Below are 54,805 nucleotides of genomic sequence, written 5' to 3'. Positions count from 1 at the left end.
CGGTCGCAGGTTCAAGTCCTGCAAGGCCCACCACCTTCTACGAATACTCAATGGAAAGAGCTCGACTCAACTCTCTAATAGAGATGTATCGGTCGCAGGCTCAAGCCCTGCAAGGCCCACCACCTCCCATAAATATTCAATAGAAAAAGCTCGACTCAACTCTCTAATAGAGATGTATCGGTCGCAGGTACAAGTTCTGTAAAGCCGCCTTATTCCTATTATTAAATTAAAAAGCCTAACTCATACTGCACGCACAATAACCTGTAGCGAGCGAAGCGTTGTCGCGATTTCTACCCCAGTAAACAAAGGCTTTAGTCATATAAAGTTAAACTTTTCATCGGATAACAACAAACTGCAAACCCGGTATTTAAGTACTGCAACATATAAATGGCGGATTAGGCTTAACAGCATTCTATGAGTTTAAGACCGAACTATCTGATGCTATAGAGGAATGCATAGGGTCGACTATTGCGTGTTGCGGATCATAACCACTGACAGCTTCCAGCAGAAGCTGACGGACTTTGAAGTAATCGTAATGATCTAGAGAGTCCATCATGTTGACGAGTATTGGCTTAAGCTCGGACCATTCAAGCATCGCTTCTTCCGCCCGCATAATCATGGGATGCTCGGTTGCTTGCACATCATCCCCGATTAATAACTCTTCATAGAGTTTCTCGCCGTCACGCAGCCCAGTATAAATAATTTCAATATCACCATCCGGATTGTGCATATCTTTCACAGATAAACCCGCCAGATTAATCATCTGCTTAGCGAGATTTTTTATCTTGACTGGCTTACCCATATCTAAGACAAACACATCACCGGAAGCGCCCATTGAGCCCGCCTGTATCACCAAAGAGGAGGCTTCAGGTATCGTCATAAAATAACGGGTAATCTCCGGGTGAGTCACCGTTACCGGCCCACCCTCACTAATCTGCTGGCGAAACAGCGGAATCACCGAGCCTGAAGACCCTAAGACATTACCGAATCGCACCATCGCAAAACGCACGCCACAACCTTGCTCTCGTTTGCTCAACGCCTGCAAGACCAGCTCAGCAAAACGCTTACTGGCCCCCATCACATTCGTTGGCCGCACCGCTTTATCGGTAGAAATCAACACAAAGTTATCAACACCACAAGAAATCGCCGACTCTGCAGCGTTCCAGGTACCTATCAGATTGTTACGTACACCGGCCACCACGTTAGCCTCGACTAACGGCACATGCTTATAAGCGGCGGCATGATAAATAGTGTTAACAGCGTATTGGCGAATCACCCGTTTGAGGTAAGCCAAGTCAAGCACCGAACCTAACACCGGTACCAGTTTAATCGATTTCTCGCCATCCAGATTAGACAAAAACTTCTGCAACTCTTGCTCGATACAATAAAGCGCAAACTCTGATTGCTCATAGAGAATTAAAGTAGAGGGTCGCTGATTAATAATCTGACGACAAAGTTCTGAACCAATAGACCCGCCAGCCCCTGTTACCATAACACTCCGGCCTAGAATACAGGCATCGAGTAACGCCTTATCGGGTTGCACTTCTTCACGTCCTAGGAGATCGGCTATATCAACCTCACGAACATCACTCATGCTCACCTTGCCACCAGCAATATCAGACAAAGCCGGCAGGGTTAGCACCCTCAGTTGAAAAACACTTAACGAATCAACAATCGCTTTCCGGCGAAAACGGGACACCGAAGGAATCGCTAACAAAACCGAATCAATATCATAGCGCTCAATAAGCCCAGCAATATCGGTCGGACCATAAACCCTTAAATCATTAATATCCATGCCATTAAGGGTTGGATCATCATCAATAAAAGCGATCGCTGAAAACTCACCCGACTCACCCAAGGCTGTCGCCAGCTGCCTACCCGCAGAACCAGCGCCATAAATCAGTACACGATCCGCATGTTGCTGCGCTTTACTATCGCCACCCGGAAATTGGTGAAGAATAACCCAGCGGGCAAACATTCGACTACCGCCAATCACTAATACTGCGACCAAACAGAAGATTAAAATAACCGATCGAGGGGTATTATATTCCAGCGCCATCATATAAACGCCAACAGCCCAAACCAGCACCGATAACGACACAGCCTTAATAACCGTCCACTGGGCACGATAACCAATGTAACGAATGATGGCCCGATACATACCCATCTTAATGAAAATGGGAATCGCAATAACTGGCGCTAGAAGGTACGCAGGCCAGTGCACGAAATTAACAGCGGTCCAGTCGCCATAACGCAGCGCATAACTGAACCAGCAGCAAATAGGTAAAACTAATAAATCAAATAAAACAAAAACGGCTTTTTTTTGCTTTCGCGTAGAATTGAGTAATAGTTGCAACACAATTAATCCCTAAATTGTGAAATCATCGGACGCGATCACCCGAGCCTTGCCCTAACAACGTCAGCAAGAGATAACGAAAATAATCCTTCAATGATAACGTCTTAATCATACGAGCATCCCATTCAGCCAAGCGCTCAGGGGTCGACATATCAATTTCATTAACTTGAGCAAGCCCAGTTACACCGGGCCGAACATTATAGATACCCAACTTATCCCGTGCTTCTGTTAACACATCCTGATTAAACAATCCGGGCCTAGGCCCTACCAAACTCATATCTCCGACCAGCACATTCCACAGTTGAGGTAATTCATCAAGTTTGGTACGTCGTAAAAAATGACCAAAGCGGGTAATAGAGGCTCTGTCCGCAAGATGCGTTGCAACTGAGGCTGTATTCGTTTGCATAGTCCTAAACTTGAAAAGAGTAAAAGGCTGTTTATAGCGCCCGACACGCTGCTGGCAAAAAATTGGTGAGCCTGTATCAAAGAAACCAACCAACATTAACCCCAACAGTAATGGAAGTCCAAAAGTTAACCCTATCAACGCAAAAACAATATCAAAAAAACGAATCACTTATCACGCCCCGTATCAAAACACCGCCGAAGCCCCTCTTCCACTGAAATTGGAGGACTCCATCCAAGCATATCACGGGTTTTACTGATATCTACCTGCAAAGAATCTAACAAGCGATCCGCAATGTCTTTTTTTCCTAATAGCCTAGCAGCAAAACGCAACCAACTCTCTGGCACAGGAAAAAGCCGACTAGGCTTACCCATGGCGACAGCTATTCCTCGCAAAAGCTCAGATGTCGACAGATCTTCACCGTCACCAGCCAAAAACACCTCATTAGCGGCTGCGGGGTGATCAATACAAGTAATAATCAAATCAACCAAATTATCAAGCGCCACGAATGAACGTTTATTATTGATAGCACCAAGCGGCAGCGGGATACCTTTTTCTACTAACTGGATCATCCTCAAAAAATTAGCCTTAACACCGGGGCCATACACTAAGGGTGGACGAATGATGACCACCTCCATATTAGTGTCTGCCCCTAACTGCATCAAACCTAATTCAGCAAGCCATTTTGACCTAGCATAGGGCCCTATAGGGTTAAACTGATCATTGGCCTTAAAAGGCTTGTCGACAGCAGTAGACTCACCTAGCACCTTTACGGTACTGATAAAAATAAATCGTTTAACACCGGCGGATGCCGCTTGACGAGCCAAGTTAAGTGTACCCTTGGCATTCACATCACTGTAATGCTCAATCGAATTAGCATTATTCTCGTTGATCACATGCGCAATAGCCGCGGTATGTATAACAGCATCAACATTCTGAACCGCTGCTTGCCAATCAGTATTCGCATCCATATTACCGACATTAACCACCGAGCCACCAAAAGAAACTGACGCTGTACTACCCCGTGAAGAAATGACAACATCACAACCCAAAGCTGACAAACGAAATACCAAATTTGAGCCAAGAAAGCCAGTAGCACCGGTGACTAAAAGCTTCATGTCTTCCTTACTCCAAGAATAAGAGTTATCAATAACACCATAACAACATATAAGCGTTCAACAGGTTTTCGACGAAGTTCATTACTTTGCAACAACAAACAGAAAACATCTCTTCGGGAAAATAGATTATATTTTGTAAATTCGGCATTTGAAGGCAAAATATCTATCAGTTGATTGACTTGAGTAACACCATCAAAAAAAACATATTTAGCGCGCTTAAAGAAAGAGGAAAATGTTGTATTGACGCCCACCTGATTATTTTCATGCTGCCTGTAATCCAGACAAGGCACAGAATCGATGAGCCACGAATATCCTTGAGATCGAGCAAAAGCATACAGTAGCCAATCATGTAAAATCACATTGTTAGTCGCAGGGGTTTTACGTAAGAAATTTTGAAAATCAACTGCAAGCTTTTGATTCATAACATATGTACAGCCAGGCCCAGCGGCTTCAAAAAAGTAATCAAGTTTTCGCTGAGGTTGTGCTTTATCAATTAATCGACGTCGACCGTCAGCCCAGAAAGCGACAACATTACTTGAATAGGCGTCGACATTATTTGACTTTATACTTTGGATTGCTCTAGAGAGTTTATCTGGATACCAGATATCATCCTGATCAGACAAAGCAATATAATCAAATTCCTTAAAATCTACATCTCTAAATAGCCTAAAAAAATTCTTTCCAGCTCCACCAAACTTTTCGCCATAGGGCAGAACCACGACATTATTTCTTTCATTTTCTAGCTGACGACACCATTGATAAGTTTCATCCTGCGACAAGTCAACACTGATAAATATCATAGCTTTAACATCAACTTGAGTAGCAACTGACTCAACCTGTTCTTTAATGTAGTCAAGACCATTATAGGCAGCTAATAAAATCGCACACTTTATGGACTTAGACATAATAAATCTTGCCTTTTACAAATTCAATAGTATTTAAATATCAACCTTCATATTTACCCATTTTTCTTAAAAAACCATGAAAAAGACCTTTAGTCATCATTTTAAAATTATTAAATCTCTCACCAACCAACAAGGAGTGTACAAAATAAATACCCAATATTCTAAAAAAATCCATGAATTTCCAACGAAAAGGAACCCACGACTGAAATAGAAGCCAAACTCCGTTTCTAATTATATAATAATTTCGAATAGGACTACGAACACACACTGTACGGCCAAAAACATTAACAAACTCATCTCCTAGGTCATGATGCATAACAGCGGAACCAACACCATAAAACGAATACCCCTTATTAAGCGCACGTAGACACCACTCTGTATCTACATAATCAATAAAAAGACTTTCATCCATCATCCCAACAACCCTAAATACATCCATACTTATTAAGCTTCCTGAAGTGATCAAAAAATCAACATTAACTATTTCATCTATCGTACATTCTACCCTTTTTAAACACACACCATCCAAAACAACAAATGGTGATAGACTGGTACCTTTAACATCAATATACTTTGGCCCAACTGCTCCAACCTTTACACCTTCTTTATTTTTTATTTCTATTGTAGAAAGCAATATTGAAATCATATTTTTTGAAGGTAAGCTATCATGATCAAAAAAAACAACATGACTTGCATTAACTTTTTTAGCTTCCAGAATCCCTTTATTTAGCGCAACCGAAACACCTACATTAGTATTATTTTCTAAAACTAAACTATCACCAGACAACACATTACGGATAGCATTTATAGTAGAGTCATCAGACCCATTGTCTACAACAAAAATACGATCAACCTGCGGCTCTGTAGATTTTATTAAACCCACCACCTCCTTTACATCAGGGTTAAACGTAATAATAATTGCAATCACCTTATACATAACGATTCCCTTAATGCACGCACAAAAAAAACAAGAATAAGCAACTAAAAATCATTAAAAAAATTCACAGAAACATAACACTAAACACCAAAAATAATTTTATAAATCAAGACAAATCATCTAAAAACTTCTGCATTTGGGACTCCCAATTAAACTTAATTTCTGCAAAATTTCGTATACAACCCTTATTAAACCTTAAGTTTTTCAACCATACTTGTATAGCATCAACATCTACATTTGACTCTTCAGCAGACACATCATAAACAAAATCCACATTATCGAACGACACATCCATATGACTTTTTATAAATGGAATATCTCTGAAACAATATTCTTTTGACTTCAATGAATCATTATAACTACTTCCACATCTATGGCGTCCAAGTGAATCGACACCAACCACATCTCCTATAAATAACAAATTCAACTCACTTCCATCAAGCCTCCCATGAAAAATAATTTTTTCTTGCATATTAAGAGAGCATACTAGCCTTTTAAGTATAGAAAGAGTAGGTTCAGTATCACCTACAATATGAAATTTAATATCTCCTCTTCCTCCATTTTTATAATAATCATATAAACCATTAATAAGTCGATCGTAACCGTGCCAATAAGCTAAGTTCGCTACTCCTATGAAATTAAAATCATCCCATTCTCTTGAACCAGGTAATGACTCTTCAATTTCATCAGCATCGCAACAATTATGTAATTGAATTGCCGGAATATTCCATATTTCATCAATACTTTCACCCATAAAAACGATAGTATCTACATATTTATACAAAAAGGGTCTTATCAATTTATGAGCAGCAACAGAAACTTTAGTTTTAATTTCAGAAGCTTCAATATCATAAGGAAAATGAGGAATTTCTAGTATTATTTTTTTTGACTTTTTACGAACAATCTTCAGAAAATAAAGCATCCACAATGAATAAAGCCCACCATGAGGATTTCTAATATAAACAAGATCATATTCAAACAACCTATCTTTTAATATCTTCGCCAAACATTTAAAATAAGAATATTTCAAAGGAGTGTCAAATGTTATTTTTTCCTCTGAACCACATAAAGCTAAACTACCACCCGATTTTTCTTTACAAGAAAAATCAACAGAATATCCCAAACCCACCAATGCTTTTTTTTGTGATATTATTTTCTTTGCTATACCATCCCCTTTCTTCAACATCATATTACTTGTAACATATAATGCTTTTTTCATAAACCACTCCAAAAACAATAAAAAAATCACACTTCAATATTATAAAAACATAAAGAATCGCAACAACTAAAAATTCATATCAACGACCTCTAAAAAATCATAAACCAATTAAACTTCTGATAGCTAACCCGATCCCATCTACATATTTACAGCCACTTTTAAACCATAAATAAACTACCAAGACCAACCTACAAATAATATTTCATCACAATTCGCTCACCTATTATATTATTTAATGATTTTTTTTATTTTAATACTAAAATTCGAGAATAATATTCTTCAGGGGCCTTATTTACAGTTTCAACCAAGCTTTCATAAAAAAGAAAGCAGCTCTTGTTCAAAACGCAATAAAACTACGTCATCTTTATTAAATGCGACTTTAGCTCTATAAAAATCTGCTATTTTAGTAACACAGGCGGTACTATTCACTATACGACACATTCGATTCATGCCTTCTATAATATTAGAATAAGTAACATCGATAAATTTCACATCTAGGGCCGCAGCTAACTCTACAACCCAATTATCATATGCTTTTAACCCGACTTTATAGGCAAAAAATATCCAAAAGTTGGCGACATACAGCACAGCAAAAACCCGTACAAAACTATCCATATTAAAACCAGCCGCTTTAATCTTCTAAATTTTAGTAAACTCAACTTCAGTTAACTTAGAATTAGTTAATAATGCATCATTCATTAATGCCAACGCTCCCGGTTTATCTTTACTAACAGTAAGCATATGTTCAATTTTATTTGGAAACCAAACATCATCTTGATCACTAAGAAAAAACATCTCCTGTAGTTATCACCAAAGCCGCATTGAAATTACCACAACAACCTAATCTTTTTTCATTCCGAGAAAACACAACATCAAAAGGAGCCTTTTTCATTCCGAGAAAACACAACATCAAAAGGAGCCTTTTTCATGAATCCACAAATAACAATATCAGTACCATCATCAGAAAAATCATCAGCAATAATCAACTCATCTGGTTAACAGCTTTGATTGAGAAAGCTATTAAGCTGTGCCTCAAAATATTTACTGCCATTACATTTAATCATTACTATAATAGAAACTTCCACCTTAATTATTCTCAACTAAAATCATTATAAATTCATCTTTATGCAACTCAGTAAAATTAACATTTATTGCCTATTTAAATGGTGATTTTTAAAAACTAGTTTTACCTAAAATATATTCAAGACCTTTCTCGCTAAAAATAAATTGTAACAAGTAAACGACAGATGACATTAGAAACAATCAACCAATAAAAATTCGAGCCACAATTAATAGCCACACATAGTGGTGTTAACAGTAGCACCAGTTCACCTATTACTGAAATGACATTCAATTCTAAAAACCTTGAACACCCTTGTAACAAACCATTTAAAACGCCAGAAACCATTGTAATAGGCAAAGCTAGCATAAGCCAAGGAATAGAACTTATTATTTCCGTCTTAAATTCTAATTCTGATGAAAAATAAAAATCATTACAAAAAATCAAAAATTTAAATACAACAAAAGCACCTATTGAACCAATTATAATCAACGCTACCCAAAACAATTATACGTTGCACTACCGCTCGACCTAAACCTAAATAAAACAAGCTAAAATACCCTAACATAAGCCAAGCAACGGCCAAAACCCCATAACGAGACTCACCAACCACATCAATATATACCGGAATAGTAATCAACGCTAAAACAACAGAAATAATCGTACTAACCAAATTATATGCTGTATACTTCTTTACACTCATAGCTACCTTTGCCTAAGCACCTCATACACAAACCTACAATAAAAAATCGCTACCTAAGCTTCTTAACTAACAAAAATTAATTATACTCACACCAATAATACAAAACATACTTTAAACTTTTTATATATTTACAAAACACCCATACTAAATTAGTACCATAGCATTTAAAACTTTTATATTTTAAGTAGTATAAATCTAGATTTACTTATGAGATACAATAGCGTCACCAAAATCATTATAATCCCTAGAAAAATCACCAATAATGACCAACATGCCTAAATTCTCTTCAACTAAGCTACATTGGCTAGCCGACACACCCACATCCGCCCTCTTCGACGACATCTACTTCTCTATCGATGACGGTCTGGCGGAAACCAAACATGTATTCCTCGATAATAATCAACTCACCGAGCGGTTTGCAACGACGGTATCCTTTACCATTGCCGAAACGGGCTTCGGTACGGGGCTTAACTTTCTCGCTGCTTGGAAGCTGTTTAACGAACAATCCGCGGCTGACGCCAAGCTACATTTCATCAGTGTTGAGAAATATCCCATCACTAAGAGTGATCTGGTAAAAGCCCTCGCCCTATGGCCAGAGCTTAGCATGTTCTCTGAGCAACTGATTGTCCAGTATCCATCGCCTTCGCCGGGATTTCATCAACTTTTTTTTGATGACGGTCGCATTACGCTGACTTTGATGTTGGGTGATGCGGTTGATTGTTATCGTCAGCTCGACGCTCAAGTAGATGCCTGGTTCCTCGATGGTTTTACGCCTGCTAAAAATCCAGAGATGTGGTGCCCTGAACTGTTTCAGCAGGTCGGTCGTCTCAGTAAACCGGAGACTACCTTTTCCACCTTTACTTGTGCAGGCGTAGTTAAGCGCGGTATGCGAGATGTGGGATTTACGGTAAAAAAAGTAACGGGCTTTGGTCGTAAACGGGAGATGTTCGTGGGCACCTTTACCGCAGATAAACCCGATTCACTTCCGCCGGAAAGCCCTGCATGGGCGCGATTGCCACTAAAACACAGCGGTGAGAAAACCGCTATCGTGATCGGTGCGGGTATCGCGGGCTGCTCAACGGCCCATTCATTAGCTAAGCGTGGCTGGAAAGTGACCCTTGTGGATAAGAATTCACAGATTGCCGCTGAAGGCTCAGGCAATCATCAAGGTGCTCTGTATGCAAAGCTGCCGATTGAGCCAATCCCAACCAGCCGTATCCATCTATCAGGCTTTCTTTATAGCAGTCATTTTCTGACGCAGAACCTAGCTAATCGCAGCGATATCTGGTCACCCTGCGGTTTATTACAGCTAGCCGCTCATGAGAAAGAACAGGCCAAGCATCAGAAACTGGCTGAGTCCGGTAACTACCCTAACTCCGTGGTTCGCTATGTCGAGCAGCGGGAAGCGTCTGATATTGCGGGCACCGCTGTGAGTAACAGTGGTTTGTTTTTTCCTGAAGCCGGCTGGGTGACGCCACCACTGCTGTGTCAGTGGTTATGCGAACACCCAAACATCACGGTCATGACTAACACCCAGATCGATCGACTTGTACGGGATGATCATCAATGGCATTGCTATACCCAACATGGACAAGCACTATCAGCAGCGGTGACCGTTATCGCCTCCGCTGCCGACAGTGTCTCTTTCGAGCAAACTAACCATCTGCCGGTGCAGAATATCCGTGGGCAGGTATCTATCACCAATGAACACTCGGGTTTGCCCGCTCTCAAGACCGTCCTATGTAGCGAAGGCTATATTTCACCCCCTCAAGAGGGCCGCTATTGCTTTGGTGCAACCTTCGATCTTAAAGATGCAGCAATGGATATCCGCGAATCGGGCCACCAGCATAATCTTGAAAAAATCTCGAACATGGCTCCCCACCTCGGCACAGCACTGACGCAATATCATAGCCAAAATACCTTAAACGGCCGTGTCGGTTTCCGTTGTGCCTCACCCGACAAACTGCCGATCGTTGGCCCAGCTCCCGTCTATAGTGCTTTCATAGAGGATTATGCTCGGCTACGGCACGATGCAAAAAACCTAATTGATACAGCACCTCAACACCATCAGGGACTCTTTGTTAACCTTGCTCATGGATCTAAAGGGCTTATTAGTTGTCCTATTAGTGGAGAGCTTATCGCTGCGATGCTTGAAAACGAACCGTTACCGCTGGAAAAAGAGCTAATCGATAAACTCAATCCGGCAAGGTTCATCATCAAGAATTTGATCAGACGGGCGATATAGTACTTATCATTCAGTTATGGCAGTAGTGAATCGTTATGGCATTGGTTATTTACGATCAGGGTTATCGTATCAAGACACCGGTTAAATCATTATTTATGCCTGGCGGCGTAGAGCAGACGGGTGCGTCAGCAAATACAGCACCCGCCGGCGGTGAACGAGACCATGAAAAAGAGATGGTCGACCAAGCCCAGCATCATGAAACCAGCCCCAGCATCCAGGGAAATGCTCGCAAAGCGGCCTCTGCTTATAGCCAAACCGGCGGCGATGACGCTAACTTAGTCAAGCCGCGCTCCTATATTCCGGCTTCACTGGTCATGTCATACCCGATACAGACCGTACTGGAAGGCAGTAAAATTCAATCAACCTTATACAAAATGAAACAGTATTCCATCAGCCATCTACTGGTGCTCTCCGGTACGGGTCGATTGATGGGAATCGTCACCGAAAAGCTACTGTTACAATATCTTAGCTATCAAGGGGCTCAACCACATAGTATCGAAGACACCATTGATCGCTGCTATTCAAAACAAGTCATCACTGCGACACCGGACACGAATATCCGACAATTAGCTGTCAGCTGTGTCGAACATCAGCTTAGCTGTATTCCAGTTGTCGATGAAAACGGTAACCTGAAAGGGATCATCACCCGCACGGATTTATTACAATCGCTCATCAATAACGAGTGGTTAGATAGCCGTTAAACACGCGGCTATATTAAGGTTTACGGTGGGGTAGCACGCTTTCTTCGCTGAGATTGATGGTATCCTTTTGCCCGCCAAATAAGCCTGCCAAAAAAGCAAAGACCTTTTGTACCCCACGCCAGATTTTCGGCAACAACCAGATAACTAATGCAATAAACAGCACCAAGCCAACAAGAAACGCAATCGGATAGTTCAGTGCCGCCCATAAGCCACCAAAGACGGCTAAGTCTTCAGTAATAGAGGCCGTCCAGTTAGTAACCGGTTCGGGAGAGGTATTGATCATCACCCGTCCACCCGCTTTAAGAGCGTGACTGGTCGCCGACAATGAGCCACCGACTAAGGCGGCGGCGACAATCACCGCTTCATTCATATCGCCCATCGCACCAGCAGCCAACGCGGCTCCTGCAGGGATACGAATAAAGGTATGTAGGGCATCCCACCCCGTATCAACACCGGGGATCTTATCAGCAAAAAATTCAACACAGTACATAAAGCCAGCAGCCATCAGCACCATAGGATCAGCAATAATTTCCAATCCACTAGGCAACTGAAAATGCCCCATGTTCGCCGCTAAGCCAAGCATTAAAATGGTGGCGTAAAGGTTGATACCACTCGCCCAGCCGACACCCATGGTTAACGCAATTAAGGCAGTAATCTGTTCTAACTGATCCATCATAATACCCCGTTCAACTATAAACGTTCACGAGCCACTATATTGCACAGGCCTGTACTCTGACTGAACAAAACGACGGCTTCACCGTTTCTCAGTTTAGCCCGAACCTGCTCTATGCGCGTATCAAGTGAAGTTTCGCTAAAACCATAATCAGTACCATCACGGGTGACAAACTCTTTAATCAGGCTAGTTAGCGTATCGGGTTGCAGTTGTTCCCACGGAATAATCATCGTTACCAAGGCCAACGAAAAAAGCTATCGGCACGTTCACGGATACGCGGACATGACTTAAGATCTTCCCGGTATTGTGTAGCCCGTTGCTCAACAGCATCCGCCTGTTCAAGTAATAGCTGATCAGGATGATACTCCAAGCGTCGCAAGCCACCATGGCCGATTCTTGAGGCGATATAAAGCTCACCTGCTTGGTTCATCGTCAGATCATTACGCTGGCTGGCCATCTGCGCATGCCAACCGAGAAAATCTAGCGCAGTGGTGATATCGGCCACCGATGCATCCCAGTTTTCACTCGCCAAACGATACTCTTCCCAGTCGGTATAAGAGGGTTTGATATATTCGCTCGCCTGCGTACCCACTGGCATATTTAGCTCGGCCAAGGCAATGTGCAACGGTAGACCCCAGTGGTTTTCAGTGGCGACGGCGGCATCGAGCCAATCGTTATTCTGATATAATCCACGACAAAAGAGATTATCCGGTTTTACAAATCGCTCAGGCACCACCTGAGCAATATCACTACAGCCTTGCAAAAGCAAAATACTCAGTAAACATACGGGTACTGATCTGTAAAACCTCAACCTATGCATCTGTCGTCCCTCTTAGTCGTTGTATTCCGCCAGTAACGCCATTAACTGCGTTTCGTCCATAACGGGCACATTCAGCTCTTCTGCTTTCTGTAACTTGGAACCCGCGCCTGGGCCAGCCACCACACAATCGGTTTTTTTCGATACGCTACCGGCCACTTTTGCCCCCAGTGCCAATAACTGTTTTTTAGCTTCAGTACGAGGCATCTGCTCCAGCGTGCCAGTGAGCACCCATGTTTGCCCGGCTAAGGGTTGCGCATTCTGATCCACCTCAACATCCTGCCAGTGAACCCCTGCAGCCCGTAGCGCTTCAATGACTTTACGGTTATGTACTTGATGAAAAAAGCTCACAATATATTGCGCCATCACCGGCCCAATATCCGGTGTTGCTTGTAGTTCTTCTTCGCTGGCCGCCATCACCGCTTCAAGGGAACCAAACTGCATCGCCAAGGTTCGCGCAGTCGCTTCACCGACCTCACGAATACCCAACGCATAGATAAAATGAGCCAGTTCCGTCGCCTTACTGTTATCAATGCTCTGTAATAGCTTAGTGGCTGACTTATCGCCCATCCGCTCCATACTGGCGAGTTGTAAGTGACCCAAGCGATAGAGGTCTGCGGGGCTATGCACCAACTCTTTTTCGACTAAACCATCGATCAGCTTTTCACCCAGCCCATCAATGTCCATCGCCTTACGGGACACATAATGCTTTAACGCTTCTTTACGCTGCGCGGCGCAGCTCAGACCTCCCGAACAACGTGCCACCGCCTCACTCTCTACCCGAATAATTTCAGAATCGCACACTGGACAACGCTCTGGCAACTGCACTGCCAACGTTGTAGCCGGGCGGCGCTCTAAGACCACCGAAACAACCTGCGGAATCACGTCTCCAGCGCGGCGAATAATGACACTATCCCCCGCTCTCACACCCAGTCGCTCCACCTCATCCATATTGTGCAGCGTAGCATTACTCACGGTTACGCCACCAACAAAGACCGGTTCCAAACGGGCCACCGGTGTAATCGCCCCGGTCCGGCCCACCTGAAATTCAATCGCATTCACAATCGTGATCTCTTCCTGTGCCGGAAACTTATGCGCTATGGCCCAGCGAGGCGCCCTTGAGACGAACCCTAAGCGCTGCTGTAGCGCGATATCATTAACCTTGAATACAATCCCATCTATTTCATAAGCAAGCTGATTACGCCGCTCTGAGAGCGACTCATAATACGCCAAACAGCCTTCTGCACCTTGCACCACCGCCATTTCGGCATTGATTTTCAGGCCCCAGGTCGCCAATTTCCGTAGAATCGCCTCATGGCTGCTTGGAAGTTCGCCACCACTGACTACGCCCACCGAGTAACAACACATTTCCAGTGATCGTTGTGCGGTAATTTTAGGGTCGAGCTGACGCAGGCTACCCGCCGCCGCATTACGCGGATTAACAAAAGGCTTGTCCCCTCGTTGCAGCGCTTCTTCATTGAGTCGAGCAAAACTCTTGCGCGGCATATAAATCTCACCGCGCACTTCGAGTCGCTCAGGGTAGCCAGTGCCCATCAATCGTAATGGAATTGATTCAACGGTCCTAACATTGAGCGTGATATCTTCCCCGGTACTGCCATCCCCTCGAGTAGCGCCACGAACTAACCGCCCATTTTCATACAGCAGACTAACCGCAATACCATCAAGCTTTGGCTCACAAGCAAACACCAACGGAGTGTCTTCATCCAGCTTGAGACGATCGCGTAGTCGTTTTTCAAAGCTATGCATATCCTCCGCTGAAAAGGCGTTATCCAGCGATAACATTGGCATCTCATGCCGTACCTGAGTAAAGGCAGTCAGCGGTTCCGCACCCACCCGTTGTGTGGGTGAGTCTGAAGTAATCAGTTCAGGATGTTCATCTTCCAGTTTTTTCAGTTGTTGAAACAGCCGATCATATTCAGCATCAGGCACTTGAGGATCATCAAGCACATAATATTGGTAATTGTAATGGCGTAATTGGTCGCGCAGTTGCTCAAGCAACGGCGTCATAGAGGTATCGGGTTTCATCGGCTTTTATCTGGGACTATCAGGCGGTTGTCGTTTTTTTCAGCTTACGCATTTCAAATTTGCGAATACGTTCACGATAATGTTCTTTGGTCTGATCGCGCATGGTCGAACGGTTTTCATCCAGCAGTACGCCGTGCAAGTTCTTGGCAACCGCCGAAGCTGTCGCCAACATACACTCATAGGCATTCATCACATCGCGAGGTTCTTCCATCGACATAAAGAAAGTGACACCTCGGGTTTCGATGCTATCCATAGTATCGATATCAAAATAGCCCGGCTCAAGTGCGTTAGTCATACTGAACTGAATCGCGCCTTTATCGAGCCCATCTTCGTAACGATGGAAAATTTTCATATCACCATAGCGCATGCCACAAGCCAACAAGATTTGCAGCAGATTGCGACCTGAGAAACTACTTTCACCTTCAGAAGCAACCACCGAAATAACCAACACCTTGTCGGCTTCAGGGATCTTTTGCAGTGATTGGCCTTTAATACCTATCGCTGGATCAGCCTTATTATCTAGCTCAACCGTTTCTTTGGCTTTAGCCGCTGGCGGCTGAGATATTGGTTTTGCTGGAGGCGCTGGCGCAGCATCAGGTTGCTCATCCGTAAACAATCCTGTCAGTTCAGTTTGCTCTTCATCATCAATGGCCGAGAAATGCTCTGATGGTCGCTGCGTTTCAGCTACAAAATCGCGGGGCGCCGCATTAGCTATCGATTTATCAACCATTGCAACCGGGTCAACCCGCCGCTGATATATCTCTGGGTGTTCTGGCAGATCCATCATGGTTTGCTGCAGTTGATTATTATCTTCCCGCTTCGGCCGCATCAGCTCACTCACCGGACGGGTATAATCAAATTCATGTTCATCGTCATCCGCTGCAGCTTCATCCCTAGCATTCAGTTGGAAACCAGCGGGTAAAGAATCTATCAGATTGTCCTCTTCAACGGCATACGCTGAAGTTTTATGCCCTTTATCGGCATTAAGTTCAGGATCATTATCGAGGGCAAACATATCGTCAATGTCGGGCTGATCATCGGTTTCAATCGATTGAGCGACAACCTCTGGCTTAACAATATGCTGCACCATCGGAATATCTTCGACATCGTCAACTTCAGTATAAGGAATAGCGTTATCAACAAACTCCGCAGTACTTGTAGTCCCAACCGTGGTTTGCTCAGGCATTTTATCAGCATTAGCTGGTACTTCAGCAGAGACTACACGTACCGCTGAAACACCTTCATCCATTTCATCAAATGAGGGACCATCATGATGTGGAGGAAAGCTATCGGCTGATGCAAACAGTGGATCTTGTTCCGGCACAAAAGCAGACGCAGGCTCTACCGGCTTGGTCACTAATGGCTGAGTTGGTGACATTACAGGCTTGGCAGCCGTATTTGGCTTAGGGACATTATCACTTGATGAACGATTATTGGCCGCTGCAGACTGCTTAACAGGCGACTTTACCGGCGCCTTAGTAGCGACAACCGTTGCATCCATCTTGCTTGAATCAGGCTTAGCTTTTCTGACCGGTGAGAGATTAAGATCATTAAACCCAGGCTCTGCTGCTGGCTGGGGGTCATTACTAAATACCGGCTCTTGACGGGCGCTCGGAGGCTCGCCATAGCCGTTAACCACACGCGCACCGCCACCGGGTAGTTCGGGATTGAAAGATGACTCTTCAGGCAAATCGGGAAGGTCCGATAATGATTTATCGATCTTCATCTTTAGTCGATTACTGCTGCCGCGCATCCGGCGCCAACCATCCAACACAATCAGGAGAACAACTATCACGCCACCGATAATCAGCCATTCGCGTAATCCTAATTCCATTGCCTGATATTACCCTTCATCTAATTTATATGCCGAACGCAGAGATACTCCTGCGCCAGATTTAGTCAATCATTCCACAATGTGATCGATCGACAGCTCTAATATATCAACTTGTCCATGAACAGCAACAGAAGAAATAATCCCACTGAGATCTCCCGGCTGAGGTGTCGGCTGTCCAGAGGCCGATATCCGTGCTACTAGTTCAACGGTTTCAGCCCCGGAAAGCTTAGCTTGGGGACTCATAGAAGTAGTATCGTCTAACACCACCGTCAACGGCAGATCTGCCACTGTCAAACGCTTCGCCGCCAACGGCATCCTTCCACCTACTGGGCGAGCAAAAATAAACACGGTCATGTCCGGTGTTACCCGGCTTCGCAGCTCAGGATCTAGGCTTACAGCTAATTGTAGCTTAACCTCAGCCAATTCGGGCATATCAGGAACGGTTTCGCCTGCAGCAACGAGCTTATCGCGCGCCGAACGAATCCCGGATTTCAGTGAGTCGGCTTGATCACCCGCTGCATTACGCAGCCCTTTACGCCAAAACGCCATCGCCCCTCGATAGTCGCCAGCTTCATAAGCCGCAATACCAAGCAGCCCTAAAGCCGTAACATCAAAAGGATCAAGCGCTAAGGTTTTCTCTACTTCAGCATTAATCTGGTCATTCAATTGGCCATTATTAGCAAAAAACAGTGCCTGCGCATACTGACCATTAACACCGGCATATTGCGGCGCGTCTTCCGGCAAGTATTTTAGCGCGTTGCTATAACCATCTGCCGCTGCAGCATAATTCTGCATACTCATAAAGGTGTTTGCCAGTAAATACCAACCTTCAGGATTTTCTGGTGACTGCTCAAGACGATTCTGTAACGCAGTAATGGCTTCTTCAACAGTCGGGGTTTTACCATTAAAAGGATCAACCGGTCCATTCATCGCCACCGCTAGATCACCGGAACGTCCATGCTCGCTATAAATAGCTAAACCCATCGCGGGTACCAACACCGCCAATAAAAAGGCCGTGATAACCGCCCGTTGCGTCACTAACAACGGTTTACTCGAGGAGGCAACCGTATCATCCACATCTTGTAACAGGTTACGCTCTAATTCTAATTTCAGAGGCGCGTAGTTCTCCTCATCGAGATTACCCGCAGCGCGCTCACTTTTAAGCTCGGCGAGGCGCTCCTCATAAATTGAGATATTCAGTGCCCGGCGATCAACATCCACCTGGCTCTGTGTTTCGGATCGACGTCCTTGATAAACCGGAAATAAAACAAATGCCACTGCCAGCAGTGAAAGCAGTGCAATACCTAACCATAACGCCGTCATTTATTCTGTTCCTGTTTCAATATCTCATCGAGCTTTTGTTTTTCCGTATCACTCAGATTAGCCTTAGGCTTGCCCGGCTCAGCTTTTTTTCGTTTACCGCTGACCAACAAAACCACCACGAGGCCGATCACCAGCAAACCTGCGGGACCATACCAGAGTAAATACGTTTGTTCGGTCATCCGTGGACGATACAGTACAAACTCGCCGTACCGACCGACCATAAAATCAATCACCTGCTGATCGTCAGCCCCCTCTTCCAACATGCGGTGTAATTCGTTACGCAGATCTTCAGCAATCGGCGAATTAGAATCGGCAATATTCTGATTCTGACACTTAGGGCAACGCAGCTCTGCCGCTAACGATTGAAATCGTTCACGAGTGACGTCATCTTTAAACTCATAGGTATCGATGGCCGCATTCACTAACGAACTAAAGCTAAGTAACACGACCAACAAAGCATGCCGGATCATCAGTTAACCTCCAGCAATTGCATACGCTCACGCAAGTCATTCCAGACCCGCTCATCAATAGCGCCGATATGTTTGTAACGGATAACCCCTTGAGCATCCAATAAGAACGTTTCCGGCGCACCATAAACCCCTAGATTCAGCCCAAGCTTGCCTTCTGGGTCATAGATATTCAGAGCATAGGGATTTCTATAATTATCCAGCCAGACCTTCGCTTTCTCACGATCATCCTTATAATTAACCCCGTAGATTGTAATCCCTTCATTTTGAACCATACGGTTTAACTGAGCATGCTCTGCCTTACACGTAGGACACCAAGTTGCCCAAACATTCAGCAGTGCAGGGCGTCCCTTCAGGTCGGCAGCGGTAATGGTCTGTTGCTCATCCAGCAGATCAGACAAACTAAACTCAGGCACCGCTTTACCAATGAGTGGTGAAGGTATGCTTTCGGTATTTTTACCAATACCATTCCAAAGAAACAGCCCAAGAGCCACAAATAGCACTAGGGGAAAAATAACAATTAATCGACGCATCGTTATACCTATTGAAACACTTAATCAAGCTGCGGCTCGGGCAGCTTCGCGCCGAGCCTGTTTACGGTATCGAGGATCTGTCGCTGCCAGTAAACCACCAGCGGTCATCAGCAAGCCACCCAACCAGAGCCAGCGAACAAAGGGCTTGTACTGCACACGTACAGCCCAAGCACCATTCCCTAGAGATTCGCCCAGCGCCACATAAAGGTCGCGGAACAAACCTGGATCGATATCCGCTTCGGTCATCACATTGCCTCGGGCAGGATAGAAACGTTTCTCCGGCTTCAGCTCGCCATAAAAATCGCCTTTATAAAGCACCCGGATAACCCCCATATCGGCGGTATAGTTAGGCCCCTGCTTCTTCTGCGCGCCTAAAAACTCAAACTGATATTCACTGAAATTCAGTACATCACCGGGCGCCATCCGCAGGTCACGCTCTTCGTTATAAACACTGACCATCAGCGCGCCAACAACCGTTACGGCAATACCTGTATGAGCTAATATCATACCGATATAGCTGCGAGACATACCGGTTAACGCTTTTTTCAGATGACTGCGGCCGGCTATTTTGCGCCAAAAATCCTTGATGCTGGTAAAGACCACCCAGAAGACTAAGGTCATTACACCGGCGACCGTCAGATTAAAGGTCTCAGCATAGAAGTATTGAAATAACAGTCCGGCGATTAAGCTCAGTACCGCGGGTAACCACAGCTGTTGCAACAGATATGTCAGTGAGGTCTCGCGCCAGCGAGCGGCAACGCCAACCCCCATCGCGCCAAGGATCAGCAACATCAAAGGTATAAACAGCGAATTAAAATACGGCGGTCCAACCGAAATTTTTCCCCACCCCATCGCATCTACGATCAACGGATAGATCGTGCCCAACAGCACCATCATGGCGGATACAACAAGTAAAATATTATTCAGCAACAACAGTGTTTCCCGAGATAATAATGAAAAGCTAGACTCGCTCTTCACATTACCCGCTTTAACGGCATAGAGAATCAGGGAACCACCGATGGTAATCACCAATAGTGCCAGAATAAAGTAACCGCGATCAGGATCAGAGGCGAAAGCATGCACCGAGGTCAACACACCAGAACGCACGAGGAAAGTACCCAGCAGGCTCAGCGAGAAGGCAAAGATAGCCAACAGCACTGTCCAACTTTTAAACACCCCACGCTTTTCCGTTACCGCAAGTGAGTGCACCAGTGCGGTACCCACTAACCAAGGCATGAATGAGGCATTTTCGACAGGGTCCCAGAACCACCAGCCGCCCCAGCCAAGCTCGTAATAAGCCCACCAGCTGCCCAAACCGATACCTAGGGTCAGGAAAGCCCAGGCGATGCTAGTCCAAGGCCGAGACCAACGGGCCCATGCCGAATCGAGACGACCTGTCAGCAGCGCTGCGATAGCAAAAGCAAAGGCTACCGAAAAGCCCACATAACCCATATAGAGCATTGGTGGATGAATAATCAGACCGATATCTTGCAGCAATGGGTTTAGATCGCCACCTTCAAGTGGAAACGTTGGCAAATGACGATCAAACGGACTCGAGGTCATCAGGGTAAAGAGGGTAAAGCCAACCGCTACGATCCCCATCACCGCTAACACGCGGGCAACAATCTCTATCGGCATGTTTTTACTTTTAAATGCTACCGCGACCGTCCAGCCACTGAGAATAAACACCCACAGTAGCAAAGAGCCTTCATGCCCTCCCCAAACCGCACTGACCTTAAAATACCAAGGTAATAAGGTGTTTGAGTTGGTCGCCACATACACCACGGAAAAATCATCGACGACAAACGAATAGCCTAAACAAACAATACTAATCGCCAAAAAGAAAAACATCCCCACCGACAAAGGCCGAGCATAATTCATCATCAGGGTATTGCCAATTGAAGCGCCCACCATCGGCACAACCGCCAGCAGAGCAGACATACAGAGCGCCAGAATAAGCGCATATTGTCCTAATTCAGGAATCATAGTGGCTGGGCTCCCTTAGCGCGCATCTGTTCCGGCATCTTACCGGCCTTCTCTAACGCTTCAGCCACTTCAGGTGGCATATAGTTTTCATCATGTTTGGCCAACACTTCAACCGCTTCAAACACGCCGTCACTATTCATCTCACCCTGTGCCACAATACCCTGCCCCTCACGGAAAAGATCCGGCAAAATACCGGTAAACGTAACAGTGACCTTATTGGCATAATCAGTCATATCAAAGGTCACTAACAAACTCTGGGTATCCCGTTTAACACTACCTTCAACCACCATACCGCCAGCCCGGATACGAGTACCTTCAGGTGCTTTATGTTCAACAATATCCGTAGGGGAATAAAACAGATTGATATTCTGATTCAGGGCATACATCACCAGCCCAACCGCCGTCGCGGCCCCGAATACAATAAAAAGTACGATGATCAAACGTTGCTTACGTTTAGGGTTCATGAGTTTTGTTTCTCCCTGCGCAGCCGACGGGCCTGCTCAGTAAAAATCTGACGCTTTTGCATCAACGGATTGACTATATTGATCACTATCACCACCAAGGCGATCGCATAACTCAGCCAGACATAGAGGCCGTGACCACCCATGTCGATAAATTCGGCAAACGATTCGAAACTCAAACTAATATCCTCAACCAGTGATCAGGGCGCGCACCCAGCTACTACGACGCTCACGCTGAATAATTTCATTGCGCAGCCGCAACATCATGGCGACTGCAAAAAAACAATAGAAACCGATCACCATAACCAACAATGGCACCCACATCTCTGCAGGCATCGCCGGGCGTTCGGTCAATTTAAAGGTTGCTGGCTGGTGCAGCGTATTCCACCAGTCAACGGAGTATTTGATAATGGGAATATTCACCAGCCCCACCAGCGCTAACACGGCTGTCGATTGCGCCGCAGTCCGTTCACTTTCGATGGCTGAGTTGAGAGCGATAATGCCTAGGTAGAGGAAAAACAGAATCAGCATCGAGGTCAAACGTGCATCCCAGACCCACCAAGAGCCCCAGGTCGGTTTACCCCAGATGGCACCGGTAGCCAATGACAAAATAGCGATAGAGGCACCGATCGGAGCACAGCATTTAGCGACCATATCGGCCACTTTCATCTTCCAGATCAGGCCAATCGCGCCAGCTACTGCCATCAACATATAACAGGACTGCGCCAAAATAGAGGACGGTACATGGATATAGATGATGCGAAAGCTATTGCCTTGCTGATAGTCAGCAGGAGCAAAGGCTAACGCCCAAGCAACACCAACCACGAGCGATAGGATAGCCGCTATCGTAAATATCGGTAGTAATTTACCGGTAATGTCATAACACCATCGGGGAGAAGCCAGTTGATAAAACCAACGTGGCATCCACTTCTTTTCAGCCATATTTCAACCTTTCGGGGATTTACCCACTCACACTAATTCTTAATGCTGCACCGATTGCCAACGGAGCCATCACCAACCCCAGAGACAACATGGCCCCAAGAATCGCCAGATACCCGCCTAAGGGTAATCCCGTCACTGCCCCCTGTACCGCCGCACTGCCAAAAATCAGCACCGGAATATACAGTGGCAGAACCAACAGTGAGATTAACACCCCACCCTTGCGCAAACCAACGGTCAGTGCGGCACCAATCGCGCCCACTAAACTTAAGGTAGGCGTGCCAAGCAATAGGCTCAGCACCAGTCCCCACATACCATCACCGGGTAAAAATAACATTACCCCCAGCAATGGAGCCAAAATAGTTAACGGCAAACCGGTCAACATCCAGTGAGCCAACACTTTTGCCAGCACCACCAAATAGAGTGGCTGCGGACTCAATAAAATTTGCTCTAAGGTGCCATCTTCAAAATCAGAGCGAAACAAACTATCCATCGACAACAAGGTTGCTAACAACGCTGCTACCCATACCACTCCCGGCGCCACATCAGCCAAAAAGGTTGGGTCAGGGCTAACGCCCAATGGGAACAGTGTTGCCACCATTAAAAAGAAAATCAGCGGATTAACCAGATCACTTTTACGTCGATAAGAAAGCAATAGTTCACGTTTCAATGCACCCCAAAACGGACCATCGACCCGGTATTCATTGAGCATCCCATCTTCCGCCGGTCGATTAGGCATAGTATCGCTCATAAAGTTCCCGCTAATTGATCTAGATTAAGCCGACGGATCTTATCACCCATAGCCAACTCGTGGTGGGTCGTCAAAATAACCGTCCCTCCCTGCTCGGCATGAGCCACCATCAGGGCTTCTTGTTCTGCCACACCACGTTTATCAATTGCCGTAAAAGGCTCATCCAGAATCCAGAGAGGCGCCCCACTCAAATAAAGCCGCGCCAAGCTAACACGGCGGTTCTGACCGGCAGAAAGCGTATGACAAGGTACATCCTCATAGCCGGTCAACCCCACTTTCATTAGCGCATAATCAAGCTTTTCTAACGCCATATCCGGGTGTAATGACGCATACCATTGAAGATTTTCTCGCGGCGTCAACACCGCTTTAACGCCGGGCTGATGACCAAAATAGAGTAACGACTCCCGGTAATCAGAAGCGCAGTTATCGAGATGTTCACCTTGCCAGTAGATATCACCTTCAAAATGACGCGACAAACCACTGAGAATCCGCAGCAAGGTGGTTTTACCACTGCCATTCTGGCCTTCTATCTGAATCACTTCACCGGCGTGCACATCAAAGCAAAGCGCTTCGAATAGCACTCGCTCATCACGCTCACAGAACAGATTCTCGATTTTCAGTCTTGGTGTGGACAACAGAACAACCTCAAAAAAAGCAAAACAGGCAATGCCGCCTTTATAATTAGCAATATCCGCCGAAAGCAAGGCATTATATACAAAATAAACAGCCGTAGTGCATAACTCGGTCAAAAGAACTATGAAGGTATGGAACCTGAGCAGGAAAATAACGAATGCTTAATCCACTGAGCATACAGAATCTGCAAAACAGCGCGGGAAAACCCCTCTCTGCCACCGAACTGGTGCGTACGCTGCCGCTCAACAGTCCGACCCAAATTAACGTGCGCCAAAGCAACCCCGATGCATCACGGCCGAATCAATTTACCTTACAGGTGCAGCTCGGTAGTCAGCTATATCAGTTAAAAAGTGATCAACCCCTACCGCCCGGCACCACAGCAACGCTCACCCGCACCGCTGCCGGGGAGTTACTCTTAAGTAGTAACGCAAGCCCCGCAAACACCGCGGCCAGCACTAACACTCAATCGCTGACGAATAACCAACAGCCAGTGCCATTGCGTCAGAACGGCCCACAAACGTCCCCTCAAGATCAACGGGGACAGCAAGCTTCGACGAACTCACCCTCCACAGCGACGATTCCTGCCCGCTCTGCGGCAGAACTCAACCGGCTATTGCCCATTAACCGCCCGGTTCTAGCAACCGTATCGGTGGCCGTTAGAACCGGAGCTGGCGAGGGTAACATTGTCGCCACCATCAATGGCCGCCCGTTTTCGCTAAACCTTAATCAATCTCTGCCCTTCGATGGTAAGGTGATGCTGACCCGCACTGCTGATAACCAGGTGCAGATACAGCCCATCACCTCACCGGCGCAAAACCAGAATCTCGCCCATACCATTAATGACGCACTACGTTATGTGCTACCAACCCAACAACCCATTGCCGACAGCCTGCTTAAACTGCAACAACTGAATAATAAAGCCGGTGGTGAAAAAAGCCCCGTTAACGGCATGATCAGCTCACTGCTATCGCTCTTTGGTGTCAAAACCGAATCGGCTGCTCAAGCTCAAGCCGGGGTACAACAGAACTTACTCAATGGCGGGCTATTCACGGAGCGCAATCTCGCCGACCCGCGCAGCCAAATCTCGACCAATGATATGAAATATCAACTGAGTCAACTGTTACAGCAGGCGGACAAGTTGCCCGAACAGCCACGACAACAGTTACAAGACCTAGTTAAAGGATTACTAAACCGCATCACCGCCAATCAACTGGATAGCATCCACAACACCCGCATCAATAGTGACGGGGGGCTTGAACGTTATTTTTCATTGGATTTACCGATTAAGAACGGTGATCAACTGGATAATGTCGAACTTAAGCTCTCGGAGCATCGCCGCCAACTGTCTGAAGATGAATGGCAACAGCTTTGGCGGGTTCGGTTACATTTTGATATGCAGGAAAAAGGCACCATCGATGCAGAGCTGGTGCTGGAAGATGAACATCAAATTACCGCACATTTTTGGTGTAGCCAATCCGCCATAGCGGAGGAACTGAATGAGAAGCTACCCAGTTTTAATCAGCAGTTGCACCTTCAAGGGTTCAGCATTCATTCCACCCATTGCAGTGAAGGCACCGCGCCTAAGGCCATCAACCAGGTTGAACAGTTAATTGATGTCACAACCTGAGCGAGTCATCGATGAATAAAAAAACTGAAGAGTATCAAAAAGCGATTGCCCTTAATTATGATCACCAAGGGGCACCAAAGATCACCGCAAAGGGTCAAGGCGTAATTGCCGAACAGATCATCCGGTTAGCCAAGGAACACGATGTACATATTCACGAAAGTCCGGAGCTGGTTGAGGTGCTATTGCGCTTAGAACTCGGCGATGAGATTCCGGAAGCACTCTATCGCGCCATTGCCGAGATCATCGCCTTTACCTATAAACTAAAAAACGAAACACCTTAACTAACGACCAGCCAGCGAGGCTAAACCGTTAAGGTAAAGCTGTTAGCTTTGTTTATCCGGTGCCGTTATCTCTTTATGCAACAGCGCCATCAATTCAGCCTCAGGCCGGCCGATACCGCAGTTCTTCACCAGATCATCGACATCAGCCCCCATCTCCATTAACCGAGCGGCCTGATTATAGGCCAGCACACCGGGGTCGCGATTAGCCAATTCCTGCTGTTTTTCAGCGGTAATATTAAGTTGATTTTCAACATCCATTAGACGATGACCCATACCGATGGAACTACTCGTCAACGCTTGTATTTCGTTGCGCAGCACATTAATTAATGCTTCATACTGGCGCTGATGTTGCTGCAGCTTCCGCCGAGCATTAATCGTGTATCCTACCGACACCGATGCAATCACGGCGACAACCGCCAGGGCAAACCAGATCATTCTATCTCCTCATCACTGATGCCACGCTGCATCCAGTTCATCTAACAGCGCCGGAATATTCATAATCGCGCACTGATGTGTCATACAGGTACCCAACAGCCACGGTCGCGATTTAGGGTTGTTATTCCAAGTAATGGACTCGGCTTCTATTGTTTGAGAACCAATCATCAAATCGATCGTTATCGCCCATCCCGAGTCTTTAAATTTTATTAATTCAGCATAATCAGCTTTATCAGGCTCATATCGTTCCGGCACAATCCACATGGCGGTATCAACCACCCGCACCAAAGTACCCGACTCATCATAACTACCCAAAATCCACTCATCATCATGATTCAGCCCCAATTTCATGGCTTTAATATCATGTGCACCTTGTAAATATTTAACGGGCAATGCGAGCTTAATGCCATACATTTTCACCAGTAGGCATTGTAACGGTTCCACCACGATTTCTGGCTCTGGCTCTGGCTCTGGCTCTGGCTCTGGCTCTGGCTCTGGCTCTGGCTCTGGCTCTGGCTCTGGCTCTGGCTCTGACTCTGGCTCTGGCTCTGGCTCTGGCTCTGGCTGAACAGTATTGGGCTGCTCGCCAGACATATCCAGTATTATTTCCATCTCATCGAGATCGACATCTTCCATCTCGGGACCAGCTTTTGGCAGCTCCGCCGACACCAAAGATGTCTCATTACCGCCTACCTCCGGCGTTTGCGCCAGCTCAAGCTCACCTTCAACGCTATAAGGATTACCTTCATCCTTAAGTAAGGTATCGAGATACTCTTTTACTAGCTGCTGCTGTCGATTTAACTGACCGTCACTCATCCTCTACTCCGTTCCGCCAAACCGCGTAATATACGGATATAAGCCTGCACACCCGGCATAGTCAGATCCAGCTCCGACGGTGTCACCCCTTTAGCACTGGCAGTAATAAACTTACTGTCTACCGGCACCACGGAAGCAGCCATATTATCCACAAAGCGCTGATGTAACTCTCGCAAACAGCTGACAGACGTTGGAACAGTACGGTCATAAAACGTGGGGATAAGGGTATAGGTTAGCTGTCGTTTTCTCGCTCGATTGATCATAGCGATAGTACGCAGCATTCGCTCTAGCCCTTTCAAGGCCAAAAACTCCGTTTGAACCGGCACCAACAGATGGCCACACGCGGCTAACGCATTGATCATAAGCACACCTAACACCGGTGGACTATCGATCACGACATAGTCATAGCGGTCTTTTACCAACCGCAGCGCTTTAGCAACCTGTAACCCCATGCCTTCTTGACCAACAGATTTTCGCTCCAGCGTAGCTAGCGCTGTCGTCGCTGGAATGAGGTCGATGCCTTCATTCGAGGTAGGCATTAACAACGGCTCAAGCCGTTTCATGTCGATCTCACCCGGCTGAAACAGGTCATAAACACTGTTTTCTAATTCATCCGGATCATACTTAAAATAACTGGTCATCGAGCCGTGAGGATCAAGATCGACCAATAACACCCGTTGACCGGCATCAGCCAACAACCCGGCTAATGTAACAGCAGTCGTGGTTTTACCCACGCCACCTTTCTGATTGGCTACCGCCCATACCTGCATTACTGCGGTGACTCCTGTGCCTGCGGAGAAAAACGCTCCGGCGACGTTAATGTTTCTGTATCCAGCGGTTGAGTCGCTTCTTGACGACTAAAACTAATCCGCCCCTGATCATCTTCAACCGTTTTGATGGCTGATTCAGGCAAACCGCTTTCCGTCAAAATAGTGCTCACCGCGTCTTCACTCACCTGCTCACTGCCAAAAGCAGAGACAACCCGTTGGGTTTTCCGATCTCGAGTAATCACAATCACGATTCTACGATTCACTCTGCGACCGTTTTCCGTGCCGTTATCACCCAATGGTTGATATTCACCAAAACCTACCGCAGCCATGCGCTGCGGCGGAATACCATTCATTTCGAGGATTCGCACCACACCGGCAGCCCTTGCCGCGGATAATTCCCAGTTCGAAGGGTATTGATCAGAAGAGATAAACTGATTATCAGTATAGCCTTCAACGTGGATAGGGTTATCATACTGTTTAAGTATTTTCGCCACCCGCTCAAACACCGGATCGGATGTGATCGCTGGTAATGAGCCACCTTCAGGGTAAACGAGATTGGCGCCCAACTCTAAGGCGACCCAAAGATTATTACTCTGCACCGCAGCATGCCCGGTGCGAATCAGTTTTTTAAACTGCATCTGCAGCTGCTCACCAATCGCTTGAAGTGCAGCGCTATTTTCCGGCTTTGGTGGCACGATTTTCACGATTGGGCTTTGCTGACTGGCCTCCCCTAAGGTTTGACCAACGCCAGCGGGATCAACTGTGGATTGTCTATCGACCGGATTATTAGAGGGTTGCTTAGCAAACACGCCGGCAAATGAATCAGCGACCTGGCGATACTTCTCTTCATTTACCGACGAGATAGCGTACATCACCACAAAAAGCGCTAACAATAAAGTTAACAGGTCAGCATAGGAGATAATCCAACGCTGGGAGTGTAGATCTTGCTCTTCGACTCGACGCCTGGACACGTTAAGGCCCCTGTTCCAGGTATCCTTGCAGACGTAGCTGAATGATTTTAGGGTTCTGGCCCTCGGCAATGGATAGCAACCCTTCCAGCATCATCTCTTGATAGTAAAAACGCTTCAATATCACCGCTCGAATCTTATTAAACAGCGGCAGAAACAGCAGGTTTGCAAGCGCCACACCATAAATTGTTGCGACAAATGCGGTTGCTATACCCGACCCTAAGTTAGCCGGATCTTGTAAGTTAGACATCACATGTATCAACCCAAGCACCGCACCGATAATACCCATCGTCGGGGCATACCCGCCCATACTCTCGAGCACCTTAGCCGCCTGCAAGTCACGATTTTCACGACTCACTAGCTCGGTTTCAAGGGTCGAACGAATCACATCCGCGGTGCGGCCATCCACCAACAGCTGCAAACCATTACGCACGAAGCTATCACTTTGGCCGGCAATCTCATCCTCTAACGCCAGTAATCCCTTACGACGCGCAGTTACACACCAGCTGACAATATTATTAATCCCGTCACGGTAATCCAAATCGGTTTTACCAAACACACTCACAGATAACTTAGCTGCTCGAGAAAGCTCCGCAGGGGATGATTGAATTAACACCGCTGCAAAGGTCCCCCCAATCACAATCAACAGGGCAGGAAGATCAAACAGCTCATCAAAACCACCGCCTTCGAGATAGTTGCCACCAAAAATGGCAATAACCGCCAGCAGTATGCCACTCAGACTCACTAGGTTCATTTGTGTCCCCAATGATTAAACAGTTGCCGGATAGTTTCCAGATTCAGCACCGCATCAGCCAGATCCGCTTGAATAACGGCTTTTGGCATACCAAAAATAGTACAGCTTTCTTTATCTTGCGCCCAAACCGTGGCGCCAGCTTTTTTCAACACCCGTGCACCATCACAACCATCAGCCCCCATACCGGTCATGACCAGCGCCAACACCCGCCGACCATAGCCTTTGGCCACCGAAGCGAAGGTCAGATCAACACTCGGTTTATAGGTCATGCGCTCATCGCTTGCGCGAATAATCAACTTGTTGGGATTGGCCGGATCTAAAATCATTTGCTGACCACCCGGCGCAAGATAAGCATGCCCCGGCTTTAACTTGTCACCATTTTCAGCCTCTTTAATCTTGATAAGACTTAAATCATCGAGACGCTTGGCGAAAACAGAGGTGAATGCTTTAGGCATATGTTGAGTCAGCAGTATTGGCACAGGAAAATCAGCCGGTATTTGCGTCAGAATAAATTGTAAGGCTGCAGGGCCGCCGGTAGAGGAACCAATCGTAACAATGTCACAGTCTGGAACAGAGACCTCCTTATCGCTTTTTTCCTTCCACGGGGTACTGATAACATTTGAAGCGGCACTCACCGAGGTTCTATTCGCCCTAATCGTAACAGACGATACTGGCCGAGGCGTGCGCCGACCTAACGCCAGAATTTTTTCGGTCAGTATGGTTTCTATATGACCAGACTCGGTGGAACCCGGCCCTGCAACCCAGGCCCGGGCGTCTTTTTCCATATAGTCAGCAGCCCCCTGGGCTAGCGCTTCAAGGGTGACCGAAGCACTACGACGTGTCAGCGACGATAACATAATCACTTGGCATGGGTTTTCAGACATAATCTGTTTTAACGCGGTGATGCCATCCATCTTCGGCATCTCCACATCCATAGTGACCACATCCGGATGCAGCGACTTCACTTTAGCCACCGCCTCTTCACCGTCTTTAGCCGTATCCACCACGACGATGCCAGGGTTACTAGACAGTATTTGCTTTATACGGTTGCGAAAGAAGAATGAATCATCAACAACTAAAACTCGAACTGCCATACGGTTATCCAGTATAAGTCTGCCGCGCGAACATAATGCTCAACTGGCGTATGCCTTCAAGAGGCTAGGAATATCAACAATCAAAGCAATCCGACCATCACCCGTAATCGTAGCGCCCGATAATCCTGGGGTGCCGTGTAAAACAGAGCCAAGGGGCTTAATTACAACCTCTTCTTGACCCACTAGTTGATCAACCACAAATGCGACCTGCATGGTACCAACGTTAGTGATTACCACATGGCCATTTTCAGGCAACGGGTCTTTCTCGAAGCCTTTCATCAACCAGCGTTTCAAATGAAACAGTGGCATCGCTTTATCGCGAACGATAATAACCTGCTGCCCGTCAACCATATTAATTTGTGTTAGATCAAGATTGAAAATCTCATTTACATTGACCAGCGGTAGTGCAAACGCCTGACTTTCAAGCAGCACCATCAAGGTGGGCATAATAGCGAGAGTCAACGGCACCTGTATTTCAATACGCGACCCCATGCCAAGGGTAGAATCGACATCTAACTTACCGTTGAGCTGGGAGATTTTGGTTTTCACCACATCCATCCCAACACCGCGACCCGAAACATCCGAGATCTGTTCTTTGGTTGAGAAGCCCGCTGCAAAAATCAGATTGTAACACTCATGATCACTCAGTCGAGCGGCTGCTTCATGATCAAGCATACCGCGTTTAACAGCTAGATTACGCAGTACATTGGGATCCATACCCGCGCCATCATCCTCAATCACCAGCAGAATGTGGTCGCCTTCTTGTTCAGCCGATAACAGCACATGACCTTCACGAGGCTTATCATTAAATTCTCGAACGGCAGGCTCTTCAATACCATGATCGATTGCGTTTCGGACCAAGTGAATCAGAGGATCTGCCAATGCTTCGACTAGGTTTTTATCCAGATCGGTATCTTCGCCGCGCAGTTCAAGGTTGACCTCTTTGTGCAACTGCCGAGATAGGTCGCGAACTAAGCGAGGAAAACGACCAAAAACCTTTTTAACTGGCTGCATCCGGGTTTTCATCACCGACATCTGCAGATCAGCCGTCACCATGTCTAATGACGCTAATGCTTTTGACATATCACCGTCGTCGACCTCAGCACCCAACCTAACCAAGCGGTTACGAACCAGTACCAACTCACCCACCATATTCATAATCTGATCTAGCAGACGGGTATCCACCCGAACATTGCTTTCAGCGACCGGTTTGTGGGGATGGGCTTTAGCTGCGGCTGCCGAGGCAGGCGCGCTCTCAACACTGGGGGGAGAAAAGGAGGTCGCGGGGGTCATCGGAGCAGCGCCAGTCGGTTTAGGCGTTATCGCCGCAAAGGCGCCTTCACCCTTAGACTGCAGATCATCTAATAAATGTTCGAATTCATCATCGTCAATTAGATCATCACTTACCGCTGAGGTTGGCATGACAGGGGAAGCCGGCTCAGTCGCACCCAGTAGCAGATCAAACTCATCATCGGCACGGGTATCAACAGGCTTAACGCCGGGTGCACCACCCGGGCCATGCAGAGTATCTAGCAGGTTATCAAATTCATCTTCGGTAATAAGATCTGAGACGGGGGCCGATATACCCGGTGCACCATGAGCGCCGTGCAATTGATCGAGTAGGTCGTCGAACTCATCTTCAGTAATAAGATCAGAGGCCCCTGCACTATTCGCACCAGGAACATCCGTCGCCAACCCCGCCACGAGGGAATCAAACTCTGCCGCAACAGAGACATCATCGGCTTTCGCCGGTGCGACTGGCGCTGACGACGGCATCGGTGCTCCAAGGGACTTGCCGGAAGCGATCGCATCTAAGCCGGCTAACAGCTGAGGATCAACCGGATCAGGATAGCTACCCTGCTTTACTGTCTCAAACATAGCGTTAATACTATCCAATGCTTGAAGCACTAGATCCATTAACGCTGAAGAGACTTTTAAAGCATTGTTACGCAACTGATCAAAGAGATTTTCAGCGCTGTGGCAGCAATCAACCATCGGATCGAGTTGAAGAAAGCCAGCCCCGCCTTTTACGGTATGAAAGCCGCGAAAAATAGCGTTAAGTAATTCACGATCTTCAGGATGTTGCTCAAGATCGACCAACTGCTCAGATAGCTGTTCTAGAATTTCTCCAGCTTCAACTAAAAAGTCTTCCAATATTTCCTGATCAACATTCAAGGACATTCGCTTTACCCTTCAAAAACCGAGGCTAGACAGGAGGTCATCAACATCATCCTGATTGGATGCAACCGCCCCTTGATTTCGCCCCTTCATCTGAGGCCCTTCGGCTTTAATCTCTGAACTCTCAGCAACCGATGGTTCGACTACTGGTGTCGCACAATCCGCAATCGGCAACGCACCGAGGCTATTCACCCGGGAGGCCACTGCCATTAATCCAACTAGTTTTTCTTCGATATCAGCCACCAGCTGAATAACCCGCTTAATTAACTGACCGGTAATATCTTGGTATTCCTGTGCGAGTAAAATACCCGTTAACCGTTCTTTTAGCTGGCCTAAAACAACTTTGTGGTCACCGGCATAGCGACAGGCTTTCTCATAGAGTGCTTCGAGTTGTGGGTGATCACTCTTAAGCGCCGCAAGGTCTTCAATCAGCTCTTGGCGTTGTAAGAAATCCTGCTCAATCGTAGCAACATGCTGCAATGCTTCGTCCACCTGATCAATGGTTTTATGGGCATTAGCTTCAGTCAACTCTATCACATAGGAGAGACGTTCACTGGCGTCTGAAATTGAAGCGATACGTTGTTTCGAATCTTGCAATAACTCGGTAGAACTAACGTCGTCGGTAAAGCCAACAATCGCATTGTGCACGGCCCGGGTGAGAGTTCCCACCTCATGGTAGAGTGCTTGATGACGCATCTCATTGAGCTGCTGTACCTGATCCATCGCTTGCGGTAACTGCCCTTGACTGAGCAGTTCAACAAGCCGTTCAGCACGTGTCTGTAGCTCTACTTCAAAAAGATGCTGGTCGTAATGTTTTTCAAAATCAGACATAAACGCCTCCTAGCCCTGCAGGCGCTCAAAGATTTTGTCAATTTTCTCTTTCAGTACCGCAGCGGTGAAGGGCTTAATAATATAGCCGTTAACACCCGCCTGTGCGGCCATAATGATTTGTTCTCGTTTGGCTTCAGCCGTGACCATCAAGATCGGTATATGACTTAACGAAGGGTCGGCTCGAACCGTTTTTAACAGATCAATGCCGGACATTTTCGGCATATTCCAATCAGTCACCAAAAAATCAATCCCACCGGCTTTAAGCACAGGCAGTGCGGTTGAACCATCATCCGCTTCGACAATATTGGTAAACCCTAAATCCCGCAGCAGATTTTTTATAATCCGTCGCATCGTTGAGAAATCATCTACTACCAGAATTTTCATGTCTTTATTCAAGACAATCCCTCCTAACTCGTTTTAAACGGCAAGTTATTCTTCAGACTCACCGCCACTCTTTTAAACGACCACGTAACCGTAATGCCGCTTGACTGTGTATTTGGCTTACCCGTGACTCACTGACACCAAGCACTTTACCTATCTCTTTAAGGTTAAGCTCTTCATCGTAATACAGTGACAACACCAGCTTCTCACGTTCCGGCAACCCCTGTATTTCACGGGCGATCGCCTTCATAAAATCTTTTTCTTCAAACTCGTCAGAGGGGTTTGGCGAATTACTCGCAATGGTTTCCCCCGGCCCCTCATCCTGCGGCCCCGTCAATTTATCAAAACTAAACAGACGACTTTCAGCGGAGTCTTTCAATAATGCATGATATTCACTGACACTGATATCAAGTTCAGCAGCAACCTCCCCATCTTGGGCATCTCGACCGGTACGCGATTCAATCGTCTGAATAGCTTCCGAAACCCGGCGACCATTACGGTGCACTGAACGGGGCGTCCAATCCCCTCGACGGACCTCATCAATAATCGAGCCACGAATACGGATACCCGCATAGGTTTCAAAACTGGCCCCTTTACTCGCATCATATTTCTTCGCGGCTTCCAGCAGACCGACCATACCCGCCTGAATCAGATCTTCCAGTACGACATTACTCGGCAGACGCGCCAATAGATGATGAGCAATACGTTTAACCAGCGTCGTATGCTGCTCAATAATCTCCTGACTTGACTGAAACTGAAGCTGATTATACATAGAGACCATACGTTACTCTGATAATTTATTCAGGCGCCGGCAATCAAACGCTCAACAAAAAATTCAAGGTGCCCCCGCGGGCTGGAAGGCATCGGCCAAGCGTCCACTTTAGTTGCCAACTGTTTATAAGCCAGCGCCGCTTTACTCTGCGGAAACGCTTTTAAAACAGCACGTTGCTGCTTCACTCCCTTCCTTACCGCTTCATCATAAGGTATTGAACCCAGGTATTGAAGCGTCACATCGAGAAAGCGGTCAGTTACCGTCAATAACTTGTTATACATATTACGGCCTTCCTGCTCAGTGCGGACCATATTGGCCAGCACCCGAAAGCGGGTCATCTTGTAATCCCGGTTGAGTAATTTCATCAGGGCATAGGCATCGGTAATAGACGTCGGCTCATCACAAACGACCACTACAACATCCTGCGCCGCTTTCACAAAACTCACCACCGCCTCTGAGATACCGGCAGCCGTATCAATTACAAGAATATCGAGATCATCGGCGATCTCACTAAATGCGTGAATCAACTCCGAATGCTCATGGACGCTTAATGACGTCATCGCTTGTGTGCCCGAAGCCGCCGGCACAATACGCACATTCGTACCGACATCGATCAGTAGTTCTTTTAAACCACATTCACCCGACAACACATCAGAAATATTACGCTGCGCTTTAACCCCCAGCAAAACATCTACATTGGCAAGTCCTAGGTCGGCATCCATCAATACCACTCGATGTCCCATCTCACCTAATGCGAGACTCATATTAACCGAGACATTGGTTTTGCCTACGCCACCTTTACCACCGGTAACGGCAATCACCTTAACCGGTCGAGAACTACTCATGGCGGTTTCCTGTATCTGTTAACAAATCAGCTCTCCCAATGCTCATCTCTGGCCAACCTATCCTGCTGATGCTCATGAAATACGCGACGACTACGGGTCGCTTTCTGCGCCGTGATCACCGCCCGGCTGACCAAATCCTTTTTATGCGCCACGTCAATATCATCCGGCACCCGCTGCCCGTCTGTGACATAACTCACAGACAAACCGTTTTCGATCACCAGATCGAGGGCTTCCCCTAGATTACCGGACTCATCCAGCTTACTTAGCACACAACCACTCAACCCCAAGGGAGCATAGGTGGCATAGGCACTTTCGATCACATGCCGCTGACTCGAGCAGGACAGTACTAATAACTTTTTCAGCCGCACAGAGACATCTTCCAGCATATTCAGCTGTGCCTGGGTATGCGGTTCATGGGCGTTCATACCCGCCGTGTCTATTAATACTAGACGTTTGCCTCGCAAGGAAACCAGTACTTCATCCAACGAATTGTTTTCATCCACGACCCTCACCGGCACATCCAGTATGCGACCAAAGGTAAGTAATTGCTCATGCGCAGCGATACGATAGGAGTCCGTCGTCACCAGCGCGACACTGGAACTACCATGTTTTAACACATAACGGGCTGCAAGTTTGCCAATTGTGGTGGTTTTACCCACCCCTGTAGGGCCAACAAATGCAATCATCCCACCACGTTCGACGAAATCTTCCCCCATCACTGGAATATTGTCACTAAAACGAGTCAGAGTGGAGCGCCAAGCATCATCCAACTCATCGGTATCAACCACCTTAGACGATAACTGGCGACTAATCTGCGGGCCTAATCCGATCCGCTCTAAGCGACGCTCAACTTTTACAATGGCAGAATCAGCCAATTCATGCTGAGGACGCCCCGCAGCTTTAGCGGGCTGAGCTTTTGCTCGTGCTGGCTGAGGCGAAGAGGGTGGACGCGGAGGTTCAGCCTTTTCCACCGTCTGGGGACGATTAAGAATGTTTTTAAGGGATTCGATTTCCTGCTGCAAAGCGGCAATCGCATCTTGCTCATTATCTCGATCAGGGGGGGACTCTGGTGCAAACTCATGGCGCTGCCGAGTAGGATCAAGCCTCGGTGCAGCCACCCGCGCCTTGGTTTCCTGAACATTCGGCGATTGATACTGGCGCCCTTGTTGACGGCGCTTTAGCGTATCGAGAATCTCAGTTAGCTCATCATCATCGTCATCCAGCTGCCGATTTTTTTGTCTAGGTTCCGGTGCACCTTCCTGAGCCGTGGCTATCCGCGCCTGCGCCTTGCGCAGCTCCTCGGCGAGGTTACTCTGCAATTTGGCGGGCTTAGGGGCTTCTTTACGGGCGTGCTCTGCTGATCGTTTACGCTTAAATTCTTGCTGCGCAGCTTCATACTCATGCTCATGGGCCGCCACAACTTCAACGCCACCCGCCACCCGATGATTAGAGACAATCACCGCGTCCGGGCCGATCTCGTCCCTGACCCGTTGCATGGCCTGCCTCATATCCGGAGCAAAAAAGCGTTTAACTTTCATAACCGTCTCTATTCATTACCCAATCAAGCACCGGCCTGATTCTGGCCACCCACCGTAGCAATAATCGTAACCCGTTTATTTTCGGGGATTTCCTGATAGGAAAGCACACTAATTTGGTGCTCACCATAACGTACAAACTTAGCCAACAACGGCCGGATTGGAGCCGCCACCAATAAAATGGAAGCCCGCCCTGCAATCTCTTGCTGCTGTGCCACCTCCGCCAAGGAGGTTTGCAGCCGTTCAGCCATGGTTGGTTCAATCACTAAGCCTTCTCCACCCTCACCCCGTTGCACAGAACCTAACAACAACTGCTCTAATTGAGGATCGAGGGTAATCACCGGCAGCTCATCGTCATTACCAACAATATTCTGCACAATCATACGCGATAAAGATATCCGTACCGCCGCCGTGAGACTTTGCGGATCCTGCGTCCGGGCAACCGCTTCAGCCAGCGACTCGGTAATGGTTCTGAAATCCTTGACCGGCACCTGCTCCATCAGCAAATTCTGTAGCACTTTTAACAGTGTACTCACAGAAAGCTTGCCAGGTACTAACTCTTCTACCAGTTTTGGGGACGTTTTTCCCAATAGATCCAATAATTTCTGTACTTCATCATGCCCCATCAGTTCATGGGAGTGCGCCTGCAGAATCTGATTAAGATGGGTTGCCACCACTGTACCGGCATCAACCACCGTATAACCGAGGGTCTGCGCTTGCTCCTTTTGGCTCTGCTCAATCCACACCGCATCCAAACCAAAGGCAGGGTCTTTTACATCGATCCCTTTGAGAGTACCAAACACCTGACCGGGGTTAATTGCCAACTCTCGATCAGGATAGACCTCCGATTCCCCCACAGACACACCCATTAGGGTGATTCGGTAGGCTCCAGGCATTAAATCGAGATTATCGCGAATATGCACTGACGGTACGAGAAAGCCTAAATCTTGAGAAAGCTTTTTACGCACCCCTTTAATCCGGTTCAACAACTGCCCGCCCTGCAATTTATCAACCATCGGTATCAAGCGATAGCCCACCTCGAGGCCGATCATATCGACCGGCATCACATCATCCCAGTCTAGCTCTTTCACATCCGGCTCAGGTTCCGCCTGCTTGGTTTTAGCCGCGCCCTCTTCAACCAACTCAGCCTTGGCTGCCAAGTTGCGCTGCTGAATGAAGTACGCGCCAATCCCGGCAGCAATTGCCAACGACAAAAACGCCACATGGGGCATACCCGGGATAGAGCCCATAATAAACAGAATAACAGCTGCAACGGCCAGTGCCTTTGGCGAGCCAAATAGCTGACCAATAATCTGCTGCCCCATATCCTGGGAAGAATTAACCCGGGTCACCATAATTGCTGCGGCGGTTGATAATAGCAACGAAGGGATCTGCGCCACCAGCCCATCACCAATGGTCAGCAGGGAGTAATAACGGGCCGCCAGCTCAAAAGACAGGTCATGTTGCAACATGCCTATACCCAGCCCGCCAAGGATATTGATCACCAGAATCAAAATACCCGCTACCGCATCACCACGAACAAACTTACTGGCACCATCCATCGAACCATAAAAGTCAGCTTCCTGAGTCACCTCTTGCCGACGCAGCTTGGCATCCTCCTGACTGATCAATCCCGCATTCAAATCGGCATCAATCGCCATCTGTTTACCGGGCATAGCATCCAAGGTAAAGCGAGCACTTACTTCGGATATACGCCCCGCACCTTTAGTGACCACCACAAAGTTAATGATGACTAAAATCATGAAGACCACCAGACCCACAACATAGTTGCCGCCAATCACCACTTCGCCAAAGGCCTCAATCACCTTACCCGCCGCATCACCCCCTTCATGCCCATACAACAGAACGACTCGTGTAGAGGCGACGTTGAGGGCCAAGCGCATTAAGGTGGTAATGAGAAGAATGGTAGGAAAAACAGCAAAATCCAGCGGCCGCATGGCATACACACACACCAACAACACCACGATAGAAAGAGCAATATTAAAGGTAAACAGGGTATCCAGCAGGAAGGGCGGCATCGGCAGCGTAACCATGCCGAGCACGAGCATGAGTAGAAAAGGGATACCTAAATTCCCTTTACTCGCTCCACGAACATTGTTGTAAATCGCTGCTCTGTCCATTACGCCCCAAATGAGATCTTTCCGCTGACAAAGCGTCAAAAAAACATCACAAAATAATTAATTATTTGAAGATTGAAAAATAACATTAATAGAAGGCTAAAAACATCAATATTTTGACGCTTTCATGGCCTTAGGGATAGGAATGCAAGAATCCAGCCATATATTTGCCGGAATTTGACCTAGCAGAATGATTAATCGTCCTGACGCAGCTCATCTGGAATATCCAGATCCTCAGAAACCGCTTTCGGTGCTGGACCCTGTTGACGCTTATGGCGTTGCAACTGAAACACATAGGCCAGCACTTCAGCCACTGCTTTAAATAGACCAGAAGGTATCTCTTCATCGACTTCAGTGGAGTGATAGATGGCCCGCGCTAAAGGTGGTGCAGAAAGTACGGGAATATCGTGTTTATCCGCAATTTCTCTGATTTTAAGGGCAACAAAATCCCCGCCTTTAGCCACTAAAAACGGCGCACCGCCACCGCCCTGATCATACTTCAAGGCCACCGCATAATGAGTCGGGTTGGTAATGACCACATCCGCCTCAGGCACTGCAGACATCATCTTACGTTGGGAGATTTCACGCTGTAGCTGTCGGATACGTCCTTTAACTTCAGGCTTACCCTCACTGTTTTTCATCTCATCTTTAACCTCTTGAAAGGTCATTTTGAGTTTTTGCGTGTAATCATAGATTTGAAAGGGCACATCGATAAGAGAAATCAGAATCATGGTGCAGCTCATGACCAGAAACGCCCAGATCACAATCTCAGTCGCATGGGACATGGCGGGAAAGATATCTTGTGACCCAAGCGAAAAAAGCGCGTCCTTAGAAGCCATCAACACCAGAAACGAGAGCGAACCGACCACTAAAAATTTAGCCAGCGCTTTAAACAGCTCCAACAAGGCCTTAAGTGAAAACATCCGCTTAATACCCGCCAATGGATCGATCCGACTAAACTTAGGCGCCATCGCTTTCATACTGACGTTCCAGCCACCCAGCGCGATTGGCCCCACAATTGCTGCAACCAATAACACCATAAAGAAGCCAATACAGGCATACAGCGCCTCAAACAGCGAATACCCTAGATGCATAAACATCGCGGCCGGATCCATTACCGCCTGTCGATCAAGACTGAAGTTAAACTTCATCATGCCGGCCATCTTATCCGCCACCTGCCCACCAAACATCATCGCTGCCGCTGCCGCTGACAACAACAGCACCGTCGTCGCCAGCTCTTTCGATCGGGCAACATCGCCTTTCTCTTTAGCGTCACGAAGTCGTTTCGACGTGGGTTCTTCGGTTTTCTCCTGACCGCTGTCTTCAGCCATCTACAACACCCCCACGCCAAGCACCTCATCGAGGTAATTAAATGCCACCGCTACAAAGCGCTGGTACTGACCTAAAAAGCCTTCCAAACTAACCCAGGCAATCACTAACCCCACCAGCATGGTAAATGGAAAGCCGATAGCAAAAATATTCAACTGCGGCGCGGCCTTAGCCATCACACCAAAAGCGAAGTTAATCACTAACAATGCCGTCACCGCCGGCAGCGCCATTAATAGCGCACTGGCTAACATCCAACTACCCGACTTCGCTATTGCCATATAACCGGCCACCGGCATCGGCCCCGCCGACACGGGCAAGACAAAGAAACTACGGGCCAACGCCTCAAACATCACCAAATGACCGTTAAAAGCCAAAAACAGTAGCATCACCAACATGAGATAGAGTTGCGATAGCACCACCACCGATACGCCATTTGCCGGATCACTGACAGAGGCAAAACCAAGCCCCATCTGTGAGGAGATTAACTGCCCCCCCAAGGAGAATATCTGAAACAAAATCTGAATAACAAACGCCATCGCCGTACCAATCAGCACCTGCTGCGCAATCAAAATATACGTTTGCAGCGACATACTGTCGATAACGGGCATAGCCGGTAAGGTAGGCAATAAAACGATGGTCATGGCTAACGCCAACCCCAGTCTAATACGGGCAGCCACCAGCTGGGTACCGATCATCGGCACCACCATAAAAAAAGACGCGATACGAAAGAAGGGCAGCAAGAACTGCGCAACCCATTGCTCCAACTGAAGGGACGTCAGTTGCAACATTTCTTACCCCAAATACAAGGGTATATTGGCGAAAATACTGTGGAACTGATCCATCAGCTGTCCCAGAATCCAAGGCCCTGCCCACATAATCGTTAACAGGGTCACCAGCAAGCGCGGCAAAAAACTCAGGGTTTGTTCGTTAATTTGGGTAGCCGCCTGAAAGGTCGATACCATAAGCCCCACCAGCAATGATGGCACGACAATCACCGCCACCAGCACAACCACTAAGAACAGTGCTTCGCCAAACAGATCAAGTGCCATTCCCGGTGTCATTAGATACTCTCCCAAGCGTTAAACGATGCCTTACGCGACCGTTGAAAAACCGTCAAACAACAAAGCTGCCCGCCAGCGTACCTATTACCATAGCCCAGCCATCGACCAACACAAACAACATAATCTTGAACGGCAGCGAGATAATCACCGGTGACAACATCATCATACCCATTGCCATCAAAACACTGGCCACCACCAAGTCGATCACCAAAAATGGAATAAACAGCATAAAGCCAATCTGAAAAGCCGTTTTCAGCTCACTCGTCACAAACGAAGGCACCAATACTGTAAAAGGTATATCTTCCGGCGTTTCGACCGCCGGAGTGCGGGAAATATTCATAAACAGATTAAGATCGTTTTCACGGGTTTGCGCCAACATAAAACCTCGAAACGGCAAGCTAGCCGCCGTTAACGCTTCCAGAGATGTAATCTCTTCATTTAAATACGGCTGCACCGCCTGCTCATTCACCTTATCGAGCACCGGCGACATGATAAAGAGTGTCAGAAACAGTGATAGTCCCACCAAGATTTGGTTCGAAGGTGTTTGCTGCAATCCCAACGCCTGCCGCAAAATAGCAAAAACAATGATAATACGCGCGAACGAAGTCATCATCATCAGAATAGCGGGCAGGAACGTCAGCAGTGTCATCAGCCCCAAAATCTGGAGCGTCACACTGTAATCGGCAGTACCATCAGCATTGGTTGTAAGGGTAACAGCGGGAATACCTAGATCCGCCGCGAAGACGGCACCGGGAAATAGAATCAATAGAAACGGTAATAGCAGAGCGAATAATCGTTTCACTCGGCCTCCTTACGGCTCAACACCTGCTGTAACTTAGCCGCAAACTCACCAGATGCAGCACCGGGTTCAATCAGAGGCTGATCATAACTTTGCAATAGATTAACCCGCCCAGGCGCCACCCCTAACAACAGCTGCTGTTCACCCGCCTGCACCAGCACCAGCTTTTCACGGGTCGTCAACGGCACCGAGGCGATAACACGCAGGGCCTTATTCTGCCCCGGCAAGCCAGAATACCGTTTCAGCAACCATGCCAACGATAGAATCAACCCCACCACTAAGATCAAACCGGCGGTTAACTGCATGATCGAGCCCGTATTGACGGGGTCGACCATCTGACGCGCCACGACACTCGAGGCTTTACCCGTCTCACCTTCCACTGCTAGCGCTAGCTGGCAACTCCCCGCCCAAAGCAGAAGAATAGCGGACAAACGGGCGCGCAAAGGGATCATCTTAGCTTATCTATACGTTCCTGCGGACTGATCACATCAGTCAGCCGGATACCGTAGCGGTCATTCACGACAACAACTTCACCATGAGCAATCAAAGTACCGTTTACTAGCACATCGAGTGGCTCACCGGCAACCCGATCAAGCTCCACAACCGATCCCTGATTAAGCTGTAATAGGTTGCGAATCGAAATATCTGACCGGCCCACTTCCATCGACAATTTTACCGGAATATCGAGAATCACATCCAAGTTAGGGTTATCCAGTCGTACACTGTCATCTCTCAACTCATCCAGATCGATGGCCTGCCCGGTTGATGCTTCAGACTGAGCCTGCTCAGCCATCGCAGCACCCCAATCGTCAAGGCCTTCTTGGCCTTGATTATCAATATCGTCATTACTCATGAGTGATATGCTCTGTCCAACGGTTTAGTCATTTTTACTCCGGCTGATAATTTTTACCGCCAGATTCCCTCGGGATGTACCCAGCTTACAATTAAATACCGGTACCCGCGCAGCCTTCAGTTTAAGTGTATCAGCGATATCGATAGGAATAATATCGCCAGCCTCAAACTGCATAATGTCGCGTAACTTCATCTTACGTTCGGCAATCACCACATCCAAATCGATCGGCGCGCCTAACATATCGTGCTTCAGTGAGGTCAACCACTGTTCATCCAACTCTTCTTCAGCGGGCTTATAACCTGAGATCAAAATATCTCGAATAGGCTCCAGCATAGAGTAAGGCATCGTCACATGAAACTCACCGGTGCCGCCCTCCATATCCACCTGAAAACTACTCACCACGACCACTTCCGAGGGGTTGATTACATTGGCCATTGCCGGGTTAACCTCATGTCCACTGACTTCAAATTTCAGTGGCATGACAGGCTCCCATGCTCCCTCAAGATCAATAAAAAACTGCCCTATGACCTTATTAATCAAGCGGATCTCAGTAGGGGTAAACTCCCGCCCTTCAATTTTGGCGTGCCGACCATCACCACCAAAAAAGCTATCCACCAAGCGGAATACCAATTTAGCGTCCATCACTAACAGCGCCGTGCCGCGCAAAGGCGACACTTTCAATAGGTTGATACTAGTGGGAACATAAAGGGTATGAATATAATCGGAATACTTCATAATCTGCACGCCACCAACCGATACATCGGCATTGTTGCGTAGCAGCGTAAACAACGAGATACGGGTATGACGGGCAAACCGCTCGTTAATCATCTCAAGCGTTGGCATCCGGCCACGAACAATCCGCTCGTGACTCGCTAGGTCATAGACTTTGACCCCGGAATCTTCGTCGACAACGCTTTCTTCAGTCTCAATATCTCCATCATCCACACCATGCAGTAGGGCGTCGATTTCATCCTGAGAAAGCAGGTCTTTGACTGTCATATATGCCTATCCATCACTGCATTACAAACCCGGTAAACAATATCTTCTCGACTCCAGGCTTACCAATTTTATCCTGCATAACGCCTTGAATCTCAGCCAAAGCAGCCTGCTGCAGCATCAACTTACCTTTCATCGTCCGCAACTCATCAAAAGACTGGCTAGAAAACAGCTGGTTCAATACGGAAACGATTTTCGGCATATGTTTGGTTAATGCAACCACCACAGCATCATCTCGGCTTTTGGCCTCGACATGCAACTGCATATAATGCGTTCGACCATCTTTACTCGGCACGACGACCGTAAAGTAAGGACTGCCCTCTAAGGTACGAATTTTGGTATATAGCGCCTGCGCAGGCTTATCAGGTTTGGCATTTTCGGCAACAGCTTCATCATCGGAGCCGCCGAGCAAGAACATCGCTACCCCACCACCGATAATGGCCGCTAGGAGGATCCCAGCAACAGCGATCAGGATCAGTTTTAACTTACCTGAGCCCTTTTTACCCTCAGCCGCCCCACCAGCAGCCGCATCAGTATTTTCATCAGCCATCATTAGCCCCACTGATTATCAGCCGGAAACCCGGCAAATGCATAAACATACAATTAAAGCCGTAATATAACATACTGATTCAACAGCGGAAGCAAGCGAGTCAACATTCAGGCGAATGTTAGCCTATCAAGCGTAGTAATCAACCAAAGAAAGACTCTCCGTGACGACAGACTCGACTCGACTCTCATCCGCATTATCATTTTGATAGCCCGCAAAAGCCGTTCCCGGTTCAGATTGATCCCGTTGCTGACCACCGCTCTGATCTTCTACCGAGGATTCCGACAGATTGAGCCCCTGCTCGGCAAACATCTCTCTCAACCTTGGCATATTCTGTTCTAATGCTTCGCGAACACTGCCGTGAGGGGTGTTAAACACCACGCTCACTTGATCGTTCTTTAGATGCAGCTTCACCTGCAAGGAGCCTAACTCCGGTGGATCTAACTGAATCTCAGCAAACTGACCATTTTTTGACGCCATTAACATCACCCGGTCATTAACGGCTGGCCCCCAACTTGGCATACCCGGCTTAACACCTTGAGGCATACTCGTCTGAAGCGGTTCCTGTACGGTACGAGTCGGCTTAGACAAAGCGGCTAAGGAATCGGCAAAACTCGTGAGCGAGCTCTCTTGTCGTGGTTCTTGCTTATTATCGACGCCTCGACCCACATCAATACCGTTCGCTTTATCCAACACCATTTTTGTTGCAAGATCATCTCGACCTTGAGATCCCGCGGCCTGAGCCATAGGCTGCTCGACACCCTGCCCCACAGGCTGAGCTGGCGCTTGACCAATAACCTGACCGGTTAACGGATTAACCGGCTGCTGCGGAGGTGTTATCGACGCTTGTGTCGCATCATTTGATTGCCGCACAGGTTGCGAAGGCGTTAACTCAGGCGACTGCAATCGAGCTAACGATTCACTCAATGATGTTTGCCCATCACCAATAGACACTTTCACTGCAGGCTCAACGGCCCGATCAGCCAGACCTTCAGAGCCAGGCGCAGCACCAATATCAGCATCAGGTAGTGATGCGCCTTGAGCAGCAGAAACAGCCGGTGCAACGCTTGATATTGGCGAATCAGAGCGCGATGCTAATGCGTTTGTTGTCGCTGCAGCAGGATTATCATTCTGCTGCACTCTCGCGGTACCTGCCACAGGCAACACCACACCAGTCACACTCTGCTCAGGCAGCACATGACGCTCCGCCATAGCAGGCCCTGAACTAGGCAGAGACTGAATCCGATTATCACTCTGCGGCTCCGACGGCGAACTGGCATGACCAGACGACTGCAGCCGCGCTAAAGATTCACTCAACGTCGCAGCAACAGGATTATCATTCTGCTGCACTCTCGCGGTACCTGCCACAGGCAACACCACACCAGTCGCACTCTGCTCAGGCAGCACATGACGCTCCGCCACAGCAGGCCCTGAACTAGGCTGAGGCTGAATCCGATTATCACTCTGCGACTCCGACTGCAGCCGTGCTAAAGATTCACTCAACAACGCTTGCCTGTTAGCCACAGGCACTTCTACCCTAGACTCGACAACTCGATCAATATCGACCACACTTTCAGTGCTAGATACCGAGCTAGCAGCTAAAGAAGCGGGCGCAACGAGGTTCGATGAAACACGAGGATCGGCAGCTTGCATATCTAGTTTACGTGGCGCAGCAACATCAACGCTCTGGCGTAGCTCAGAAGCACTACCAACAGGCAATATTGCAGCATTCTGTTCAGACGTTTGACGCTCTCCTGTCCCAGGCGCAAAACTAGGCTGAGGCTGAATTCGACTATCGCTTTGCTGCACAGGTTGCAAAGGAGTTAACTCAGACGACTGTAATCGAACTAAAGATTCACTCAACGATGCTTGCCCGTTAGCCACAGGCACGTCTACCCTAGACTCGACAACTCGATCAGCCCCAACCGCACCTTCGGCTCTAGACGCCGAACTCGCCACTAAAGAAGCAGGAGTAACGGGATTCTGTGTCGCACTGTTATCTGTCGCTCCACTAGCGGCTAACACCTGCGCTACTGATTCACCAGGGCGACTGGACGCCGCTACACCGTTATCAGCTAGACCGCGCTCAACAACACCAATCCTATTGAATTTATTAGGATTTTCGCCTTCAAAACTTTGCTGATTTGGTGGCGACTGAGGATTAATCTCAGCACTGCGATCCAACGACGCTGCCGCATTAACTATCACCTCAGGAGAACCAGACTCTCTCACTATAGACTGAGGCGACGATAAGGGGAGTTGAGATGAACGATTTAACCTATCAGATTCGTCACTAACGGGTGCTGTATTCGGCCCTGACGGAGCCAACTGACTTACAGGCTCTGTCGATGCCACTGTAGCGCTTTCGGATGCAGCAATTGAACTGACACGTCCCGCTGAAAGAGGCGCATCTTCAGCCAAAACAGTCACCTGCGGAACGGATCCAGCCTGACTGCTCCCCCTATCCGCAACGCTTGTCAAACGCTTCAAGGCTGAATCAACCGCCACCGCTAAATCGGCACGGCGATACTGATCTATCTGTTTCAGCGTTTCATCACCCGCCAAGCTGACGCTGGTATATTGTGCAGCGCTTACATCAGTTCTTAGATCAACATTTAACTCTGCGCTTAGTGCTGAAGGCGGCATTAACTCGGTATGCAGGTCGGCTTTAAGCGCCGATCTCTGTTGTTGCTTTAACTCGAGCCGCTGTTCTGTCATTTCGGCGGATTTGGCAGTCACATCAGCAACCGCATCGACAACTATCTGCGCGCCAGCCGCCTCGGTCATAGCGACCGCATTCGCTACGTTCATGCCGGCAGGCAATAATCCACCGTCACCCGGCAAACTCTGTCCGCTCGCCGATTGCCCTTGAATGCCTGAGCGTTGCTGCTGCGCTTGTAACATCGATTGATCAAAGGAGGCTATAACACTAACGCCTACAGCATTCAAAGCGCCCACAGGGGGCGTTTCAGTAACAACAGCCTGACTACTCGATACCGAACCAACACTCAGCAATGATCCGACCCCCGAAGCCGAAAACGTTTGATCCATACTGCACTCCTCGGCAGACTTATAACTACCGTTGAGAATGCACAATCAGTGCCACTTTGATAAGAGGAAAATTTATTAGATCAAAGGGGGACGAATTAACTGGGAACGCTCATCAAGTTCTTTCTGCAACTGACGTTCCGCTTCTTTAGATTCCTGCATTTTCAGCTTATCCACCAGCATCTCAACCGATTTAAAATGCTGATAAGCGCTTTGCCAATGGGTGGTAACTTTTTCAAGCTGCTCGCGGTCCATCTGCAACGCCTTTTCTTGCTGCTCTACCGCTACCCGTAACTTGTGCATAAAAGCCTGATGGGTGTGAATTTGCCCAGGGGAGATACCCGCCGCACCTTGCTGATAGAAGCTATTAGCATAATCGGAATAATAGCCATGCAACTGGGTTAACGTAGCCTCTCCCTGCTGTACTTTCGCTTGGGCTTGGCTTAACCACTGATCGGCCTGCTTACGTTTTCGCTCTGCAAGATCCAAGACAACCTGCAACCGCTTAGACCTTTTCATCAGGACGTCCTATTTCCCATAGCGATATTCTGCTGCCCCTGTTGCACCCCAGGCATACTGCTCGGGTTCGGCGTTAGCACCATCGCAAGATCCGTCAAACTCTTTTGAAAAGCATAGGATTCATTCAGGCCCTGTTGCAAAAAAGCATTCATCAAGGGCATCCGCTCTACCGCAAAATCAGTTTCAGCATCACTTCCCCGCGCATAAGCACCAATAGAGATAAGATCTTGATTCTGTTGAAATTTTGAATAGAGTTGTTTAAACCCCATCGCCGCTTGTAGATGATCAGAGCTCACCACCGAAGGCATCGCTCGGCTAATTGATTGCTCGATATCGATGGCAGGATAATGGCCCCGCTCAGCCAAGCTACGGGATAACACAATATGTCCATCCAAAATAGCCCGGGCCGAATCGGCAATCGGATCTTGCTGATCATCCCCTTCGGTCAGAACCGTATAGAAAGCGGTGATAGACCCCCCCTCTTTATCCCCATTCCCGGCACGCTCCACCAACTTTGGTAGCTTAGCAAATACCGACGGTGGATAACCCTTGGTCGCGGGCGGCTCACCCACGGCCAAAGCAATCTCGCGCTGCGCCTGCGCATAACGGGTCAAAGAGTCCATCAGCAACAAGACATTTTTACCCTGCTCACGAAAATATTCAGCCAAGCGAGTCGATAGCTGGGCCGCTCTTAAACGCATCAACGGCGACTCATCAGCGGGAGAGGCAACTACCACGGCGCGACGCATGCCCTCCTCACCAAGACTATGATCGATAAACTCTTTGACCTCACGGCCACGTTCACCAATCAAGCCCACCACCACAATGTCCGCCTCGGTAAACCGCGTCATCATACCCAATAAGACACTTTTACCCACACCACTACCCGCAAACAACCCTAACCGCTGCCCCCGACCTACACTCAAGAGCGAGTTAATGGCGCGAATCCCAACATCCAGCGTCTGTTTGATGGGTTGTCGACTGAGTGGGTTAATATTCCTGCCCTGCAAGGGCACCGTGGTTTTACAGCCGAGTTCACCTAGACCATCAAGGGGTTTACCGACACCGTTAATCACCCGCCCCAGCAACTCAAAACCTACCTGAACATCACTGCCGCCGACCATCGGACTCACTCGGGCACCAGGCGCCAAGCCTTCTAATTGATCAACGGGCATTAAGTAGATTCGATCACCAGAAAAGCCCACGACTTCAGCTTCAACCGGCTCACCATGGTCGGGATAGATAAGACAGTATTCACCCATCGAGGCCTTGATACCCACCGCTTCAAGGGTTAAACCGATCAGGCGGGTTATTTGCCCGTGGGCCACGGGCGCAGGAATGTTATATTTCAGCCCCTTTAAACGGGCCAATCGAGCATTCAGTTGATCACTCATGGGGAGCTGATGGCTCAACCTCTGACGAGACTGGCACCTCATCCTCCATCTGCGTCAATGCTCTGCGTAGCTGCGTAACCGCGGCCTCAAAACGGCGTTCAACCGTATTATCAAGCAGGCCATAGCCACTCACCACTTTACAACCCCCTCGAGCCATAGACGCCTCTTCAACCAAGGACCAACGTTCATTCAACGCCAACAAAGGTTCGAGGTTCGGCACATCATCTGGATGTAAAATCACTTTAATTTCGGCGCCGGTTTGTGGCAATTGCGCTACAGCATCTTCAACCGCTTTAATCACCGGGGCACTATCTAACTCAACCTGTGTACCGACCACCGCTTCACTCAGTTCAGTAATTAAATCAACGACTAGCTGCTCGACCTCCGCATTGATTTTTTGCAACGGCTGATCTAACTGCTGCTGCAAGTTTGTCAGTAACGCTAACTGCACATCGATTTCAGCACGCGCGGTAGCCAAGCCTTCTTTGTGCCCAGCAGCACGACCCTCTTCTAGACCCTTCTCCAAGCCTTCATCGCGGCCCTGTTGTAAACCTTCCTGATAGGCATCTTCACGGATTTTTTCGAGCTCGGACAGTGTGAGACGACCATCAACAACTTCCTCAACCACCTCTTCTGTCACTTTTTCCGGTTTTTGCTGCAAGCCAACTACATGCTTCCCCTGCACCACGGGCAGGGTCCATAATGCTGCAGCCCGCGCATCTTCCGCACGAATCCGGATTACCGATTTATCGATCGCCTTCATCTGCATTACATCATCTCTTCGCCGCCACTACCGAGCATAATCTCACCTTCATCGGCCAATCGACGGGCCACGTTGAGAATCTCTTTCTGGGCATCTTCCACTTCACTCACACGCACAGGCCCTTTCGCCTCGAGATCATCTCGCAACAATTCGGCCGCCCGTTTCGACATATTTTTGAAGATTTTATCCTGTAGTCCCGATTCCGCACCTTTAAGGGCAACCACCAGAGTATCGGTATTAATTTCACGCAGAATAACCTGAATGCCTCGATCTTCCACATCGATCAAGTTATCAAATACAAACATCATTTCAGAGATCTGATCACTGAGCGGCTCATCCACTTCGCGAATTTTCTCCATCAACTCTTGCTCAATATTATTATCGAAATAATTCATAATATTAGCCGTTGTTTGTAGTCCACCCAAGCTGGCGCTCTGACTGCTGTTGCCAGAGAACTGTAATTCAAGGATATCATTCAGCTCCTGCAGGGCGGATGGCTGGATTTGATCCAATGAGGTGATCCGCATCATAATCTCGAGACGGACATTTTCATCAAATCGTTGCAACACATGGGCTGCTTGATCTGGATCCAGATAGGCCATGACCACGGCCTGTATCTGCGGGTGCTCATAACGAATAATTTCGGCAACCTGCCGGGAATCCATCCATTTCAGGCTCTCTAAACCCGAGGTATTAGTGGTCATCAGAATACGATCAACCAACGTCTGCGCCCGGTCATTGCCTAGGGCTTGACTTAACATCTCTTTGATATAGTGATCGTTGTTAATACCGATACTGGTCTGATCGCTAATCGCTTCCATAAAGTCCGCCATCACCGACTCGACCGTCGACTGAGGGATATTATCGAGGTTACTCATGGTCAAACCTAACTGCTGCACCTCTTTCTGGCCAAGATAGCGCAGCACTTCGGCGGCATCACTTTCACCCAAGGAGATAAGCAACACCGCCGCTTTCTGGACATTTGTTAATTCAACACCGGATTCCGTTACCTGATCATTCATTCTCAATCACCCACTGACGGATAGCCTGCGCCACTTTGGCAGGATCTTCAGCAATCATGCTGCGAATCGCATTCATTTGATATTCATAGGTTTCATTCGGCGTCGGCGCCAGCGCATTATCGATGCCGCTAAAGGTCACATGGTCCGGCGATATACCGCTCATATCGAGGGATTCAAGCTCAGCAGCCATATCTGATTCAGATTTCGAATCGGATTCATTAGCCGCTGCTTTCTGTGCCGCACTAATCGCCAAACTTTTCATAATCGGTCGCAACACTCCAAATACCAATAACAGCACGAACAGACCACCTAACACCTGTTTCACCAGATCCAGCACCCATTCCTGCTTCCAGATCGGTACTTCTTCCTCCTGATAGACCTCAGGCACGGCAAACGGAGAATTGATCACGCTAACGCTATCACCCCGCAACGCCGAATAACCGACCGCATCCTTAACCAGTATAGACAATCGATCGAGTTCGTTCTGATCCCAAGCGGCCCGTATCTTTTCACCACCATTAGGACCTGCCGTCGGAATATCATCAACCACCACCGCAACAGAGAGACGGTTAATCTGCCCCATTTGATGCTTGGTATAACTGATAGAGCGGTCTAACTCATAATTACGTGTAGCTTGAGAGCGCGCATTTTGTGGCGCCGCGGGGCGATCAACAACACCCTCGCCTTGCACCGGCAAACCCGTACCACCCACTTCAGGCACCGCATTTGCGCCCGGAGGTTGATTCGACAAAGCACCCGGCACACCAGATGCAGCACCTTGCCCTACCGTACTTTCATCAAGCACCTGTTCACTGCGCAACGCAGGAAGGTCCGGGTTATAGATCTCATCGGTTTGCTCAACGGCGGTGAAATCAATATCAGCCGATACTTCAGCTCGGTAACGCCCTAGACCAACCACCGGTTGTAAAATACTGTTAACCCGATTAACTAGGGTTTCTTCGATTCGACGGGTATATTCAAGCTGTTTAGCAGCCAACACCACATCGGTATCCATATCTCGTGTATTCAGCAAGCGACCTTTTTGATCGACCACCGTCACATCTTCACTGGAAAGCTCCGGGATACTGGAAGCCACGAGATTAGTAATCGCCTCAACCTGAATCGCTTCGAGTCGCCGTCCCGCCACCAGATCCAAAAACACCGATGCAGTCGGTTTACGCTGATCACGAATAAATACCGACTGTTTAGGCAACGCCAAGTGAACCCGGGCGCTACGTACCGCCAGCATACTAGTAACGGTCCGCGCCAATTCACCTTCTAAACCACGCCGGTAGCGAGCGGTTTCCATAAACTGACTGGTGCCTAACCCCTGCTCCTTATCTAACAACTCAAAGCCAACGGTATTATCACCATTAAAACCTTCAGCGGCTAAACGCAAACGAGCTTTATGCAGATACTCTTCAGCCACAAGAATATTGTGACCCGTTGAATCAAACTTATAGGGGATACCGTTGAGCTGTAACTGTTCAACAATCGGATTTGCATCCGCATAGGAGATATTATTATAAAGCACCCGGTAATCGGGTTCTTGGGACCAGAGCACCACGGCGAAGCCGATCGCAATAGTGGCTGCCAAGCCCACCATCAGACCTAACTGACGCACCAACCCCAAGCGGTTAAAGCCAAAGGCTACCGAGCCACCTGTTGTTGTCTGCACTGCTGCGTTTTCCATCTAACCGTGCACCCTGATGCTACTTATACATATTATTGTGTGTTTCATTCGCATTAGATCGACATTTTCATAACGTCTTCATAAGCGCTTAACATTTTATTACGCACCTGGGTCAGGGCCTGGAAAGAAACCGAGGCCTTTTCCATGCTGATCATCACCTGATGGAGATCAACCCCCGCCACCCCTTGCTCATAAGAGGTCGCCAGCGTTTTCGCCTGCGCTTGAGCGTTATTAACACCATCAATTGCGCCTTTAAATAGATCAGCAAAGCTTTCACCGTTTTGCTCATCAGCGACACGACGAATTGCAGCAGGCCGGTTAATATCAGAGGAAATGCCCTGTTGGGCCTGCATTTTGACTTCACGCATCTGTTGTAAAACTGCGTTAATGTCTGCACGTTCAATCATACACACCTCGGAAATGGCAATATATTGACATTATAAGTTTGATCAGCCACTTAGCAAGCAACAAAACAAACTGTTCGCCAATTTTATGACACAAAACCGTGTCAATTTTCAATCTTAGCTATGTATAAAGCAAAAAACGAGCCATAAGGCTCGTTTGTTTTTTGACATGTTTAACCTATTTCTACCCCGGTCGCTCACCATATTGCAGCCGCACATACATCAGCGCTACCGTAATGGCATCACCTAGGGCGGTATGTCGCTCTAACATCGGAATATCGAGCTGCTTAGAGATCGTATCAAAGCGCAAATCGACATCACCGCCAACATACCGCCACTTTATGATGTCGTGATACACATGTGATAACTCGATCGCTTTACCCGGCAAACCGAAACCATAACGAGGCCGCAAATACTTTTCTAACATGCGCACATCGTAGTTAACGTAATAACCAAGAATCGGGCGATTACCAACGAACTCCAGCACTTTTTCCAGCGCTTCGTCCATATAGACGCCATCAACGAGGTCCGCCGCTCGAATTTTATGAATCTTGATAGAGTCGCCCGTCAAACTTTTCGGCGGCTTGAGCTTAATATCTAGCCGCTCACTGGTCATCACTTTGCGACCTTTGATTTTCACCGCGCCAATCGAAAGAATTTCGCCCTCTTTAACATTCAGGCTTGTGGTCTCGCAATCCAGAGACACCACCTCATCGCCATCATAGGGCTGAAATAGATGAGCATAAGGACCATTCTTATGATCCATCCGCTCTTTTATTTTTCTGATACTTCTGGGAATAATCATATTCCGTGTTAGCCTCCCAGGTGATACCTAAGCACAA

56 protein-coding genes (1 of these 56 only partly in view) are annotated in these 54,805 nt (G+C 47.7%); 4 read left to right on the top strand and 52 right to left on the bottom strand.

What is annotated here, in order from left to right:
* Positions 1–412: 412 nt before the first annotated feature.
* From ACN0T0_RS04885 to ACN0T0_RS04850, 8 genes are all read right to left on the bottom strand, one after another.
* Complete coding sequence (locus tag ACN0T0_RS04885; protein WP_417223857.1) at positions 413–2,161, bottom strand: polysaccharide biosynthesis protein; 1,749 nt, start codon at positions 2,159–2,161, stop codon at positions 413–415.
* 220 nt (positions 2,162–2,381) lie between these two features.
* Positions 2,382–2,930: a sugar transferase gene (locus ACN0T0_RS04880; protein ID WP_417223855.1), complete on the bottom strand. Its 549-nt coding sequence runs from the start codon at positions 2,928–2,930 to the stop codon at positions 2,382–2,384.
* On the bottom strand, positions 2,927–3,877 hold the full coding sequence (locus tag ACN0T0_RS04875) for a UDP-glucose 4-epimerase family protein (protein ID WP_417223853.1): 951 nt from the start codon (positions 3,875–3,877) through the stop codon (positions 2,927–2,929). The genes ACN0T0_RS04880 and ACN0T0_RS04875 overlap by 4 nt, the downstream gene beginning before the upstream one ends.
* Entirely contained in the window at positions 3,874–4,782 is a 909-nt protein-coding gene (locus tag ACN0T0_RS04870; protein ID WP_417223851.1) for a glycosyltransferase, read from the bottom strand. Before ACN0T0_RS04870 ends, ACN0T0_RS04875 begins: the two co-directional genes overlap by 4 nt.
* A 40-nt stretch (positions 4,783–4,822) precedes the next feature.
* Positions 4,823–5,719, bottom strand: a complete 897-nt coding sequence (locus ACN0T0_RS04865) for a glycosyltransferase family 2 protein (RefSeq protein WP_417223849.1) — start codon at positions 5,717–5,719, stop codon at positions 4,823–4,825.
* A gap of 106 nt (positions 5,720–5,825) precedes the next feature.
* On the bottom strand, positions 5,826–6,938 hold the full coding sequence (locus tag ACN0T0_RS04860; protein ID WP_417223847.1) for a hypothetical protein: 1,113 nt from the start codon (positions 6,936–6,938) through the stop codon (positions 5,826–5,828).
* Positions 6,939–7,250: 312 nt separating this feature from the next.
* The gene (locus tag ACN0T0_RS04855) at positions 7,251–7,553 is read right to left on the bottom strand and encodes a hypothetical protein (RefSeq protein WP_417223846.1); all 303 of its coding nucleotides are present in this window, start codon (positions 7,551–7,553) and stop codon (positions 7,251–7,253) included.
* An 896-nt stretch (positions 7,554–8,449) separates the two neighbouring features.
* A complete protein-coding gene (locus tag ACN0T0_RS04850; RefSeq protein ID WP_417223844.1) occupies positions 8,450–8,701 on the bottom strand; it encodes a hypothetical protein in 252 nt (83 codons plus the stop codon).
* A 271-nt stretch (positions 8,702–8,972) separates the two neighbouring features.
* On the opposite strand from ACN0T0_RS04850, the gene mnmC reads away from it, so the two are divergent.
* Together mnmC and ACN0T0_RS04840 are read left to right on the top strand one after the other, a co-directional pair.
* Complete coding sequence (mnmC, locus tag ACN0T0_RS04845) at positions 8,973–10,946, top strand: bifunctional tRNA (5-methylaminomethyl-2-thiouridine)(34)-methyltransferase MnmD/FAD-dependent 5-carboxymethylaminomethyl-2-thiouridine(34) oxidoreductase MnmC (protein WP_417223843.1); 1,974 nt, start codon at positions 8,973–8,975, stop codon at positions 10,944–10,946.
* Positions 10,947–10,981: 35 nt separating this feature from the next.
* Complete coding sequence (locus ACN0T0_RS04840) at positions 10,982–11,647, top strand: HPP family protein (protein WP_417223841.1); 666 nt, start codon at positions 10,982–10,984, stop codon at positions 11,645–11,647.
* Between the two features lie 13 nt (positions 11,648–11,660).
* Here the strand turns inward: ACN0T0_RS04840 and ACN0T0_RS04835 are convergent, their stop codons facing one another.
* The 14 genes from ACN0T0_RS04835 to ccmA form a co-directional block, all read right to left on the bottom strand.
* Positions 11,661–12,320, bottom strand: a complete 660-nt coding sequence (locus ACN0T0_RS04835; protein WP_417223840.1) for a DUF4126 domain-containing protein — start codon at positions 12,318–12,320, stop codon at positions 11,661–11,663.
* Positions 12,321–12,337: 17 nt separating this feature from the next.
* Complete coding sequence (locus ACN0T0_RS04830; protein WP_417223838.1) at positions 12,338–12,550, bottom strand: YheU family protein; 213 nt, start codon at positions 12,548–12,550, stop codon at positions 12,338–12,340.
* Positions 12,551–12,552: 2 nt separating this feature from the next.
* Positions 12,553–13,083: a hypothetical protein gene (locus ACN0T0_RS04825; protein WP_417223836.1), complete on the bottom strand. Its 531-nt coding sequence runs from the start codon at positions 13,081–13,083 to the stop codon at positions 12,553–12,555.
* 69 nt (positions 13,084–13,152) lie between these two features.
* Entirely contained in the window at positions 13,153–15,183 is a 2,031-nt protein-coding gene (gene ligA / locus ACN0T0_RS04820; protein ID WP_417223835.1) for an NAD-dependent DNA ligase LigA, read from the bottom strand.
* A 19-nt stretch (positions 15,184–15,202) separates the two neighbouring features.
* Positions 15,203–17,017 carry a cell division protein ZipA gene (gene zipA / locus ACN0T0_RS04815; RefSeq protein WP_417223834.1) on the bottom strand — a complete coding sequence of 605 codons (1,815 nt, stop codon included), beginning with the start codon at positions 17,015–17,017 and terminating at the stop codon, positions 15,203–15,205.
* Positions 17,018–17,086: 69 nt separating this feature from the next.
* Positions 17,087–18,340, bottom strand: coding sequence for a c-type cytochrome biogenesis protein CcmI (ccmI, locus tag ACN0T0_RS04810; RefSeq protein ID WP_417223832.1), 1,254 nt, complete (start codon positions 18,338–18,340; stop codon positions 17,087–17,089).
* On the bottom strand, positions 18,337–18,810 hold the full coding sequence (locus ACN0T0_RS04805; protein ID WP_417223831.1) for a cytochrome c-type biogenesis protein: 474 nt from the start codon (positions 18,808–18,810) through the stop codon (positions 18,337–18,339). The genes ccmI and ACN0T0_RS04805 overlap by 4 nt, the downstream gene beginning before the upstream one ends.
* Positions 18,810–19,340 (bottom strand): DsbE family thiol:disulfide interchange protein, encoded by a 531-nt coding sequence (locus ACN0T0_RS04800; RefSeq protein ID WP_417223829.1) that lies wholly within the window; start codon positions 19,338–19,340, stop codon positions 18,810–18,812. The genes ACN0T0_RS04805 and ACN0T0_RS04800 overlap by 1 nt, the downstream gene beginning before the upstream one ends.
* 24 nt (positions 19,341–19,364) lie before the next feature.
* A complete protein-coding gene (locus ACN0T0_RS04795) occupies positions 19,365–21,326 on the bottom strand; it encodes a heme lyase CcmF/NrfE family subunit (protein ID WP_417223827.1) in 1,962 nt (653 codons plus the stop codon).
* Positions 21,323–21,790 (bottom strand): cytochrome c maturation protein CcmE, encoded by a 468-nt coding sequence (ccmE, locus tag ACN0T0_RS04790; RefSeq protein WP_417223825.1) that lies wholly within the window; start codon positions 21,788–21,790, stop codon positions 21,323–21,325. The genes ACN0T0_RS04795 and ccmE overlap by 4 nt, the downstream gene beginning before the upstream one ends.
* On the bottom strand, positions 21,787–21,966 hold the full coding sequence (gene ccmD, locus ACN0T0_RS04785) for a heme exporter protein CcmD (protein ID WP_417223824.1): 180 nt from the start codon (positions 21,964–21,966) through the stop codon (positions 21,787–21,789). The genes ccmE and ccmD overlap by 4 nt, the downstream gene beginning before the upstream one ends.
* A gap of 10 nt (positions 21,967–21,976) precedes the next feature.
* Positions 21,977–22,729 carry a heme ABC transporter permease gene (locus ACN0T0_RS04780; RefSeq protein WP_417223822.1) on the bottom strand — a complete coding sequence of 251 codons (753 nt, stop codon included), beginning with the start codon at positions 22,727–22,729 and terminating at the stop codon, positions 21,977–21,979.
* Between the two features lie 19 nt (positions 22,730–22,748).
* The gene (ccmB, locus tag ACN0T0_RS04775; RefSeq protein ID WP_417224018.1) at positions 22,749–23,438 is read right to left on the bottom strand and encodes a heme exporter protein CcmB; all 690 of its coding nucleotides are present in this window, start codon (positions 23,436–23,438) and stop codon (positions 22,749–22,751) included.
* A 35-nt stretch (positions 23,439–23,473) separates the two neighbouring features.
* Positions 23,474–24,112 (bottom strand): cytochrome c biogenesis heme-transporting ATPase CcmA, encoded by a 639-nt coding sequence (ccmA, locus tag ACN0T0_RS04770; protein WP_417223821.1) that lies wholly within the window; start codon positions 24,110–24,112, stop codon positions 23,474–23,476.
* Between the two features lie 155 nt (positions 24,113–24,267).
* Here ccmA and ACN0T0_RS04765 point away from each other — a divergent pair, with 155 nt between their 5' ends.
* Complete coding sequence (locus ACN0T0_RS04765; protein WP_417223820.1) at positions 24,268–25,737, top strand: flagellar hook-length control protein FliK; 1,470 nt, start codon at positions 24,268–24,270, stop codon at positions 25,735–25,737.
* 11 nt (positions 25,738–25,748) lie between these two features.
* The gene (locus ACN0T0_RS04760) at positions 25,749–26,018 is read left to right on the top strand and encodes an EscU/YscU/HrcU family type III secretion system export apparatus switch protein (protein WP_417223819.1); all 270 of its coding nucleotides are present in this window, start codon (positions 25,749–25,751) and stop codon (positions 26,016–26,018) included.
* Positions 26,019–26,060: 42 nt separating this feature from the next.
* On the opposite strand, the gene ACN0T0_RS04755 is transcribed toward ACN0T0_RS04760, so the two are convergent.
* The 30 genes from ACN0T0_RS04755 to ACN0T0_RS04610 all read right to left on the bottom strand — a co-directional run.
* Positions 26,061–26,453 (bottom strand): DUF2802 domain-containing protein, encoded by a 393-nt coding sequence (locus tag ACN0T0_RS04755; protein ID WP_417223818.1) that lies wholly within the window; start codon positions 26,451–26,453, stop codon positions 26,061–26,063.
* A 12-nt stretch (positions 26,454–26,465) separates the two neighbouring features.
* Positions 26,466–27,269, bottom strand: coding sequence for a chemotaxis protein CheW (locus ACN0T0_RS04750; RefSeq protein WP_417223817.1), 804 nt, complete (start codon positions 27,267–27,269; stop codon positions 26,466–26,468).
* Positions 27,266–28,039, bottom strand: coding sequence for a ParA family protein (locus tag ACN0T0_RS04745; protein WP_417223815.1), 774 nt, complete (start codon positions 28,037–28,039; stop codon positions 27,266–27,268). Before ACN0T0_RS04745 ends, ACN0T0_RS04750 begins: the two co-directional genes overlap by 4 nt.
* Positions 28,039–29,010, bottom strand: a complete 972-nt coding sequence (locus ACN0T0_RS04740; protein WP_417223814.1) for a flagellar motor protein MotB — start codon at positions 29,008–29,010, stop codon at positions 28,039–28,041. Before ACN0T0_RS04740 ends, ACN0T0_RS04745 begins: the two co-directional genes overlap by 1 nt.
* Position 29,011: 1 nt before the next feature.
* Positions 29,012–29,761 carry a flagellar motor protein gene (locus tag ACN0T0_RS04735; RefSeq protein WP_417223813.1) on the bottom strand — a complete coding sequence of 250 codons (750 nt, stop codon included), beginning with the start codon at positions 29,759–29,761 and terminating at the stop codon, positions 29,012–29,014.
* Positions 29,758–30,855 (bottom strand): protein-glutamate methylesterase/protein-glutamine glutaminase, encoded by a 1,098-nt coding sequence (locus tag ACN0T0_RS04730; protein ID WP_417223812.1) that lies wholly within the window; start codon positions 30,853–30,855, stop codon positions 29,758–29,760. The genes ACN0T0_RS04735 and ACN0T0_RS04730 overlap by 4 nt, the downstream gene beginning before the upstream one ends.
* A 39-nt stretch (positions 30,856–30,894) precedes the next feature.
* A complete protein-coding gene (locus ACN0T0_RS04725; RefSeq protein ID WP_417223810.1) occupies positions 30,895–33,036 on the bottom strand; it encodes a chemotaxis protein CheA in 2,142 nt (713 codons plus the stop codon).
* Positions 33,037–33,048: 12 nt separating this feature from the next.
* Positions 33,049–33,864 carry a protein phosphatase CheZ gene (locus ACN0T0_RS04720; protein WP_417223808.1) on the bottom strand — a complete coding sequence of 272 codons (816 nt, stop codon included), beginning with the start codon at positions 33,862–33,864 and terminating at the stop codon, positions 33,049–33,051.
* Positions 33,865–33,873: 9 nt separating this feature from the next.
* Entirely contained in the window at positions 33,874–34,260 is a 387-nt protein-coding gene (cheY, locus tag ACN0T0_RS04715; protein WP_417223806.1) for a chemotaxis response regulator CheY, read from the bottom strand.
* A 46-nt stretch (positions 34,261–34,306) separates the two neighbouring features.
* Positions 34,307–35,026, bottom strand: a complete 720-nt coding sequence (locus ACN0T0_RS04710; protein ID WP_417223804.1) for an RNA polymerase sigma factor FliA — start codon at positions 35,024–35,026, stop codon at positions 34,307–34,309.
* A gap of 20 nt (positions 35,027–35,046) precedes the next feature.
* Positions 35,047–35,862: a MinD/ParA family protein gene (locus tag ACN0T0_RS04705; RefSeq protein ID WP_417223802.1), complete on the bottom strand. Its 816-nt coding sequence runs from the start codon at positions 35,860–35,862 to the stop codon at positions 35,047–35,049.
* Between the two features lie 26 nt (positions 35,863–35,888).
* On the bottom strand, positions 35,889–37,400 hold the full coding sequence (gene flhF / locus ACN0T0_RS04700) for a flagellar biosynthesis protein FlhF (RefSeq protein WP_417223800.1): 1,512 nt from the start codon (positions 37,398–37,400) through the stop codon (positions 35,889–35,891).
* A gap of 23 nt (positions 37,401–37,423) precedes the next feature.
* Positions 37,424–39,538, bottom strand: a complete 2,115-nt coding sequence (gene flhA / locus ACN0T0_RS04695) for a flagellar biosynthesis protein FlhA (RefSeq protein WP_417223799.1) — start codon at positions 39,536–39,538, stop codon at positions 37,424–37,426.
* 191 nt (positions 39,539–39,729) lie between these two features.
* Complete coding sequence (flhB, locus tag ACN0T0_RS04690; protein WP_417223798.1) at positions 39,730–40,866, bottom strand: flagellar biosynthesis protein FlhB; 1,137 nt, start codon at positions 40,864–40,866, stop codon at positions 39,730–39,732.
* Complete coding sequence (gene fliR, locus ACN0T0_RS04685) at positions 40,867–41,652, bottom strand: flagellar biosynthetic protein FliR (protein WP_417223797.1); 786 nt, start codon at positions 41,650–41,652, stop codon at positions 40,867–40,869.
* A gap of 3 nt (positions 41,653–41,655) precedes the next feature.
* Positions 41,656–41,925: a flagellar biosynthesis protein FliQ gene (gene fliQ / locus ACN0T0_RS04680; protein WP_417223795.1), complete on the bottom strand. Its 270-nt coding sequence runs from the start codon at positions 41,923–41,925 to the stop codon at positions 41,656–41,658.
* A 52-nt stretch (positions 41,926–41,977) separates the two neighbouring features.
* A complete protein-coding gene (gene fliP / locus ACN0T0_RS04675; protein WP_417223794.1) occupies positions 41,978–42,727 on the bottom strand; it encodes a flagellar type III secretion system pore protein FliP in 750 nt (249 codons plus the stop codon).
* The gene (gene fliO, locus ACN0T0_RS04670) at positions 42,724–43,176 is read right to left on the bottom strand and encodes a flagellar biosynthetic protein FliO (protein WP_417223792.1); all 453 of its coding nucleotides are present in this window, start codon (positions 43,174–43,176) and stop codon (positions 42,724–42,726) included. Before fliO ends, fliP begins: the two co-directional genes overlap by 4 nt.
* The gene (gene fliN / locus ACN0T0_RS04665) at positions 43,173–43,577 is read right to left on the bottom strand and encodes a flagellar motor switch protein FliN (RefSeq protein WP_417223790.1); all 405 of its coding nucleotides are present in this window, start codon (positions 43,575–43,577) and stop codon (positions 43,173–43,175) included. Before fliN ends, fliO begins: the two co-directional genes overlap by 4 nt.
* A 24-nt stretch (positions 43,578–43,601) precedes the next feature.
* Positions 43,602–44,576: a flagellar motor switch protein FliM gene (gene fliM, locus ACN0T0_RS04660; RefSeq protein ID WP_417223789.1), complete on the bottom strand. Its 975-nt coding sequence runs from the start codon at positions 44,574–44,576 to the stop codon at positions 43,602–43,604.
* Positions 44,577–44,589: 13 nt separating this feature from the next.
* Positions 44,590–45,123: a flagellar basal body-associated FliL family protein gene (locus ACN0T0_RS04655; RefSeq protein ID WP_417223787.1), complete on the bottom strand. Its 534-nt coding sequence runs from the start codon at positions 45,121–45,123 to the stop codon at positions 44,590–44,592.
* Positions 45,124–45,249: 126 nt separating this feature from the next.
* Positions 45,250–48,171, bottom strand: a complete 2,922-nt coding sequence (locus ACN0T0_RS04650) for a flagellar hook-length control protein FliK (RefSeq protein ID WP_417223785.1) — start codon at positions 48,169–48,171, stop codon at positions 45,250–45,252.
* 75 nt (positions 48,172–48,246) lie between these two features.
* The gene (fliJ, locus tag ACN0T0_RS04645; protein ID WP_417223784.1) at positions 48,247–48,687 is read right to left on the bottom strand and encodes a flagellar export protein FliJ; all 441 of its coding nucleotides are present in this window, start codon (positions 48,685–48,687) and stop codon (positions 48,247–48,249) included.
* Positions 48,687–50,081, bottom strand: coding sequence for a flagellar protein export ATPase FliI (gene fliI / locus ACN0T0_RS04640; RefSeq protein ID WP_417223783.1), 1,395 nt, complete (start codon positions 50,079–50,081; stop codon positions 48,687–48,689). Before fliI ends, fliJ begins: the two co-directional genes overlap by 1 nt.
* A complete protein-coding gene (locus tag ACN0T0_RS04635; RefSeq protein WP_417223782.1) occupies positions 50,074–50,850 on the bottom strand; it encodes a FliH/SctL family protein in 777 nt (258 codons plus the stop codon). The genes fliI and ACN0T0_RS04635 overlap by 8 nt, the downstream gene beginning before the upstream one ends.
* Positions 50,850–51,866, bottom strand: coding sequence for a flagellar motor switch protein FliG (gene fliG / locus ACN0T0_RS04630; protein WP_417223780.1), 1,017 nt, complete (start codon positions 51,864–51,866; stop codon positions 50,850–50,852). Before fliG ends, ACN0T0_RS04635 begins: the two co-directional genes overlap by 1 nt.
* Complete coding sequence (fliF, locus tag ACN0T0_RS04625; RefSeq protein WP_417223778.1) at positions 51,859–53,559, bottom strand: flagellar basal-body MS-ring/collar protein FliF; 1,701 nt, start codon at positions 53,557–53,559, stop codon at positions 51,859–51,861. Before fliF ends, fliG begins: the two co-directional genes overlap by 8 nt.
* 53 nt (positions 53,560–53,612) lie before the next feature.
* Positions 53,613–53,966, bottom strand: coding sequence for a flagellar hook-basal body complex protein FliE (gene fliE / locus ACN0T0_RS04620; protein ID WP_417223777.1), 354 nt, complete (start codon positions 53,964–53,966; stop codon positions 53,613–53,615).
* Between the two features lie 181 nt (positions 53,967–54,147).
* Entirely contained in the window at positions 54,148–54,768 is a 621-nt protein-coding gene (locus tag ACN0T0_RS04615) for a 3'-5' exonuclease (protein ID WP_417223775.1), read from the bottom strand.
* 8 nt (positions 54,769–54,776) lie between these two features.
* A protein-coding gene (locus ACN0T0_RS04610; protein WP_417223773.1) for a DUF294 nucleotidyltransferase-like domain-containing protein crosses the window boundary here: on the bottom strand, positions 54,777–54,805 show its 3' end. The gene runs 1,798 nt beyond the window's last position; the window shows 29 of its 1,827 coding nt (coding positions 1,799–1,827); the start codon falls outside the window, past its right edge; it ends in the stop codon at positions 54,777–54,779.

Source organism: Amphritea sp., from assembly GCF_048266285.1.
In the GTDB taxonomy this organism is placed as follows: Bacteria; Pseudomonadota; Gammaproteobacteria; order Pseudomonadales; family Balneatricaceae; genus Amphritea.
Note: the sequence above shows the minus strand (reverse complement) of the source record. Positions and strands in the feature narration are given on the sequence as shown.

Coding starts and splice junctions, on each gene's coding strand:
- ACN0T0_RS04840 (WP_417223841.1), top strand. CDS start 10,982: ATGGCATTGGTTATTTACGATCAGGGTTATCGTATCAAGACACCGGTT.
- ACN0T0_RS04635 (WP_417223782.1), bottom strand. CDS start 50,850: ATGCAGATGAAGGCGATCGATAAATCGGTAATCCGGATTCGTGCGGAA.
- ACN0T0_RS04885 (WP_417223857.1), bottom strand. CDS start 2,161: ATGTATCGGGCCATCATTCGTTACATTGGTTATCGTGCCCAGTGGACG.
- ACN0T0_RS04655 (WP_417223787.1), bottom strand. CDS start 45,123: ATGGCTGATGAAAATACTGATGCGGCTGCTGGTGGGGCGGCTGAGGGT.
- fliN (WP_417223790.1), bottom strand. CDS start 43,577: ATGAGTAATGACGATATTGATAATCAAGGCCAAGAAGGCCTTGACGAT.
- ACN0T0_RS04850 (WP_417223844.1), bottom strand. CDS start 8,701: ATGAGTGTAAAGAAGTATACAGCATATAATTTGGTTAGTACGATTATT.
- ACN0T0_RS04725 (WP_417223810.1), bottom strand. CDS start 33,036: ATGTCCTTGAATGTTGATCAGGAAATATTGGAAGACTTTTTAGTTGAA.
- ACN0T0_RS04800 (WP_417223829.1), bottom strand. CDS start 19,340: ATGCGTCGATTAATTGTTATTTTTCCCCTAGTGCTATTTGTGGCTCTT.
- ACN0T0_RS04835 (WP_417223840.1), bottom strand. CDS start 12,320: ATGGATCAGTTAGAACAGATTACTGCCTTAATTGCGTTAACCATGGGT.
- ACN0T0_RS04865 (WP_417223849.1), bottom strand. CDS start 5,719: ATGTATAAGGTGATTGCAATTATTATTACGTTTAACCCTGATGTAAAG.
- ACN0T0_RS04705 (WP_417223802.1), bottom strand. CDS start 35,862: ATGAGTAGTTCTCGACCGGTTAAGGTGATTGCCGTTACCGGTGGTAAA.
- ACN0T0_RS04735 (WP_417223813.1), bottom strand. CDS start 29,761: ATGAACCTAGTGAGTCTGAGTGGCATACTGCTGGCGGTTATTGCCATT.
- flhB (WP_417223798.1), bottom strand. CDS start 40,866: ATGGCTGAAGACAGCGGTCAGGAGAAAACCGAAGAACCCACGTCGAAA.
- flhF (WP_417223800.1), bottom strand. CDS start 37,400: ATGAAAGTTAAACGCTTTTTTGCTCCGGATATGAGGCAGGCCATGCAA.
- ACN0T0_RS04720 (WP_417223808.1), bottom strand. CDS start 33,864: ATGTCTGATTTTGAAAAACATTACGACCAGCATCTTTTTGAAGTAGAG.
- ACN0T0_RS04805 (WP_417223831.1), bottom strand. CDS start 18,810: ATGATCCGGCATGCTTTGTTGGTCGTGTTACTTAGCTTTAGTTCGTTA.
- fliE (WP_417223777.1), bottom strand. CDS start 53,966: ATGATTGAACGTGCAGACATTAACGCAGTTTTACAACAGATGCGTGAA.
- ccmE (WP_417223825.1), bottom strand. CDS start 21,790: ATGAACCCTAAACGTAAGCAACGTTTGATCATCGTACTTTTTATTGTA.
- ACN0T0_RS04710 (WP_417223804.1), bottom strand. CDS start 35,026: ATGGTCTCTATGTATAATCAGCTTCAGTTTCAGTCAAGTCAGGAGATT.
- ACN0T0_RS04795 (WP_417223827.1), bottom strand. CDS start 21,326: ATGATTCCTGAATTAGGACAATATGCGCTTATTCTGGCGCTCTGTATG.
- ACN0T0_RS04760 (WP_417223819.1), top strand. CDS start 25,749: ATGAATAAAAAAACTGAAGAGTATCAAAAAGCGATTGCCCTTAATTAT.
- ACN0T0_RS04875 (WP_417223853.1), bottom strand. CDS start 3,877: ATGAAGCTTTTAGTCACCGGTGCTACTGGCTTTCTTGGCTCAAATTTG.
- fliG (WP_417223780.1), bottom strand. CDS start 51,866: ATGAATGATCAGGTAACGGAATCCGGTGTTGAATTAACAAATGTCCAG.
- ACN0T0_RS04615 (WP_417223775.1), bottom strand. CDS start 54,768: ATGATTATTCCCAGAAGTATCAGAAAAATAAAAGAGCGGATGGATCAT.
- ACN0T0_RS04860 (WP_417223847.1), bottom strand. CDS start 6,938: ATGAAAAAAGCATTATATGTTACAAGTAATATGATGTTGAAGAAAGGG.
- fliM (WP_417223789.1), bottom strand. CDS start 44,576: ATGACAGTCAAAGACCTGCTTTCTCAGGATGAAATCGACGCCCTACTG.
- fliQ (WP_417223795.1), bottom strand. CDS start 41,925: ATGACACCGGGAATGGCACTTGATCTGTTTGGCGAAGCACTGTTCTTA.
- fliR (WP_417223797.1), bottom strand. CDS start 41,652: ATGTTGCAACTGACGTCCCTTCAGTTGGAGCAATGGGTTGCGCAGTTC.
- ACN0T0_RS04870 (WP_417223851.1), bottom strand. CDS start 4,782: ATGTCTAAGTCCATAAAGTGTGCGATTTTATTAGCTGCCTATAATGGT.
- ACN0T0_RS04780 (WP_417223822.1), bottom strand. CDS start 22,729: ATGGCTGAAAAGAAGTGGATGCCACGTTGGTTTTATCAACTGGCTTCT.
- flhA (WP_417223799.1), bottom strand. CDS start 39,538: ATGGACAGAGCAGCGATTTACAACAATGTTCGTGGAGCGAGTAAAGGG.
- ccmI (WP_417223832.1), bottom strand. CDS start 18,340: ATGACGGCGTTATGGTTAGGTATTGCACTGCTTTCACTGCTGGCAGTG.
- ACN0T0_RS04650 (WP_417223785.1), bottom strand. CDS start 48,171: ATGGATCAAACGTTTTCGGCTTCGGGGGTCGGATCATTGCTGAGTGTT.
- fliI (WP_417223783.1), bottom strand. CDS start 50,081: ATGAGTGATCAACTGAATGCTCGATTGGCCCGTTTAAAGGGGCTGAAA.
- ACN0T0_RS04830 (WP_417223838.1), bottom strand. CDS start 12,550: ATGATTATTCCGTGGGAACAACTGCAACCCGATACGCTAACTAGCCTG.
- mnmC (WP_417223843.1), top strand. CDS start 8,973: ATGCCTAAATTCTCTTCAACTAAGCTACATTGGCTAGCCGACACACCC.
- zipA (WP_417223834.1), bottom strand. CDS start 17,017: ATGGAATTAGGATTACGCGAATGGCTGATTATCGGTGGCGTGATAGTT.
- ACN0T0_RS04750 (WP_417223817.1), bottom strand. CDS start 27,269: ATGAGTGACGGTCAGTTAAATCGACAGCAGCAGCTAGTAAAAGAGTAT.
- ACN0T0_RS04730 (WP_417223812.1), bottom strand. CDS start 30,855: ATGGCAGTTCGAGTTTTAGTTGTTGATGATTCATTCTTCTTTCGCAAC.
- ccmB (WP_417224018.1), bottom strand. CDS start 23,438: ATGCTCAATGAATACCGGGTCGATGGTCCGTTTTGGGGTGCATTGAAA.
- fliO (WP_417223792.1), bottom strand. CDS start 43,176: ATGATCCCTTTGCGCGCCCGTTTGTCCGCTATTCTTCTGCTTTGGGCG.
- ACN0T0_RS04755 (WP_417223818.1), bottom strand. CDS start 26,453: ATGATCTGGTTTGCCCTGGCGGTTGTCGCCGTGATTGCATCGGTGTCG.
- fliF (WP_417223778.1), bottom strand. CDS start 53,559: ATGGAAAACGCAGCAGTGCAGACAACAACAGGTGGCTCGGTAGCCTTT.
- ACN0T0_RS04855 (WP_417223846.1), bottom strand. CDS start 7,553: ATGGATAGTTTTGTACGGGTTTTTGCTGTGCTGTATGTCGCCAACTTT.
- fliJ (WP_417223784.1), bottom strand. CDS start 48,687: ATGAAAAGGTCTAAGCGGTTGCAGGTTGTCTTGGATCTTGCAGAGCGA.
- ACN0T0_RS04745 (WP_417223815.1), bottom strand. CDS start 28,039: ATGCAGGTATGGGCGGTAGCCAATCAGAAAGGTGGCGTGGGTAAAACC.
- ligA (WP_417223835.1), bottom strand. CDS start 15,183: ATGAAACCCGATACCTCTATGACGCCGTTGCTTGAGCAACTGCGCGAC.
- ACN0T0_RS04765 (WP_417223820.1), top strand. CDS start 24,268: ATGCTTAATCCACTGAGCATACAGAATCTGCAAAACAGCGCGGGAAAA.